59 protein-coding genes, 1 pseudogene and 1 riboswitch (1 of these 61 cut by a window edge) are annotated in these 56,077 nt (G+C 45.4%); of the genes and pseudogenes, 40 read left to right on the plus strand and 20 right to left on the minus strand.

Features of this window, described 5'->3' with window-relative positions; translation table 11 throughout:
* Window positions 1-60: 60 nt before the first annotated feature.
* Both AC5W14_RS10265 and AC5W14_RS10270 read left to right on the plus strand, forming a co-directional pair.
* On the plus strand, window positions 61-1,458 hold the full coding sequence (locus AC5W14_RS10265) for a sensor histidine kinase (RefSeq protein WP_496194326.1): 1,398 nt from the start codon (window positions 61-63) through the stop codon (window positions 1,456-1,458).
* Between the two features lie 111 nt (window positions 1,459-1,569).
* On the plus strand, window positions 1,570-2,559 hold the full coding sequence (locus AC5W14_RS10270) for a metal ABC transporter solute-binding protein, Zn/Mn family (protein ID WP_496194327.1): 990 nt from the start codon (window positions 1,570-1,572) through the stop codon (window positions 2,557-2,559).
* 127 nt (window positions 2,560-2,686) lie between these two features.
* Here the strand turns inward: AC5W14_RS10270 and AC5W14_RS10275 are convergent, their stop codons facing one another.
* Both AC5W14_RS10275 and AC5W14_RS10280 read right to left on the minus strand, forming a co-directional pair.
* On the minus strand, window positions 2,687-2,983 hold the full coding sequence (locus tag AC5W14_RS10275; RefSeq protein ID WP_496194328.1) for a hypothetical protein: 297 nt from the start codon (window positions 2,981-2,983) through the stop codon (window positions 2,687-2,689).
* A gap of 820 nt (window positions 2,984-3,803) precedes the next feature.
* Window positions 3,804-4,535 carry a class I SAM-dependent methyltransferase gene (locus AC5W14_RS10280; protein WP_496058009.1) on the minus strand — a complete coding sequence of 244 codons (732 nt, stop codon included), beginning with the start codon at window positions 4,533-4,535 and terminating at the stop codon, window positions 3,804-3,806.
* A gap of 478 nt (window positions 4,536-5,013) precedes the next feature.
* On the opposite strand from AC5W14_RS10280, the gene AC5W14_RS10285 reads away from it, so the two are divergent.
* Together AC5W14_RS10285 and AC5W14_RS10290 are read left to right on the plus strand one after the other, a co-directional pair.
* A complete protein-coding gene (locus AC5W14_RS10285) occupies window positions 5,014-5,157 on the plus strand; it encodes a hypothetical protein (protein ID WP_496058008.1) in 144 nt (47 codons plus the stop codon).
* Between the two features lie 87 nt (window positions 5,158-5,244).
* Window positions 5,245-5,400: a hypothetical protein gene (locus tag AC5W14_RS10290; RefSeq protein WP_496194329.1), complete on the plus strand. Its 156-nt coding sequence runs from the start codon at window positions 5,245-5,247 to the stop codon at window positions 5,398-5,400.
* A 128-nt stretch (window positions 5,401-5,528) separates the two neighbouring features.
* Here the strand turns inward: AC5W14_RS10290 and AC5W14_RS10295 are convergent, their stop codons facing one another.
* Window positions 5,529-7,463: a fructose-1,6-bisphosphatase gene (locus AC5W14_RS10295; RefSeq protein ID WP_496194330.1), complete on the minus strand. Its 1,935-nt coding sequence runs from the start codon at window positions 7,461-7,463 to the stop codon at window positions 5,529-5,531.
* A 307-nt stretch (window positions 7,464-7,770) separates the two neighbouring features.
* Here AC5W14_RS10295 and sigY point away from each other — a divergent pair, with 307 nt between their 5' ends.
* The 6 genes from sigY to AC5W14_RS10325 are packed head-to-tail and all read left to right on the plus strand — an operon-like array spanning window position 7,771 to window position 10,628.
* Window positions 7,771-8,295 carry an RNA polymerase sigma factor SigY gene (gene sigY / locus AC5W14_RS10300; protein WP_496058006.1) on the plus strand — a complete coding sequence of 175 codons (525 nt, stop codon included), beginning with the start codon at window positions 7,771-7,773 and terminating at the stop codon, window positions 8,293-8,295.
* Complete coding sequence (locus tag AC5W14_RS10305) at window positions 8,282-8,569, plus strand: YxlC family protein (protein ID WP_496194331.1); 288 nt, start codon at window positions 8,282-8,284, stop codon at window positions 8,567-8,569. Before sigY ends, AC5W14_RS10305 begins: the two co-directional genes overlap by 14 nt.
* On the plus strand, window positions 8,562-8,786 hold the full coding sequence (locus AC5W14_RS10310) for a hypothetical protein (protein WP_496058004.1): 225 nt from the start codon (window positions 8,562-8,564) through the stop codon (window positions 8,784-8,786). The genes AC5W14_RS10305 and AC5W14_RS10310 overlap by 8 nt, the downstream gene beginning before the upstream one ends.
* Window positions 8,779-8,982, plus strand: coding sequence for a PLD nuclease N-terminal domain-containing protein (locus AC5W14_RS10315; protein ID WP_496194332.1), 204 nt, complete (start codon window positions 8,779-8,781; stop codon window positions 8,980-8,982). The genes AC5W14_RS10310 and AC5W14_RS10315 overlap by 8 nt, the downstream gene beginning before the upstream one ends.
* Window positions 8,975-9,877, plus strand: coding sequence for an ABC transporter ATP-binding protein (locus tag AC5W14_RS10320; RefSeq protein ID WP_496194333.1), 903 nt, complete (start codon window positions 8,975-8,977; stop codon window positions 9,875-9,877). Before AC5W14_RS10315 ends, AC5W14_RS10320 begins: the two co-directional genes overlap by 8 nt.
* Window positions 9,870-10,628 (plus strand): ABC transporter permease, encoded by a 759-nt coding sequence (locus AC5W14_RS10325; protein ID WP_496058001.1) that lies wholly within the window; start codon window positions 9,870-9,872, stop codon window positions 10,626-10,628. Before AC5W14_RS10320 ends, AC5W14_RS10325 begins: the two co-directional genes overlap by 8 nt.
* 6 nt (window positions 10,629-10,634) lie before the next feature.
* Here the strand turns inward: AC5W14_RS10325 and AC5W14_RS10330 are convergent, their stop codons facing one another.
* On the minus strand, window positions 10,635-11,129 hold the full coding sequence (locus tag AC5W14_RS10330) for a hypothetical protein (protein ID WP_496194334.1): 495 nt from the start codon (window positions 11,127-11,129) through the stop codon (window positions 10,635-10,637).
* A 203-nt stretch (window positions 11,130-11,332) separates the two neighbouring features.
* On the opposite strand from AC5W14_RS10330, the gene AC5W14_RS10335 reads away from it, so the two are divergent.
* Together AC5W14_RS10335 and AC5W14_RS10340 are read left to right on the plus strand one after the other, a co-directional pair.
* Window positions 11,333-11,461 carry a hypothetical protein gene (locus AC5W14_RS10335; RefSeq protein WP_496194335.1) on the plus strand — a complete coding sequence of 43 codons (129 nt, stop codon included), beginning with the start codon at window positions 11,333-11,335 and terminating at the stop codon, window positions 11,459-11,461.
* A gap of 53 nt (window positions 11,462-11,514) precedes the next feature.
* Window positions 11,515-12,351, plus strand: coding sequence for a hypothetical protein (locus AC5W14_RS10340; protein WP_496194336.1), 837 nt, complete (start codon window positions 11,515-11,517; stop codon window positions 12,349-12,351).
* Between the two features lie 56 nt (window positions 12,352-12,407).
* On the opposite strand, the gene AC5W14_RS10345 is transcribed toward AC5W14_RS10340, so the two are convergent.
* From AC5W14_RS10345 to AC5W14_RS10365, 5 genes are all read right to left on the minus strand, one after another.
* Window positions 12,408-13,127: a MurR/RpiR family transcriptional regulator gene (locus AC5W14_RS10345; protein WP_496194337.1), complete on the minus strand. Its 720-nt coding sequence runs from the start codon at window positions 13,125-13,127 to the stop codon at window positions 12,408-12,410.
* A gap of 35 nt (window positions 13,128-13,162) precedes the next feature.
* Window positions 13,163-14,596, minus strand: a complete 1,434-nt coding sequence (locus tag AC5W14_RS10350) for an FGGY-family carbohydrate kinase (RefSeq protein WP_496194338.1) — start codon at window positions 14,594-14,596, stop codon at window positions 13,163-13,165.
* Between the two features lie 34 nt (window positions 14,597-14,630).
* A complete protein-coding gene (locus tag AC5W14_RS10355; protein WP_496194339.1) occupies window positions 14,631-16,106 on the minus strand; it encodes an FAD-binding oxidoreductase in 1,476 nt (491 codons plus the stop codon).
* 26 nt (window positions 16,107-16,132) lie between these two features.
* Window positions 16,133-16,927, minus strand: coding sequence for an SDR family oxidoreductase (locus AC5W14_RS10360; protein ID WP_496057994.1), 795 nt, complete (start codon window positions 16,925-16,927; stop codon window positions 16,133-16,135).
* Between the two features lie 225 nt (window positions 16,928-17,152).
* Window positions 17,153-18,850 (minus strand): DUF2207 domain-containing protein, encoded by a 1,698-nt coding sequence (locus AC5W14_RS10365; RefSeq protein ID WP_496194340.1) that lies wholly within the window; start codon window positions 18,848-18,850, stop codon window positions 17,153-17,155.
* A gap of 455 nt (window positions 18,851-19,305) precedes the next feature.
* On the opposite strand from AC5W14_RS10365, the gene AC5W14_RS10370 reads away from it, so the two are divergent.
* From AC5W14_RS10370 to AC5W14_RS10420, 11 genes are all read left to right on the plus strand, one after another.
* The gene (locus AC5W14_RS10370) at window positions 19,306-19,593 is read left to right on the plus strand and encodes a hypothetical protein (protein WP_496194341.1); all 288 of its coding nucleotides are present in this window, start codon (window positions 19,306-19,308) and stop codon (window positions 19,591-19,593) included.
* A gap of 856 nt (window positions 19,594-20,449) precedes the next feature.
* On the plus strand, window positions 20,450-21,049 hold the full coding sequence (locus AC5W14_RS10375) for a hypothetical protein (RefSeq protein ID WP_496194342.1): 600 nt from the start codon (window positions 20,450-20,452) through the stop codon (window positions 21,047-21,049).
* A 30-nt stretch (window positions 21,050-21,079) separates the two neighbouring features.
* Window positions 21,080-21,256 (plus strand): hypothetical protein, encoded by a 177-nt coding sequence (locus AC5W14_RS10380; protein WP_496194343.1) that lies wholly within the window; start codon window positions 21,080-21,082, stop codon window positions 21,254-21,256.
* 624 nt (window positions 21,257-21,880) lie between these two features.
* Window positions 21,881-23,710 (plus strand): sigma-54-dependent Fis family transcriptional regulator, encoded by a 1,830-nt coding sequence (locus AC5W14_RS10385; RefSeq protein ID WP_496194344.1) that lies wholly within the window; start codon window positions 21,881-21,883, stop codon window positions 23,708-23,710.
* Window positions 23,711-23,896: 186 nt separating this feature from the next.
* Entirely contained in the window at window positions 23,897-24,907 is a 1,011-nt protein-coding gene (locus AC5W14_RS10390) for a thiamine pyrophosphate-dependent dehydrogenase E1 component subunit alpha (protein WP_496057988.1), read from the plus strand.
* 3 nt (window positions 24,908-24,910) lie between these two features.
* Window positions 24,911-25,945 carry an alpha-ketoacid dehydrogenase subunit beta gene (locus tag AC5W14_RS10395; protein ID WP_496057987.1) on the plus strand — a complete coding sequence of 345 codons (1,035 nt, stop codon included), beginning with the start codon at window positions 24,911-24,913 and terminating at the stop codon, window positions 25,943-25,945.
* Between the two features lie 35 nt (window positions 25,946-25,980).
* Complete coding sequence (locus AC5W14_RS10400) at window positions 25,981-27,216, plus strand: dihydrolipoamide acetyltransferase family protein (RefSeq protein WP_496057986.1); 1,236 nt, start codon at window positions 25,981-25,983, stop codon at window positions 27,214-27,216.
* 11 nt (window positions 27,217-27,227) lie between these two features.
* Window positions 27,228-28,622 carry a dihydrolipoyl dehydrogenase gene (gene lpdA / locus AC5W14_RS10405; protein WP_496194345.1) on the plus strand — a complete coding sequence of 465 codons (1,395 nt, stop codon included), beginning with the start codon at window positions 27,228-27,230 and terminating at the stop codon, window positions 28,620-28,622.
* Window positions 28,623-28,794: 172 nt separating this feature from the next.
* Window positions 28,795-29,283 (plus strand): hypothetical protein, encoded by a 489-nt coding sequence (locus AC5W14_RS10410; protein ID WP_496057984.1) that lies wholly within the window; start codon window positions 28,795-28,797, stop codon window positions 29,281-29,283.
* A gap of 109 nt (window positions 29,284-29,392) precedes the next feature.
* Window positions 29,393-30,130 (plus strand): hypothetical protein, encoded by a 738-nt coding sequence (locus tag AC5W14_RS10415; RefSeq protein WP_496057983.1) that lies wholly within the window; start codon window positions 29,393-29,395, stop codon window positions 30,128-30,130.
* A 126-nt stretch (window positions 30,131-30,256) separates the two neighbouring features.
* Window positions 30,257-31,312 (plus strand): tartrate dehydrogenase, encoded by a 1,056-nt coding sequence (locus tag AC5W14_RS10420; RefSeq protein ID WP_496194346.1) that lies wholly within the window; start codon window positions 30,257-30,259, stop codon window positions 31,310-31,312.
* A gap of 51 nt (window positions 31,313-31,363) precedes the next feature.
* Here AC5W14_RS10420 and AC5W14_RS10425 read toward each other — a convergent pair whose 3' ends face one another.
* The gene (locus tag AC5W14_RS10425; RefSeq protein ID WP_496057981.1) at window positions 31,364-32,041 is read right to left on the minus strand and encodes a GntR family transcriptional regulator; all 678 of its coding nucleotides are present in this window, start codon (window positions 32,039-32,041) and stop codon (window positions 31,364-31,366) included.
* A gap of 196 nt (window positions 32,042-32,237) precedes the next feature.
* On the opposite strand from AC5W14_RS10425, the gene AC5W14_RS10430 reads away from it, so the two are divergent.
* The 3 genes from AC5W14_RS10430 (at window position 32,238) to AC5W14_RS10440 (ending at window position 36,910) form a co-directional block, all read left to right on the plus strand.
* Window positions 32,238-33,458 (plus strand): hemolysin family protein, encoded by a 1,221-nt coding sequence (locus AC5W14_RS10430; RefSeq protein ID WP_496194347.1) that lies wholly within the window; start codon window positions 32,238-32,240, stop codon window positions 33,456-33,458.
* 170 nt (window positions 33,459-33,628) lie between these two features.
* Window positions 33,629-35,677 carry a thioredoxin domain-containing protein gene (locus AC5W14_RS10435; RefSeq protein ID WP_496194348.1) on the plus strand — a complete coding sequence of 683 codons (2,049 nt, stop codon included), beginning with the start codon at window positions 33,629-33,631 and terminating at the stop codon, window positions 35,675-35,677.
* Window positions 35,678-35,701: 24 nt separating this feature from the next.
* A complete protein-coding gene (locus tag AC5W14_RS10440) occupies window positions 35,702-36,910 on the plus strand; it encodes an MFS transporter (protein ID WP_496057978.1) in 1,209 nt (402 codons plus the stop codon).
* Window positions 36,911-36,941: 31 nt separating this feature from the next.
* Here the strand turns inward: AC5W14_RS10440 and AC5W14_RS10445 are convergent, their stop codons facing one another.
* A complete protein-coding gene (locus tag AC5W14_RS10445; protein ID WP_496057977.1) occupies window positions 36,942-37,574 on the minus strand; it encodes a LysE family transporter in 633 nt (210 codons plus the stop codon).
* A gap of 147 nt (window positions 37,575-37,721) precedes the next feature.
* On the opposite strand from AC5W14_RS10445, the gene AC5W14_RS10450 reads away from it, so the two are divergent.
* Complete coding sequence (locus AC5W14_RS10450; RefSeq protein ID WP_496057976.1) at window positions 37,722-38,378, plus strand: GntR family transcriptional regulator; 657 nt, start codon at window positions 37,722-37,724, stop codon at window positions 38,376-38,378.
* Here AC5W14_RS10450 and AC5W14_RS10455 read toward each other — a convergent pair.
* Window positions 38,363-38,953 (minus strand): polysaccharide deacetylase family protein, encoded by a 591-nt coding sequence (locus AC5W14_RS10455; RefSeq protein WP_496057975.1) that lies wholly within the window; start codon window positions 38,951-38,953, stop codon window positions 38,363-38,365. The genes AC5W14_RS10450 and AC5W14_RS10455 overlap by 16 nt on opposite strands.
* A gap of 269 nt (window positions 38,954-39,222) precedes the next feature.
* Here AC5W14_RS10455 and AC5W14_RS10460 point away from each other — a divergent pair.
* The 3 genes and pseudogenes from AC5W14_RS10460 to AC5W14_RS10470 all read left to right on the plus strand — a co-directional run.
* A pseudogene (locus AC5W14_RS10460) lies at window positions 39,223-39,372 on the plus strand (sugar ABC transporter permease); the annotation flags it as partial.
* Between the two features lie 41 nt (window positions 39,373-39,413).
* The gene (locus AC5W14_RS10465; RefSeq protein WP_496194349.1) at window positions 39,414-40,166 is read left to right on the plus strand and encodes a ThuA domain-containing protein; all 753 of its coding nucleotides are present in this window, start codon (window positions 39,414-39,416) and stop codon (window positions 40,164-40,166) included.
* Between the two features lie 27 nt (window positions 40,167-40,193).
* Window positions 40,194-41,264 (plus strand): Gfo/Idh/MocA family protein, encoded by a 1,071-nt coding sequence (locus tag AC5W14_RS10470; protein WP_496194350.1) that lies wholly within the window; start codon window positions 40,194-40,196, stop codon window positions 41,262-41,264.
* A gap of 52 nt (window positions 41,265-41,316) precedes the next feature.
* Here AC5W14_RS10470 and AC5W14_RS10475 read toward each other — a convergent pair whose 3' ends face one another.
* Both AC5W14_RS10475 and AC5W14_RS10480 read right to left on the minus strand, forming a co-directional pair.
* The gene (locus AC5W14_RS10475; RefSeq protein WP_496194351.1) at window positions 41,317-41,982 is read right to left on the minus strand and encodes a potassium channel family protein; all 666 of its coding nucleotides are present in this window, start codon (window positions 41,980-41,982) and stop codon (window positions 41,317-41,319) included.
* Between the two features lie 32 nt (window positions 41,983-42,014).
* Complete coding sequence (locus AC5W14_RS10480) at window positions 42,015-42,380, minus strand: DUF1516 family protein (protein WP_496194352.1); 366 nt, start codon at window positions 42,378-42,380, stop codon at window positions 42,015-42,017.
* Between the two features lie 148 nt (window positions 42,381-42,528).
* Window positions 42,529-42,631: riboswitch (TPP riboswitch) on the plus strand.
* A 131-nt stretch (window positions 42,632-42,762) separates the two neighbouring features.
* Here AC5W14_RS10480 and AC5W14_RS10485 point away from each other — a divergent pair.
* Genes AC5W14_RS10485 through AC5W14_RS10495 form a run of 3 tightly spaced genes read left to right on the plus strand, consistent with a single transcriptional unit; the run spans window position 42,763 to window position 45,301 of the window.
* Window positions 42,763-43,536 (plus strand): ABC transporter ATP-binding protein, encoded by a 774-nt coding sequence (locus AC5W14_RS10485; protein WP_496194353.1) that lies wholly within the window; start codon window positions 42,763-42,765, stop codon window positions 43,534-43,536.
* Window positions 43,533-44,297: an ABC transporter permease gene (locus AC5W14_RS10490; RefSeq protein WP_496194354.1), complete on the plus strand. Its 765-nt coding sequence runs from the start codon at window positions 43,533-43,535 to the stop codon at window positions 44,295-44,297. Before AC5W14_RS10485 ends, AC5W14_RS10490 begins: the two co-directional genes overlap by 4 nt.
* Window positions 44,297-45,301: an ABC transporter substrate-binding protein gene (locus AC5W14_RS10495; protein WP_496194355.1), complete on the plus strand. Its 1,005-nt coding sequence runs from the start codon at window positions 44,297-44,299 to the stop codon at window positions 45,299-45,301. The genes AC5W14_RS10490 and AC5W14_RS10495 overlap by 1 nt, the downstream gene beginning before the upstream one ends.
* A gap of 68 nt (window positions 45,302-45,369) precedes the next feature.
* Here the strand turns inward: AC5W14_RS10495 and AC5W14_RS10500 are convergent, their stop codons facing one another.
* The 3 genes from AC5W14_RS10500 to AC5W14_RS10510 all read right to left on the minus strand — a co-directional run bounded on the left by AC5W14_RS10500 (window position 45,370) and on the right by AC5W14_RS10510 (window position 46,913).
* Complete coding sequence (locus tag AC5W14_RS10500; RefSeq protein WP_496194356.1) at window positions 45,370-45,870, minus strand: hypothetical protein; 501 nt, start codon at window positions 45,868-45,870, stop codon at window positions 45,370-45,372.
* 213 nt (window positions 45,871-46,083) lie between these two features.
* Window positions 46,084-46,329 carry a helix-turn-helix domain-containing protein gene (locus AC5W14_RS10505; protein ID WP_496057966.1) on the minus strand — a complete coding sequence of 82 codons (246 nt, stop codon included), beginning with the start codon at window positions 46,327-46,329 and terminating at the stop codon, window positions 46,084-46,086.
* Window positions 46,330-46,343: 14 nt separating this feature from the next.
* Window positions 46,344-46,913 (minus strand): sigma-70 RNA polymerase sigma factor region 4 domain-containing protein, encoded by a 570-nt coding sequence (locus tag AC5W14_RS10510; RefSeq protein WP_496194357.1) that lies wholly within the window; start codon window positions 46,911-46,913, stop codon window positions 46,344-46,346.
* A gap of 206 nt (window positions 46,914-47,119) precedes the next feature.
* Between AC5W14_RS10510 and AC5W14_RS10515 the strand changes: the two genes are divergently transcribed.
* Window positions 47,120-47,449, plus strand: a complete 330-nt coding sequence (locus AC5W14_RS10515) for a SunI/YnzG family protein (protein ID WP_496194358.1) — start codon at window positions 47,120-47,122, stop codon at window positions 47,447-47,449.
* A 21-nt stretch (window positions 47,450-47,470) separates the two neighbouring features.
* Here AC5W14_RS10515 and AC5W14_RS10520 read toward each other — a convergent pair whose 3' ends face one another.
* Entirely contained in the window at window positions 47,471-48,376 is a 906-nt protein-coding gene (locus AC5W14_RS10520; RefSeq protein ID WP_496194359.1) for an EamA family transporter, read from the minus strand.
* A gap of 30 nt (window positions 48,377-48,406) precedes the next feature.
* On the minus strand, window positions 48,407-49,120 hold the full coding sequence (locus tag AC5W14_RS10525; RefSeq protein WP_496057962.1) for a glycerophosphodiester phosphodiesterase family protein: 714 nt from the start codon (window positions 49,118-49,120) through the stop codon (window positions 48,407-48,409).
* Between the two features lie 190 nt (window positions 49,121-49,310).
* Here AC5W14_RS10525 and ftsW point away from each other — a divergent pair, with 190 nt between their 5' ends.
* The 5 genes from ftsW (at window position 49,311) to AC5W14_RS10550 (ending at window position 53,722) form a co-directional block, all read left to right on the plus strand.
* Window positions 49,311-50,435, plus strand: a complete 1,125-nt coding sequence (gene ftsW, locus AC5W14_RS10530; protein ID WP_496057961.1) for a putative lipid II flippase FtsW — start codon at window positions 49,311-49,313, stop codon at window positions 50,433-50,435.
* Between the two features lie 95 nt (window positions 50,436-50,530).
* Window positions 50,531-50,824 carry a metal-sensitive transcriptional regulator gene (locus tag AC5W14_RS10535; protein ID WP_496057960.1) on the plus strand — a complete coding sequence of 98 codons (294 nt, stop codon included), beginning with the start codon at window positions 50,531-50,533 and terminating at the stop codon, window positions 50,822-50,824.
* Window positions 50,825-50,891: 67 nt separating this feature from the next.
* Window positions 50,892-51,101 (plus strand): copper chaperone CopZ, encoded by a 210-nt coding sequence (gene copZ, locus AC5W14_RS10540; RefSeq protein WP_496194360.1) that lies wholly within the window; start codon window positions 50,892-50,894, stop codon window positions 51,099-51,101.
* 66 nt (window positions 51,102-51,167) lie between these two features.
* Window positions 51,168-53,597, plus strand: coding sequence for a heavy metal translocating P-type ATPase (locus AC5W14_RS10545; protein ID WP_496194361.1), 2,430 nt, complete (start codon window positions 51,168-51,170; stop codon window positions 53,595-53,597).
* On the plus strand, window positions 53,597-53,722 hold the full coding sequence (locus tag AC5W14_RS10550; RefSeq protein ID WP_496057957.1) for a hypothetical protein: 126 nt from the start codon (window positions 53,597-53,599) through the stop codon (window positions 53,720-53,722). Before AC5W14_RS10545 ends, AC5W14_RS10550 begins: the two co-directional genes overlap by 1 nt.
* A gap of 72 nt (window positions 53,723-53,794) precedes the next feature.
* Here the strand turns inward: AC5W14_RS10550 and AC5W14_RS10555 are convergent, their stop codons facing one another.
* Window positions 53,795-55,816 (minus strand): methyl-accepting chemotaxis protein, encoded by a 2,022-nt coding sequence (locus tag AC5W14_RS10555; RefSeq protein WP_496194362.1) that lies wholly within the window; start codon window positions 55,814-55,816, stop codon window positions 53,795-53,797.
* 208 nt (window positions 55,817-56,024) lie between these two features.
* Between AC5W14_RS10555 and AC5W14_RS10560 the strand changes: the two genes are divergently transcribed.
* Window positions 56,025-56,077 carry the beginning of a GNAT family N-acetyltransferase gene (locus AC5W14_RS10560; RefSeq protein ID WP_496194363.1) on the plus strand. Its footprint extends 493 nt past the window's final position, so 53 of the gene's 546 nt are visible here — the first part of the coding sequence; the start codon lies at window positions 56,025-56,027; its stop codon lies off the right edge, out of view.

Consider the following 56,077-nt stretch of genomic DNA (forward strand, 5'->3'; position numbering starts at 1 on the left):
AGCTGGTATTTCAGGAAAATCAGTTATTCAGACGGTTTGGGGAGTAGGTTATAAAATACTATGAAGGTTCCTAAAATAAGTCGTATTTCTGTGAAACTGGGTGCGTTTTTGTTTACTATTTTTTTTCTGCTGATTTTTATTATTAGTACCGCGGTTTATTTGTTTTTTATTAATTTTTATACACAAGACACGTTGGAAGGGCTCACGGAGCGGGGTGACGCCTATGCGGAAGTGTTTAATGATCATTTCAATGAAGCTATCCTATACCATGCCGGTTTGATTGAAGGGACTTCTTCTGAAATGATTATCATTGTAGATCATGAAGGGGACATTCTGTCTGCGTCGGAAGAGGTATACCAATTAGACCCGGATTATGTAGAATCTATTCTCACCCATGGCGGTAGAGAGCATGATGCCGTCCTTTCCTCAAACTGGAAAGAAGAAGACTACTTTGTGACGCAGTCTATGACCAATCCCGATACCGAAGAAGTAAATAAAATTATTATGCTCGGTTCTACGCGTCAAGTGCAGGAAGCTGTTACTTTTCTCCAAAGTATCCTTCTTGTTGTTGGGATTGTGATGGCTGGTATAGGAGCGTTTCTTATTTTCGCGACCTCTAAAAAAATTGTCCGGCCTTTGCTGCAGACGATACATATTACAAAACAAATTTCGAAAGGAGAATACGAAAATAAACTGGAAGTGAAAGGATCAGACGAAATTTCGGAATTATCTACTTCTGTTAATCATATGTCCGATGCGATTCAACAGTATCAGCAGCAAAACAAACAGTTTTTTGCGGATATCTCCCATGAACTACGGACACCAGTGACATATTTTAAGGGGTACGTAGATGTCCTTTTATCTGATATGGTGTCCAATGAAGAAGAAAAGAAAAGATATTTACATGTTCTGCAGAATCAAAGCATTCAACTCGAACGACTGGTGCAGGACCTGTTCGACCTGTCCAGTATAGAACAGAAAGGCTTTTCTTTAGAATTATCCCGCGTGTCTTTGGAAACGATTATTATCAATTCCCTGGATTTAGTTGGTCCTTCTATCGAAGACAGTCAGATGGAGTTGTCTTATCATCCATCACCTGTCCCTTTATACGTAGATGGAGATGCGTACCGGTTACAGCAAGTTCTCGTCAATCTGCTGGAGAATGCCCAAAAGTACAGCGACAAACACACAAAAATAAAGGTGAAACTATATAAAAAAGCTAATCAAGGGATCATCTGCGTATCGGATACAGGGCCAGGGATTCCTGAAAAAGCTTTGCCTCATATTTGGGAACGTTTGTACCGTGTAGAAAAGTCGAGATCCAGAAGCACCGGTGGTTCCGGGTTGGGACTGACCATTTGTAAAAGAATCATTGAACTTCATCAGGGAGAAATATCTGTAGAAAGCAAAGAAGGAGAAGGAACCCGTTTCTATATTACACTCCCTCTATTACAGTAAGCGTGTCATCACCCATTTAAAACATAACGGTTCTTATTTACAAGGAGGGAAAAATAGCATAGAATAGGACTAGGAAATAAAACGTAATGATTACGATATGGGGGTTGGAGTATGAAAAAGATAGGCATGTCGCTTTTCGTATTAACCACAGTAGCCGCATTAAGTGCCTGTGGAGGAGAAACGAACGAGACAGAGGAAACAGAAGAAAATACGGAAGCAAACTCCGGTGAAACGGAGCCATTGAGTATTTATACCACGCTATATACATGGGAATATATGGCGAAAGAAATTGGGGGGGAGCATGTCCAGGTTGAAAACATTGTCCCTCCAGGGGCGGACTTACATAACTATGAACCGACCTCTCAAACCATGATCGATATCGCTGAAAGCGACTTATTTATTTATAATGGGGCAGGTATTGAAGGCTTTGCCGGAGCGATAAACGACACGCTGGAAGCAGAAGAGGTAGAAAGGCTGGAAGTAACGAATGGTATGAACCTTCTTTCTCACGAGGAAGATTCTCATGAAGAAGAAGGAGAAGAAGATGAGCATGGACATGAAGAAGAAGGGGGAGGAGATGAAGATCCTCACGTTTGGTTAGATCCAGTGCGAACGATAGAAGGGGCTGCTGTGATTAAAGATCAACTGGTAGCGGCCATGCCAGAACAGGAAGAGGAATTTGAAAGCAATTTTTCAGACCTTGAACAGCAATTAAATGAGCTAGATGACTCGTTTCAAACCATGGCCGAGGAAGCAGATAAAAACGAATTTATTGTTTCTCATGCCGGCTACGGGTACTGGGAAGAACGTTATGATCTGCATCAAATAGGAATCAGCGGCCTTTCCCCTTCGGATGAACCATCGCAGCGCGATATTCAAAACATTGTTTCGTTGTCAGAGGAAGAAAACATTAACCATATTATGTTTGAACAAAATATTCCATCCGGCATTGCAGAAGTGGTGCAGGAAGAAACGGGAACAGAAGCATTAAACCTTCATAATCTGGAAGCCCTAACAGAAGAAGATATTGAGAATGAAGAGGACTACTTTACCATCATGAATCAAAATATAGAAAATTTAGAGATTGCGCTCAACGAATAAATACTGTTCTAAAACGACAAACACAGGATAAACTACCTTCAAGAATAAAGATACTTCATGCGATGGCATGGTAGTATCTTTATTTTATGAAATAGTCCATGTTCGTTAGTGAAAATAGGTACTTGGATTAGTATTTCTGTACGTGTAGTAAACTATTGGTAAAACCTTCTCGGGTAGGGGTTCTAATAGAAGGACGGATCGAGTTTTTCTGTGGAGAAAGAACGACTTGAACTTCGTTACTATCCTTTCCAATGTAATAAAAAATCTTCCCATGTTTAATCAAAAAAGAAAGCCGGTCCACCGTTAGTCTAATAGGGGATAAGCTATGGGGGTTTTCAATTTTCACCTCTTTAATAGCCTGTTCTGAGTCCTGTTCTCCCTCAGGTATATGAATGCCGATAATTTTTTGTTTTCGTTTATGCATATTCATTCTCCCTTCTAAGCATATACTATCTAGAGGTAGACTTATTTAGCCTTTATTTTATTCTATACGGAAAGACCCCTCTATTTTTTTGCGATTTTTGTATCTCTCCTTACAAATATAGACAAAAGATGCTTATTCGTTTATAATTGTAAGCAAGAGAAAAAGTACACTTCAACACCAAAACCCCCTAAGTGGTCGGACACTTAGGGGGTTTTATTTGGTTGCTGTTATTGTCGTCTAATTTTTGCTCTTACCTTGCTTATACAGCCAATAAGCAAATAAGTGTCCTACAATAATGACTATTATAGGAGCAATTAATTCAGAGAATAAAGTATACACTTCAACACCTCCCTTCAAACGTTATTCGTCTGAAGGATAGACGACATGAAAAAGTATATCATTTTCTAGTTTACTCCGATATTCAAACTTCATATGTTCTTTCATTTTAAAAATACAAATCATTTATATTCACATGCCTCTGTCTCTTGTAGATGGTTTTGTTTCATAAAGTTAAATATTTCTTCATGTCTTGCAAAAAACCATATAATTTTTTGTTCAAAATGGATTCGTTAGGGTAGGCTTAAAAAACTCAGTAGAAAAATGCTGAATATTAATGTTTCTACATGATCGGTTTACATGATGTTTTTATTATAGATAGATACTGTATTAAAATTTATAACTTTTTTACAAATTGGAAAAGGAGAGAAGATGCTTTGATCAGCATTTTCTCTCCTTTTTATTCCGTTAGATACTGATAAGTTGGATTATGTTAATAATCAAGAGAAGAGGAGCTCTTAAGGTGCTTTGCTTTTCATTTAAGTTATTTTTGAATGGTTTGTGTTCCCACCATCGCAAAATAGTCCCCTTCTAACCCTGTGTATACCACACGTTTGAAATGCGCCTGAAAACCGGCTAATGCGAGCATTTCCTCCCATTCAGGCATGGAAAATAAGCCTGATTCCACCTGGTCGTGCTCCCTGAAAATCTGTCCATTTTCATCGCGCATGATATAGGTGTATTCGGTCTCCGTCACATTATCGGCTGGGTCGCTGTCGTAGGTCCATTCCAAATACCGCATTCCGCTTTTGCCTTGATCGTTCCCGCCGTGCTCTGTTCCGGGGCGGAATGTTTCAGTGAATTGGTCCGTCATAATCATCAGAATTCCGTTTTCATTCAAATGCTTCTTCGCATTGCGCATCACTTCAAGCAAATCTGCCTTATCGGTGAAATGCATAATCGCATCGTGAATAAACACGAGGTCAAACTGCAAATCCAGATTCAAGCTCTTCATATCCCCTTGGATATGTTCGCAGTCAGCATTCAATTTCCGGCTGACTTCCAGCATTTCCGGCGATAGATCCGTCAACGTCATGGAAAAATGCGACTTCATATAATAGGCGTTGCTGCCGCCGCCGGAACCGAACTCCACTGCCCTTTTGACCTCCGGATGAAAGCACTGGATAATTTCCAGGTAAAGTCCGGCTTCTTCCTCGTATTCTGTATGTGGAGACATCAACGGCCACCATTCCGCCAATTCTTTGTATAATTTCATCGTTCACTCCTCCGCCTTTACATTTAAAGAATGGAAAGATAAAACGTTCACCGTTACTCATTCTTATTATATAATAATTTATCAGAAATTTTAGTTATTTTACAGTTAATTTCATAAATCGTCCTTTAAATATGAAGTAAAAATGATGTCAATGACGTTTTATTGGGAGTGCCTACATAGAAAGACCTTCGCCATTCACAAAAGTACAAATTTAGAAACGATTAGAATATGGTTAAAAAGAATCGTTATGAACGTCCGTAGTCCGTATATGTTGTAAATAAATTTACGGTTGTTTTTATTTTGCTTCCACATTTACGAACGAGGATAATATATTTTTTATTTTTATGTAGTTACTTTGATTTAGTAAGGTTTCACTGTTTTTCCTAATTTTTTGAAAAATTTCTGTAGGTCATTTGATCCAATTTGAACAAATGTTAAGGTTAATAGAGATTACTCTTGTTATACGGGAGGTGGTAGCGTGGACGGTATTACTTTGTTCTTCATTGCGCTGATCATTTTTGTGGCAGGCTTTACTGGATTGGCCATTTACTCGCAGATAAAAGAATATCAGTTAAAAAAGCTTAAAATATTGAATGAAAAGCAATCAAACGATGCAGAATAGTTGCTGCAGGGTTATTTTAGATGAATTTAAAAATCATATGTAACAAAAACAAAGGCCGTGGTATGTATGATTAAAAACAATTCCTCTATGACTGACAAACTAGATACTACACTCAATCAAATCAATGAAGTTTCTTTTATGAAATTAATAGTATTCATCATTCCGATCTCTATGTTTTCAACGTTCGTCTATTTATTTTCCGGTGATGTGTTCACCTTAATTATGTATACTTTTTTTGAGTAATAAAAAATGAATACGTAAAAAAAGTCATGCCTGAAAAACAAAGGCATGACTTTTTTAGAGTGTCGAGAAACTACTTCATTTAGCATGTCTATACATAGTGCTGTTTTTAAATAAGAAAGCTATCAACTTTATTTTATATATCGATGCTCTCGCAGATTGTTCAAACTGGTGATTTCCTGTAATAATTTTTCGCCGGTATTCGTTTCTTTCACTTTTTTCCGCTCTACTTCTTTATCCACGAGTCTTTTTACAGACAAGACGTCTGTTTCCTTGTTTAAAACGTCTTCTTTTGAATTAAACAGTTGATGGGCGACGAGCTGCATGCCGTAAGAATTGTATAAGAGTGTGTATCCGGCTATTCCTGTAGTGGATTGATACGCTTTTGAGAATCCGCCATCGATGACGATCATCTTCCCATTCGCTTTGATCGGATCTTCCCCGTCAATTTCCTTCACCGGTGTATGCCCATTGATAATCCGGCCCTGATCGGGATTGAGATCAAACTCAGCGAGCATTCTCCGGCACATCTCCTCATCTTCACGTAAATAATAATAAGGATTCTTTCTTTCTTTATGCGTTTCTTTTTCTTTAATAAAATACCGCTCAAAAGTGGTCATTTCTCTTTTTCCAAAGAGGGAGGAGTTTTCTCCGGTCCACAGGTACCAAATCATATCAGTTGCAAAGTCATCGGTGTCTTCTGGATGGGCAAAGGCATATCGCACATAACGCTCAAACACATCCAACAGCTCACGGCCTGCATAAGTGGTGTCTTCAATCTCCATTTTTTTCATATTTCCGTTTTCTTCTAAAGGAATGCAGCCATGTATCAGTAAATTTCCGTTATATTTTAAATAAAGGCTGCCTTTTTTCATAAGAAAGTTCATATGTCTGGTCAGCTTCTCTGAATGCTGAATAGAGAAGAGCAGTTTATCAATCACCTGCTGTTCTTCTTCTAGTAATTCAGCAGGCTGCTCCGGATCGATCGTTGCAAAACAGCTGTTTTGCAGCGAATACGTCTTCCCGTGAAGGGTCACTTCCTTTTTTTCATAATTTACTTTCTCAAGCAGCAGCCGATCTTCCATATTTAAACAGGGGCGCCTTTTAATGATCGGACTTTCCAATTTAAATTGGATGATGGAAATTGCTTGATGAATCTTAGTGATTTGCAGCTGTTCCTGCTCGGTTAATTTGTCATCGGAAGTACGTTTCGGATGAAAAACAGCATTATCGTCATAGTATTTCTCCGCCAGATTCAGAAGCGGCCGCAGATTGATGCCATATACATCTTCAATAATATCAAGGTTGTTGTAACGCGCGCAGATGCGGATGATATTCGCCAGACAGACTTTAGAACCTGCAAAAGCGCCTAACCATAGAACGTCATGGTTCCCCCACTGAATGTCTACAGAATGATAATGGATGAGCGTATCCATAATTTTATGCGGGTCCGGCCCCCGGTCATAAATGTCCCCGACCACATGAAGATGATCGACCACCAATCGCTGCGTAGTGTAGGCGAGGCCGACAATCAATTTATCGGCCTGTCCCAGGGAAATGATGCGTTCGAGCATTTTCTCATAATACTCTTTTTTATTTTGAAACTCATCCGTTTTATATAATAATTCTTCAATAATATAAACAAACTGTTTAGGAAGGGCTTTACGTAATTTCGACCGTGTGTATTTGGAAGAAGCGTAGGACACAAGCTTGAGCATATGCTCGATGCTGTCTATGTACCATTCCCGCAGCTCCTGTTTACTGCCCAAATTACTTTTTACTAACTGCAGCTTCTCTTCCGGATAATAGATCAGTGTCGCGAATTCATTGATCTCCCATTCCTGTAATTCCTCTTTGAACAGGTCCTTGATTTTCATTTTCACATTTCCAGATCCGTTCCGCAGCACATGTTGAAACGCCTGGTACTCGCCGTGCAGATCGCTCACAAAGTGTTCCGTTCCCTTGGGCAGATCAAGTATGGCTTCCAGATTAATGATTTCAGTGGCTACTTTTTCTTCACTTTCATATTTTTGTGCCAGCAGATCTAAATACTTTAAATTTAACATCATGAAATCCCCTTTCAACCGTTATACTTGAACTTCCAATAAAGGAAAATCCTGTTTTATTATATAAATTCATTATACCTTATTGTTCAAATAGAAGCTTAATTCATATCTAATCTGCTTACTAGATGTGGAGTGTTTATAAGAAAGGGAAGGCGAGGATGGTTATTAGTAAATCCCTTCTCTTTTTTTCATTTCTGCTAATCTTTTTAAAAACCTTTAAACGTCCGAAAAAATATAAAAATAAAAAATGAACGAAATGCTGTTGTTAATCGTACTAACTATGAAAAGCCGGGGAAGGGGTGACGTTATGGATGAAACGGAAGAACGAATAAAGCGCGCTAAAAAAGGCGATGACGAAGCGCTGGCAGCTGTTTTGCTTGAGCAGTATGATTTTGTCTATCACTACCTTCTGAAGCTGACCATGCATCCGGCGCTGGCTGAAGACATCACGCAGGAAACGATGATCAAAGCAATCGAACGCATTAATCAATACAATCCAAAGAAAGCAAAGTTATCAACCTGGCTGATACAGATCGGGACAAACCTATGGATCGATGAAAAAAGAAGACAGACAAGAGCAAAAAAATTCACGAACCAAAATCAGCTCGAATGGCAGCTCCGTCACGAATCATCCGATGATTGGCTGACTGTCACCACCGCACTGGACACATTAAAAGAAATACACCGAATTCCTGTTATTTTAAAGCATTACTATGGATACGGTTACGAAGACATCGCCAAAATCTGTAATGTCCCGACAGGAACCGTGAAATCACGACTCAATATTGCTCTTAAACGTCTTAGAGAGGAGCTTTCCCATGAAGGAAAATGAAGTAAAAGACCGGTTGAAACGATCTCTGTCGACGATTGAACAATCCAGTCCAAATGAAAAGCCGACATTAAACGAGATGATGACCCAGGTCAAGCGGACCCGCCAAAAACAAAAAAAAGAACTGTATATTTTTTTCATCATCGCTCTTGTTTTTATTACAAGTATTGTTTTACTTATGGCAAACGAGCCTCTGTTGTTCGCAGGATTTCAAGTGATTGCGACGGTAATAGCGATTGGATTTTTAATTGTGGGGAGGAGGCTGCAGCATGAGTGAACTTCAGGAAATTCCATTATGGCTGTATGTCCTGATATTCTTCTTTTTGTTTATACAAAGTACATTTCTGTTTATTCACAGCCGCAGGAATGGCCATTTACGCTGGTTCTGGGGAATCTGGGGCATGCTGAACGTGCCAACGCCGCTCATCGTATATCTCATTTATATTAAATGTATTGTTCCATACAGAGAAAGGAAGTTTGCAGATAATGAATGATCTATTTATTCTCCTTTTGCCCATTATAGTCATAGACCTTTTATTAAAGGTTACAGCACTTATTGATCTTTTCCGGGGCCCGCAGGCAGGCGGACAGAAGTGGATATGGGCCCTTGTCATCTTATTCGTGAGCACATTCGGACCGATTATTTATTTCCTTTTCGGCCGTTCGAAAGGAGCCTCATCCAATGATTAGTGTAGAAAACCTTTCGAAGAACATTTCAGGTAAAGAAATTATTAAGCATATTACTTTCAGTCTGCGGCCGAATAAGATTACGGCCCTTCTCGGTATGAATGGGGCAGGGAAAACCACAACCCTCCATATGCTTGCTGCTATTATGAAGCCGAGTAATGGGCAGATTATAATGCATGATGCAGTCCGAGACGTGCGCAGCGAAATCGGCTTCCTGCCCCAGTACCCAACATTTCATGACTGGATGAAGGCTGGAGAATACGTAACGATGGCAGGGGAACTTGGCGGGTTATCGCATTCAGAAGCTGTTGAGCGGACAGAGACAGTACTTCTGCAGACTGGTCTCAAGGAAAATACCAATCGGAGAATTTCAACATTTTCCGGAGGCATGAAACAAAGGCTCGGCATTGCGCAGGCGATCATTCACCAGCCCAGACTTTTACTATTGGATGAGCCGATGTCAGCGCTTGATCCGCAAGGAAGAAAAGATGTTATTCTGCTGCTTGCTGAATTAAAGAAGACCACCACTATTTTATACTCTACCCATATTTTACATGATGCAGAGCAAATTGCGGATGACGTTATTATGATGAACAAAGGGGAAATAGCAGCCTTTGAAAGGTTGGATAAGCTCATGAGCAGGCCGTCGAATCGAACGTTTACCGTTCAGGCGGAGGTGCCGCTGGATGATTGGGGCGGAAACCTGCGGAATCGTTATCCGGATTGGACCATTCGAATCAGAAAAACGCAGGCAGATATAGAAGGGCCTTTAGCAGAAAGCATCATGCAGGCAAAAGTAATGGAGAGCCTCATAGAAAATCGAATAACCGTCCGACGTTTGATTGCCGGAAACCAGTCATTGGATGAATTATTCCGCGAGGTGATGGAACGTGTTTAACGTTTTATTAAGAAAAGAACTGCTGGAAACGTTTCGCAGCTACCGCTGGTTATGGCTTCCTGTTTTTTTCATAGGACTGGCGATTATGCAGCCTGTTTCAAGCTTTTATATGGAGGATATTCTTGAACAGTTTGGCGGCCTGCCGGAAAATACCCTCATTACTATCCCGACCCCAACCGCTGAGCAGGTGTACAGCGAAACACTGGGCCAGTTTACGCAGATTGGCACATTTATCCTTGTCCTGGCGTTTATGGGAAGTGTAAGCAGCGAGCGTAAGAGTGGGGAAGCCTTACTTATCCTAAGTAAACCAACGAACTATTACGCCTATTGGTTCTCGAAGTGGTTGTCAGCATTAGGGATAACGACAGTAAGTTATTTAATAGGTATTGCTGCCGCGCTGTATTATATCACTACGTTGTTTGAACAGCTGCCAGCCGGAGAGATTCTCTATTCGGCATTTGTCTACTGGATATGGCTCGTATTTGTCGTGACGACAGCACTTGTTTGGAGTACAGTGAGCAGACATACGAGTGTGGCTGCCGCTGGGGCACTGATTACCCTGCTTCTACTCACTCTTACGGCTTCGATGTTTGGAGAATTAACGTCGTGGACGCCAGGAGTTCTGCCGGCAGCTGCAGCGGATATAAAAGCGGATATCGTTATCGCTCCGATTGTAGTGAGTGCCGCACTGACAGTTGTACTCATCGCAGCTTCTGTAAGCTATATGAAAAAAACGGACTGGCTAGCGTAAATGATCTCAAGATTCTAACGTTGATAGAAATAAATCTATTAAAAGCTCAATGAAATCCGAGGGAGTGAGCACCAGCCAAATACCTATGTGGAGCATTAATAATACAAGGAGGACCACTGCATATAGGAGCAGCATCAGAGAGGTTCCCGTTTTGCGGTCTGAAAGGTAGTATGTAACTAACATAAACGAACGATAGGTATAGAAAATGACAGCGAGAAAAAACAACAGGGCTCCGAGCTGTGTTGAAATAGGCCGTAATGCTTCCAGATAGGAATAAAAGGAAAACCCAAGATTATAAAAAAAGATGGATGGAATAAGAAGTGTTGTCACATCGCTTACTATTTTTGGGGTGCTTCTTTTAGTCCCTGAGTACTTATTGCTGATCCAGCGGATAATATAAATATTTAAAAGAACAGCTGGAATACTTACAATAAATAAATACTGTCCCAAAATGTACACAACTATTCCAAGACTTTCATAATCAGAAAAAAAGGCTGTCATAATGATCAGGTTTCCAACAAGCAGAACGGAGACAGTTATAAGGAGAAGCACGAACAGGAGAGAGAGATTGTCTTTAACTGTAAACTGCTGATCTTTTTTTATATTTTTCCCGGGTGCGCATAAAGCGTTTATAATAAAAGACCTCTTAGTTATTTTATTCTTACCGGATTCCGTCATCATAGCTCCTTTTTAACTGTAATGGGATGATCATAAATGATCTGAAATTAAAAATAGAAGAGCTGCCTGCCGGTTTCTTTATTAATCTACTATTGTTTCTATTCGATGACCGTCATATAATTCCTTTCGAAGATAAATTATTTTCCATTATTTAGTTGACTTGATCACTCATAGAGATCTATAGTGAGGTAAACGAATGGTGGTTTGGATGAAGCGAAAATCTGGTGCTTTTCCACAAAGAGAAGAAATACTGACAATGATTTCAGAACCTAAAACAGCAAAAAGGATCTTTAATAACCTTTTAGGCGGTCTTGCTATTTTTCTGTTTGGCGTTGGTTTTCTCATATTAAGCGGGCTTCTTGTGTACAACTGGTTGAGCGGATATATCCTTACTTTTAATTCTGCGACCCCATCCGGCCGGAATGGGACCTGGTTAGCAAACCTGGTGGGAAACGATCTTCTCTACATCATTCTATTTCTAGTTGCTGTACTTGGCGGCGGCTGTGCTGTTCTCGCAGGCGTGGCGATGCTTTCCTACCCATTTTCCAAGCTGCCGGCAGCGGCTGTGTACCCAGACCGTATTGTTTATAAGCTGAGTCGGAAACCCGGGGAAACCGTAGATTGGAAAGCAATAGAGACTATTATTATCGAAAATTATATACATGTAATTGGATCTAATAAAGCACAAAGCAGCATTCATCTTTATCTGGCTCGAACGAACGCAGGTCCAGTCTGTATCAAAATTCAGGACAACGAAGGAATCACCCGGCTGCTGCAGAAAGCCTGCAGCCTTAAGATACCGATCCGTTTTGTCACGCTGGATGCAAGGAGGAACCGTTCTGCTTTTCCACTGGACTACGATGATTACCGTTATATATTTGCAAAGCAGGCAAAACCCATTCCCTTCATGGAAACCTCCCATGTGGAGGATTATATGGACAGCAGTAGTCTTTTGTTTAACGACCTCCCTTATTTCCACATAGAACACTATGATCAGTATAGAACACAAGAAGAAGGAGTCCCTGTTTTGCTGGGTGCACGGTAATACGTGAAAAATAAAAACAATGCCCGTAACGTCACTTAAGACGCTGCGGGCATTGTTTATATGTGTGTCTTTTGTTTCAGTGTAGTAATGACTTCCTCCATGAAAATAAAAAAGATCGTTCTCGTTTTTTCAAACGCCAACAGCTCATTGTTTTGAGAAAAGGGGGAGAGGTGAAAAATATAATCCGCTTTAGAGTCGCGTGTATTTATATATTCTTCCAGTATAAGCATGGTCCGGGCATTTTTTTCCTTGACCGCATGAAAGAGGTTCTCAAAAGAAGCAAATTTTCCTGTAACCGAAAAAACAATTAACAGCGTACCGTTATCCGCTAAACGCTCGGCGTAGTCTTCATCGTGGGTAACAAAAATATTCTTATCGGTGACGGCTGCAAGCTTGTAGGCAAAATATTCAGCGCTGATATAGGAAGGTCCCAGTCCAAATAAAATGATTTTCTTGAAATTCGTAAATACAGATAGAAACTCATCGACTGCTGCCGGGTCATAGCTTTCCAGAAATTGAAGCAGCCGTCCTATTTCGCTGGATCCTGTTGGAATAAGTGCGGGAGCTTCTTCCCGGCCGCTGAAATACAGCTTGTACTGTTTAAAGCCGGCAAAGCCCAATTTTCTCACAAGCTTGGATACTTTGGAAGGGGACACACCGCCTAATTCGGCCGCATCTATGATCTTCAGCTTTTCATTCTGCCTGAGAGACTGCACCAATAAATGATGCAGTTCCTTTTCTAATGAGGTTAAATGATCGGTTCGTAAATTTAACATGTATCGATACCTGACCTTTTATAGTTTATGCGTTTCTATTTGAAGATAGAATAGGAACGTTTTAAAATTTCATCAGTATGAGTTCTTACGTGCTTCACCACGGAATCGTTGATCTCGCTGTAGAGAGAATGGGTATCCGGGTCAGGAGTAAAAGTTTTTTCGTTTTGAACGAGATGATCGGCCGCATCTGCAAAGCTGTCATAAATATTTAAGTGACGGCATACGCTGACAGCGGCTCCGAGACAGGCGCTGCTGCTGCCTTTTCGCTTATGCACCGGGAGCCCGAATACATCGGACAGAATCTGCAGCAGCACGTCGCTTTTGGCTCCGCCGCCGGTAACGACTACGTTGTCTATGTCCGCATCAATTTCGGTCAGCATCTCATCAATATTGTTTTTTATAGTAAAAGCGATCGCTTCTAATATGGAGCGGTACATATAATACTTTGTATGCCGCTGGTCAAATCCGATCATAATTCCCTTACGATAAGGCTGGTCCGGGCTCGACAGCCAGTCAAGTATTGTGATCAGGCCGTCGCTGCCGGGTGGTACGGCTTCTGCCTGCCGGTTTAAATAGTCTTCCTCGGACAGTCCTGATTGAGCCGCATCCTCTACTAATCCTTCTCCCAGAAGCTTCTTAAACCAGCTGACGGTCCACATGCCCCGCCTGATTCCATTTGATTCATATACATACTGAAAAGGAACCGCCGCAAGGGTAGGAAAGAAGCTGGCCGCCTCTTTAAAATCTTCGCTTCGGACGAGCATAGAGGAAATAAACGTACCGAGGGAAATCATGATCGTCGTTTCATCTTCAATACCGGCTCCGAGTACTTCCACTGCTTTGTCATTTGCCGTCGCGACGACCGGAATGCCCTGTTTCAAGCCAAACTTCTCTGCAAGGTCGTCTCTGATGGATCCTAATGCCTCTCCCGGTTTTACGAGATTAAACAGCATGTCCCGCTGCAGTCCGTTGGCAGCCATTACCGCGTCATCCTGGGACCAGTTTAACGTTTTCCGGTCCAATGGCCAGAACACTTCATAATTAGCGGCGGTGTCATTATATTCTCCGGTCAATTTGAGCCCTAAGTAGCCGGAGGTGGAGGTAACGTAGTGCACTTGATCGTCTTTGTGTTCATATGGTTTGGACAGCCGCATATCCATCCAGCTGATAACAGGCTGGGCCAGAGACCCGTCTTCTTTGAGCAGCACACGGCAGCTTCTAATGGTGCAAAGGCCGATGCCTGCGATGGCCTGTCGGCTGCCGGTGAAATTTTCCAGACAGCTTTGAATTGCACTGTCTACGCTGTGCCACAGATCATCATCCGGATGAACAACGACCCCGGGCTCCGGGGTGAGCGGTTCTTTTAACATGCAGGATCCAAACGCGGCTTCATTGCCGTCTGTATCAAATATAATCACTTTGGTACTCTGCGATCCGTTATCAATACCCATAATATACTGTTCGGCCATCGTATTCCCGCCTTTCGCTTTTCCTGTTTCCCGCTCACCCTCTAATATACTTTTTGATTTCCTTGTCCTGAGGGAAGATCGTTCCATGATTCATCGTGCCTTTAGGATCAAAGGCCTGTTTTAATTTATCAAGCATATAATAGGCAGTTCCGTGTTCCTGCTTCGTCCACTCGGAGCGGTATTTACCGATGCCGTGATGATGGCACATGGACCCTCCGTATTTCAGCGTTTCTTCAATAATAATCTCATGAATAGGGTGGTGGTACGTGAGCATTTCATCTTCAGGCGCACAGTTAATGGTGTAATTATACACAAAGTACATATTTGTTCCGTTGAGGTAGCTGTGCGAAGAGTGGCCGCCGAGCATCGTTAAGTCAGCTGTCCGCTCAAATTCCGTTTTTATGCGGTGCATGACGCTGTCGTAAATTTTAATCACATTCTCCCAGTCTGCCGACACTTCTGTTGTGAACCCATCATGTGTGTTGCGTTCTTTCATATCCTGCACTTCTTTTTCAATTCTGCTTTGATCCCAGTTTAAGTTATCAAACCATGTTTCGATAAAAGAGGAGTCCACTTTTTCGGTAATGCGGGATGAAAACGCAGCGGCCGCCTGGTCAATCGCTTCGTTTGTCGCTTTTACGATACCGAGCGGCCCTTCCACCATGAAAATCAGGACATATTTTTCTTTGTAAAAATGGCTGAAGTGCTGTCTGGCGTCTTCAGGGGAATACACGCGCGCGACAGAAGGCCGGAACCCATTTACCATCACTTCCCGGAGAATCTTAATACCGGCGTCCATATCTTCAACAAGGTAGCCGTGAAACGTATTGTTTTCCGGGTGGAATTTAAACAGCTTGATCGTGACTTCCGTAATGTAGCATAAGGCCCCTTCATTGCCGATCGCAATATGGCGGATGTCGGGCCCTCCGGATCTTCTAGGCACATTTTTAATCCGCGACACATGTCCGTCCGGAAATACGCATTCCAACCCGACGACCATATCTTCTATCGCGCCGTACAATGTAGAAAATTGGCCGATGCTTCGTGTGGAGACGAGTCCGCCCATCTGTGCAACGGGTTTGGATTGGGGGGAATGCCCCGTAGTGTAGCCTGATTTACGTACTTCGTCTTCTAAATCCTGGAGTTTCACACCGGATTGGACGGTCGCCTGCATGTTGTAGGTATCCACTTTGATAATATTGTTCATTTTTGAGCCATCGACAACAATAGTTTTTTCTTTCCAGTTCTCCAACCCGCCTTCGGTCGCCGTTTTCCCGCTCCGGGGAATGACGTTGATGTGATTTTCGTTGCAGTAGGCCAACAGAGTTTTTACTTCTTCCGCGGAATAGGGATAAACAATAGCAAGGGGGGCGGGGACATTCAGAACATGCTTCGCTTTAGCATATTTTTTGTACCGGTCGGCAGAAGCATCATACAGGTCTTCGGACATCGTAACGATCTGTTCTTTTGAAATAAGGTCTGATAGATCTTTAAGCGTTTGTGTACTCATAAACATAATTCTCCTTTGTATTTAATTTATCGAACAAGATAGCCGCCATCGACGGTAACTAGTGTGCCGTTCACATAATTGGACGCATCCGATGCCAAATAAACAACGGTTCCCATTAAATCAAGAATGTTTCCCCAGCGGTTGGCGGGAATGTGATCGAGAACGCGCTGGTTTTTTTCGATATCTGCTCTCGTTAATTTTGTGATGTCGGTTGCAAAATAGCCCGGCGCGATGCCGTTCACTTGAATATTGTACTGAGCGAGCTCATCGCAGTAAGCCTTCGTGAAACCTGCCAGGCCGTGTTTGGTTGCAGCATACGCCGGAGACCATTGGCCGCCCAGAAAAGAGAAGACGGAGCACGTGTTAATGATTTTTCCGCTCTTCTGCTTAATCATATGTTTAGCAGCTTCGTTCGCTAATTCAAAAGGAGCCGTTAAGTTAACGGACACCATTTTGTCCCACTGGAGCCTCGTGAATTCTGTTACATTTTTTTCGTATATGCCGATGCCTGCGTTATTCATCAGAATATCGACCGTGCCAAAGAGATTAATGCATTCCTTTACTATTTCCGTACATACATTATCCTGCGTAATATCAGCAATTTTCAGGTGATACTGAACGCCTTCCTGTTCCACTAATTTCCGGGTCAGGTCGTCATCATCTGTCATACTGACAGCGAATATATTTGCGCCTGCCTTGGCCAGAGCAAGCGTGCATCCCTGGCCGAGCCCTGAATTGCCGCCGGTGATAATGGCCGTTTTTCCCTGCAGGCTGAAAAAATTCATATTAAATGAGGTGATGTCTGGTTCCGTTGGACGCATTCTGTGTCAACTCCTTCCGAACTGTATCCTGAAGTCATCTTAATATGCCGGATGAATAATAACAAGGTTGGAAGTGAGAAATTTTCTTTTTATTTATATAATTATGCCTTCAAAGGAAAATTTTCCTTTGGGAACATAAAGAAACAACCGCCTTTTTTGAAGAAAACGGTTGTTTCTCTGTTTGATCAGCCGTAATGGAACCTCAATAACATAATGAATTATCTATTAAAAGCCACCGGAGCCTCCACCGCCGCCGCCAATACCGCCTCCTCCTCCGACACTTCCACTGCTGGAAGCGCTGAAAGAGCTTGCCGCTTCTGCAGAAGACGATTGGAACTGCGTACTGGCGAGGAGGCCGCCTGTCATAAATATGGGCACATTGCTGTTGTATCCGCCGGAAACCTCCGGCTTGGTTGAGAATTCTTTTGTCAGGTCTTCACTCATTTTCGTGACAGACTTCAAGTTCAACCCAAGTCCGTATACAAAAGCAAGCTTTTGTTCTTCCGGCGGAAGGGACTGCCAGTCGCTCGTTTCATAACGGGCCACTTCGTCTTTATAGTCTTTCCAGTCCCGCAGCAGTTTCCATCCTTTTTCGGTTCTGGGCTGGTACACCAGCGCATATCCGAAAACAAAAAGGAACAGCACCAGCAGGAAAACAAACGGCACGAGCATACCATCTATAATATACAAAATTCCTAAAGCAAGGGGGAGGAAAGCTGCAGTTCCCAGCCTTATTTTGAAACCGCGCTTATTGATTTTTAAAGCCGCTTCCTGTTTTTCTGCTGTAACGGCTTTATCCCATTCGACTTTTTTTGCCTCAAAGGTTTCATAATTCTTTTCGTTCTTCAAATAGTCGGCCATGTCGGAGAGACGAAATACATGTTCCTTTCCCATTTCATCAAACAGCATCGAAACGAGAATCCTTTCATGCGTTCTCAGATTCTCCCGGCTCTCCAGACGAAAGCTGTCTTCTCCTGCCTGCGTCACCTTACCCTGCCTGACAAGATCAAGCAATGAAGCAGTAAGCATTTCAGAGGTGACAGCTGGACTTACATAATACATCGTAGCAGGCATACTCAGCTCAAGCGGCGGCGGCCCGGGAGTGAGGTCATTGGAATAGGCACTTTGTTTCAAGTGGCTGTATTTTCTCCGATCCATATAAATCACGCTTAAAAACAGCAGGGCAAGAAGAGGAATGGCTATCGGTGCAGCATTTGATAGAAAATCCTGGCGGGCAGCGGCGGCAGCCACAGCTTCTTCCTGTTCTTCTTTTTCTTCCTGGATTTCTTCGGCTGCAGAGCCGTCAGCAGTTCGGGCGACACCTTCAAACAGTGTGTTATCAAAAGCGGCGCGGACATCTCCATTTTCTCCGCTTTCCACCTGCCCCATATCAAATAGGACGTATTCGTCAGTGATCTGCTCTGAATTTTCCGCTTCATCGTAGCCGATCGCTTCCGTTTCTTCGGAAGATCCCGGCGGGTGCACCCGAATCTGCACCGACTCGTAATCTGTTTCGTTCGAGCTGTCGAAAAACGCCCAGTAAAATTCGCCGAGATCATCGTAGCGTTCTACCCCGTCTTCAATCGTATACTGAAGATCGACGGTAAAGCTTTCATCTTCTCCCGGCCGGTGAATACGGTGAACGATTTCTTCTTCCGTCTCGATTTCCAGCGGTTCTCCATTTTCAAATGCTTCTATATTTTCAATAGGAGCATATTCCGGGTGATTCAGCGTTCTGACAACGCCATTGAATTCCCCTTCAAAGTCATAAGTAAAAGATTCTTCCACCTGCACTGTCCCATCTTCCTGCAGAAAAGCATCAATTTCTGCTTCAGGAATCGTGAGTTCAAACGCGCCGGCAGTCGTTGGAGCTGCTAATAAAAATACAGAAGCAAGTATCGCGGCACTGATTTTTATTCTCATGCGAATCCCTCCTCTTTAGGTAAGTATACTAAAATATGGAGGTTTATATTATAATTCTGCGTACTTAAAGATACTATCCGCATTTTTATATAATGCTTTTACCAATTCTGTCTGTGAATTCGATCAAAAAAGTTAAAATCATTTGAAAGTTTACGTTTTGAATTTATATTTTTACATTTTTTAGGTTATAATAATTTTGATTGCTGGTAAAGAAAATGAGTTTGAAAGAAAGACGGGAGCGGATACTGCAGACTTGCTAATTTGACTCCAAAGAAACAAGTTTATTTTGTAGCATTTTGGGAAAAAAGTAAATAAGGTTTAATTATGGAAAAATTAATATTATATAAACCTCTCGCATGATTTCGGAATCGCGAAATTAGAGAATCTGTATGCCTGAAGAAAAACGCTTTGAATAACTGTTTGTACAATAGTAATAGAAGGAAGAGGTGAGCTGCTTGAGTTTAGGTATACTCCTTGTATTACTTACGATTATATTTGTTATTTATTTCAGGTCAAACACCTTAAAAGTTATTTACGTTAGTTTAGGGTTACTTGCTTGCGGCGTAGTTTGTTTTATTGTGTTTGTCATTGCCATTGGTACGATGAATCCAGCTTATGGCTCTGTTATGCGATTGGACATAGCTCATTATAGCCTGCAGGCCTCACTGGTCTTAATTCCAAGCGGTGTTCTTATGAGTATTAGCGCCATTGTTTTCCATCGTACGCGTAAAAAAACTTCATAAGAATTTCGATCTTGAAGCTTCTCTGCCCATTGAAAAAGGATCTATTGAGTAAGGTCAGAAGGCCCAAATCTCTATCAGGTATGAGTGCTTAATCTATACAAAAAAGTACTTACATTTAATATGGAAATCACGATGTTTATAAAATCGAATCGTTCAAAAAAGCTTTTCTTCTTTATGTAAAGAAACACCCCAAACTCGCATGTTTGACTGCGATGATATGGAGGTGTTTTTTTAATGAATACCAACGGTTTATAGAAAGCAGCTGCAATGTTTTCTAGTGGCTGTGGTTTTTCATATGATCATAAACTATATGTTTAAAGTCATCTACGGTGTCTTTATTGCTATGCATAGGGGTTAATTGAATAGGGTGGATTTTCAATAAAAAGAAAAAAGGACGACTGCCGTAATCATAGATAGAAGTGAAGTTTTTCTTGTTTAAGAATAAATTAAGTCTTGAAATGTTTGAAATCGATAAATTTATTTTTAAAAAAAGGTATTTAATAACAATATAATAAGTAGTGAATAGAAGAAAAAGGATACCTAATATAATGCCTATCCGCATCGCATATTCAAAGACCGATTGAAGGACAAAACAGCCCAATAAAGAAGTAATCATTATTGCTAAAAACTCTGTATGGGATAATTTTATGTAACTCTGCGTTTTGAAAATAAAGTGTAAAACATAAGAATTGCGTCAAATATCACAACATTTAAAAATATGGAATTTTAATTGATTTTATTCCATTTTATGTATAAACTCAGGGTGAATTAAATTTCAAAAGAAAGAGTTCCATGTATTTATCTTTGGATGTAAAACTTTTAGAAAGTCTTATGATCATAAAAAAGGAGAGATATTATGGTGAAAATCAAAAGCAAACGTACGGTAATTAGTCTCTTAACAGCTGTATTACTTATGTTTAGCTTTGCCTTATCCCCTATGACACACCAAGCCCATGCTGTTGAAACAGTGAATCCTGAAACATTTACACAGGAGGATATCCCTAATTTGGATATTAGCGACAAGGAAAAGGGTATTTTAAATGGCGTGTATTACGACCCTCAGACAGATGAGCTATTGTTTGATAAATCCCAAGGAGAAGAATATTATTCTTTTTCAGAGGATGAAATAGCTCAAGTGGAATCACAATTGAGTGATGTTCCTGAAGATAACATTGATCAAATCCAAGCAGGTTCTGATGATGGTGGAATAACGACCCAGGTAGCTCCAGCTGTTATTTGGGGCGGTGTAGCTGTTGTTGGTATATTTACGGGGGGCGCGCTGATTTTCTCTTCGATGTATTTTAATCATCAGGAAAAGCAAAACTTAGTTAATAGATGTTATGATGAAGGAGGAACACCATCTATTGACAATCAGGATGCAGCTGGTGTCAGTGGTACAACAGATTCCGGTGCTGCTGAACGGAGTGGTGGCTATGAATTTGAATGTGTTGAGTGACCCATGTCATGTTCTTGAGGAGGGATATTTGTGAGTGTTTTTAGCTTATTTATTATCGCGTTAATTGGCATTGTGATTTTTTCATTAGGCATGTGCACGTGGGCGACGATTCAACATTATCGCTCGACGAAAAACGAACAAAATATCCGGCTGGCAGAATTGGAAGAGAAAAGAAAAGAACGGGAGCAGTATTCGACCGACTCCTAATTGTTGAATAGAATCGATCATGCTAAAAGAGGCAAAGACCTTCCGCTGAGGAGGCTTTGCTTCTTTTTTTATAGTTAAATATTTCATGAGTAAAAGTAGAATTTTATTAGTCTGAGAAAAAATAAAATGCGACATTTTCAAAAATGTACAATACTCATTTTCAGTCCGTAAAATTCACTGGTTTTTGAAAGGTTAAGGACGAGCACTTTGTCCCGAAGCACTGAATCAATACTTCTGCTAATACCCTGGACCCCTTGTCCGGAATTTCTCACGCCAAGAAATGGTAAGTAATTCGGCTCGCGTGATGTTTTACTATTCACACTCCGCTAGTTTGATTGGTGTTATTTTGCTTGTGAATTTGAGTTCGTATGTATTTGGTTTTGATATTAGTTGGTTCACAGATTTTTTAGATAACTATAGCAATTATAATGAAAGGTTTTAGAAATGATCGTTCTTAACCTGATGAATCGATTAATGCAGCGTAATCCTCCCTACCATATGTAAGCGTTATCATATATACTTAAAAGAAGAGACAATACGACACGGCAATTCCACTCATACACTTCTATCATGCAGATAAAAAAGCAGACCTGTCTTTTATAAAATATAATTGAGGTGAGCTTCATGATGGCTGGTCAGGTAACAAAAGAGCAGTGGAAGCGGTTCGTGCAGGAAGGGTCGCTGGACACGTCCAGGATCAGCAGACGGATTGCCGCTTCCTGGTACCAGTGCCGGAAAAACGGAGTGGATCCATACAATGGAAAAGGGATTCTGCGCCTTGAGAGCGGGGCCCTTCAGAAAAAACGCGAGGAAAACAAACGGCTGATCGAAATTGCGGTGCCATTTATGCAGAAGCTGGCACAGATGTATGCCCAAACGAACATGATCATTCTGCTGATTGACAGAGATGGCTATGTATTAAAGCTGATGGGCCAGGACAAAGCAAAAGCGCTTGCAACGCATATTAATTTTACAGAAGGCGTAAAGTGGACGGAAAAGGAAGTCGGCACGAATGCGATTGGGACGGCGCTCTCTACAGGAGAAGCTATTACGGTGAACGGACCGGAGCATTTCTCGCTGGCCTCCCAGAGCTGGGGGTGTTCGGCTTCCCCGATCCGGGATGAAAGAGGAGATGTGATCGGCATTCTCGATATTTCCAGCCCATCCGCGGCGGGTTATCATGAGCATCTGCTCGGCACGGTCGTTTCCGCCGCCTACGCGATTGAGCATAAGTGGCAGCAGGTTATTAAAGAAGAAGAAATTGCCCTCATGCATTATGCGCTCGAGCGTCTTGGGAAACAGGAGACGTCCTTTCTTGTAGCGGACCGCAGGGGCCGTATTGTGTATCTTTCCCCGGAGGCAAAAAAGAGCCTGAGCGTATCCCCGGGTGACTCTATGGAAAATCTGCCTTTTGCCGGGACCAGGCAGCCGGTATATTCGTTAAACGATGGACAGGTGATCGGAAGTTACGTGGCAGTTCCGGTGAAAGAACCGGAACGATATGGCACCGGCTGGACCGAAACCTTTGCCTTTAAAGGAGTCACCGGTGCAAGCAGCGCATTCAGGCACGTGCTTGAAAAAGCGGAAAAAGCCTCCCGTACGAATGTCACCGTTCATATAACGGGGGAGACGGGTACCGGAAAAGAAGTGATGGCCCGATCTATCCACGAAAACCATGCCGGTTCCAATGCCCCGTTTATTGCGATTAACTGCGGAGCCGTTCCGGCCAATCTGCTCGAAAGCGAGCTGTTCGGCTATGCGCCGGGAGCGTTTACGGGCGCAAAGAAAGAGGGCGCTCCCGGAAAAATCGTGCAGGCGGATGGAGGCACACTGTTTTTGGATGAAATTGGTGAAATTCCGGCTGCGATGCAGGTGGCACTGCTGCGGGTTCTTCAGGAAAAAGAAGTCACGCCGGTCGGAGGAGACAAAACAAGACGCGTCCACTTCCGGCTGATTACCGCATCCAACCGGCCGCTCGGCGAACAGGTACAGAGCGGCACCTTCCGGGAGGATTTGTATTACCGGATTTACGTATATGCGATTCATCTGCCGCCGCTGCGCCGGCGCCGGGAGGACATTCCTGCGCTCGTGCACTACTATTTTCATCAAAACGGACGGCTGTTTACGTGGACGGAAGAATCCATTCAAGTGCTGCAGCGGCAGAAATGGGAAGGCAACATCCGCGAACTGTTTAATGTGCTCGAAGGCCTGTATGTAGAATTTCAGGAGGAAACGCCTACTGCCCGTCAGATCGAAGCCTACATGCAGCAGATTTCCCCCGAGCATGAGGAAGCACCGCCGGCTCCGTCGCTTTCTGTCCGGGAGCAGATGGAAAAGGATTATCTGGAAAAGGCGCTGCGTCAGCACGGGGGGAAAGCCTCCCTGGCAGCAGAACAGCTCGGCATTCCCCGAAGCTCCTTTTACCGGAAATTAGCTAAGTACAAGCTTTCCTGAAAAAAGACAGAGTGGGACGATTTGAGACAAAATGGGACATGTCCCGCAGATTCCCAATTTCATACAGAATAAAAAGAAGAGAATGCTTATTTTGTAAGCGTTCTCTTTTTTGGCATGGATTTTGCAATTAATCATAGTAGAACGGCCGGCTTCCGGCATCATTTACTCATAAGGAGGTTAACGAGAATGGGAGTATCGGAAACGCAGCAGAAGTCACTTACGTCGGAAAAAGCAAAATGGATGTATCAGAAGATGGCAGAAATACGCAGGTTTGAAGACCAGGTTCATGAAACGTTCAGCACAGGCGTCCTGCCGGGATTTGTTCACTTGTATGCAGGAGAAGAAGCGGTGGCAGTCGGAGTATGTGCGCATCTCGATGACAAGGACAGCATCACAAGCACCCACCGCGGCCATGGTCACTGCATTGCCAAAGGGTGTGACCTGAAAGGCATGATGGCCGAAATTTACGGTAAATCGACCGGGCTGTGTAAAGGAAAAGGCGGTTCGATGCACATTGCAGATGTCAGCAAAGGCATGCTTGGTGCAAACGGGATTGTAGGAGGTGGTTTCCCTCTCGCAACCGGAGCAGGGCTGTCAGCCAAACTCCGCAAAACAGGCGGGGTGGCGGTTTGTTTCTTTGGTGACGGTGCCAATAACCACGGCACATTCCACGAAGGCATCAACATGGCGGCGATTTGGAAGCTTCCGGTTATCTTTGTCGCGGAAAACAACGGGTACGCAGAAGCCACTCCATTTGAATATGCGTCCAGCTGCGAATCGATTGCCGACCGGGCGGCCTCTTACAATATTCCGGGTGAAACGGTGGACGGCAAAGATACGATGGCAGTATATGAAGCAGCGGAACGCGCTGTAGAGCGGGCAAGAAACGGAGAAGGCCCGACGTTAATTGAATGCACAACGTACCGCAACTACGGCCACTTCGAAGGAGACGCCCAGAAGTACAAAACGAATGAAGAGCGCGAGGAGCACCTAAAGGAACTGGATGCGATTATCCGCTTCCGCCAGCACGTATTGACTACGGATCTGGCGTCAGAAGATGAGCTTCATTCCATTGACGAAAACGTAAGGAAAGAAATAGAAGATGCGGTGGAATTTGCAGAGAAAAGTCCAATGCCGGAAGCAGACCAGCTCACCACAGATGTGTACGTCGAATACCAGCCGGGCGGGGAGGAATAAAAGATGACAAGAAAAATATCTTTTTCGGATGCAGTCAATGAAGCTATGGCAATTACGATGCGAAATGATGAACATGTGATTCTACTTGGAGAGGATGTAGCGGGCGGAGCGAACGTAGACCACCTGCAGGATGAAGAAGCGTGGGGAGGCGTAATGGGCGTCACCCAGGGACTCGTTCAGGAATTTGGACGCGACCGGGTTCTCGATACGCCGATTGCAGAAGCGGGCTACGTCGGCGCGGCCGTCAGCGCAGCGGCAACCGGTATGAGACCGATTGCCGAGCTGATGTTTAACGACTTTATCGGCAGCTGCCTTGATGAAGTGATGAACCAGGGCGCGAAGCTGCGCTACATGTTTGGCGGGCACGCGAAAATTCCGCTTGTTATCCGCACGATGCACGGCGCCGGGTTCCGGGCGGCGGCCCAGCATTCGCAGAGCTTGTATGGCATGTTTACCGCTATTCCAGGGCTTAAGGTCGTTGTGCCTTCAACGCCGGCTGATGCCAAAGGGCTTTTAATTTCCGCGATTGAAGACGATGACATTGTGATCTTCTTTGAAGACAAGACACTCTACAATGTTAAAGGAGAAGTACCGGAAGGTCATTACAAAATCCCAATCGGCAAAGCGGATATTAAGCGGGAAGGCGATGACGTAACGATTGTTGCAATCGGCAAACAGGTACAGACGGCACTCGATGCAGCCGCCAAGCTGGCAGAAAAAGGCATTCAGGCCGAAATAGTAGATCCGCGCAGCCTGTCGCCGCTTGATGAAGACACTATTTTAAAATCGGTCCAGAAAACAAGCCGGCTCGTCATTGTTGACGAAGCCAATCCACGCTGCAACGCAGCTACCGATATTTCAGCCATGGTAGCGGATAAAGGCTTTGATTTCCTTGATGCCCCAATAAAGATGGTAACCGCACCACACAGCCCGGTTCCGTTTTCCCCATCATTGGAAGATCTGTATCTGCCATCTCCGGAGAAAGTGATTAAAGCGGTCGCTGAACTGATTGACGACGAATCCATTGTCGCAAGCTGATAAACCTAAGAACAGGCTGAAGGAGAGTGAGGCGCATGGCACAGGAAGTGGTGATGCCTAAATTTGGAATGAGCATGGAGGAAGGCACGATCGTGGAATGGCTCGTTAAACCGAACGATGAAGTGAAAAAAGGGGACCCCCTTGTCACGATCAGCTCCGATAAAATTACGAATGAGCTGGAAGCCCCGGCCGACGGGGTCATTATCGAAGTGATTGCAGAGGTGGATGATACGCTGGCGGTAGGGAAGCCGCTCGCCTATATTGGGGAAAAAGGGGAAAAGCCGAAACCTGGTGCCAAGACCGATGATAAAGCGCCGGAAGCCGGGCAGCAGTCATCGTCGGCCGAGGTGGAAGAAGCGCCGAGAACAAACGGCCGATCGGCGTCAGATTCCAGGCATATTAAAATTTCTCCGGCGGCTAAAAAGCTGGCAAAATCAAAAAACATTCCGCTCGAAGAGCTTTCAGGCACGGGACCGCAGGGACGAATTACCAAGCAGGACGTAGAAAATCATGCTGTGTCTGTCCCGGAGGAACCAGCGCCTCAAACGGAAATCGTTCCTTACGCCGGGATAGAAGAAGCCGTAACAAAAACACCGGTAAGGGGCATACGAAAAGCCATCGCAGAGAATTTGCATCAAAGCCTGCTGCAGAGCGCACAGCTGACGTTAATGAAAAAAGCAGATGTAACGGATCTGCTCAGCGTGCAGAAGCAGGCCAAGCAAAGCCTGGAGCAAAACGGGGAGCCCGTGACGCTGACGCTGACCGCTTTTATTGCCAAGGCGGTCGTGAAAAGCCTGCAGGCTCATCCCGGCATGAACAGTGCCTATATTGAAGACGCGATTCATACGTATCCATACGTTCATTTAGGTATTGCCGCGTCGCTTGATGACGGTCTGATCGTGCCGGTAGTGTTCCATGCCGAACTGCAATCGGTTTTGGGACTGGCGGAGAGCATTCAAACCCTGGCAGAAAAAGCACGTGAAAACCGGCTCGATACAAACGAAATGTCCGGCTCGACGTTTACCATTACGAACCTGGGAGCAACAGGAATCGAGTACTTCACCCCGATTCTGAACCCGCCGGAAGCCGGTATCCTCGGCATCGGCTCGCTGCAGGAAGAAGTGGTTATGATCGAAGGGCAGCCGCAGGCACGGAAATTTCTGCCGCTCAGCTTAACCTTTGACCACCGCATCATTGACGGCGATCCGGCAAGCCGGTTTCTAAAAGATGTCGCAGCTTCACTGGAGCATCCGTATCAGATGATGCTGTAGGAGGTGGGCGGATGAAGGAGCAGAACACAGAGCTTCTTATTATCGGTGCGGGTCCCGGAGGATATGTGGCCGCAATCCGTGCGGCCCAAAATGGCACAAAGGTGACGATAGTGGATAAAGGTGAGCTCGGCGGCACATGTTTAAACGTGGGCTGTATTCCCTCCAAAGCGTTAATTGAAGCCGGTCACTATGCAGCGATGCCCGCCCGGGCGGCATTAGCCGGCATCCAATATCCGGAGCCGGAAATTGATTTTCAGAAGCTGCAGCAGTGGAAAACAGGCATTGTAAAACAGCTTACAGGCGGAGTGAAAGGGCTGCTGCAGGCAGCGGGGGTGACTATTTTAAAGGGAAAAGCGGCTTTCGTTGATCCTAAACGGGTAAAGGTAACGGGAGAAGAGGAGCAGGAAATCACATTTTCTCACTGCATCGTGGCCACCGGCTCCTCTCCTATTGAAATTCCGGCGTTTCCTTTTAATGCCCGCACGCTTTCGTCGACTGAAGCGCTTGCTTTAACCAAAAAGCCGGAGTCGATAACGGTAATTGGCGGCGGCTATATCGGCATCGAACTTGGGACGATGTTTGCCAATTTCGGAACGGAAGTAACGATCATTGAAGGATTGTCTTCCATTCTGCCTGGGTTTCCAGCGTCTATGTCCAAGCTGGTCGCTAAAGAGCTGGAAGCCCGGTCAAACGTGGCTGTTCATACAGATACGAAAGTAACGAAGGTGGAGACGACTGAAAAATCCGCTTCCGTCACGTATGAAAAAGGCGGGCAGACAGAAACACTGGAAAGTGAGTATGTGCTTGTGACCGTAGGGAGAAAGCCTAATACAGAGAAGCTGGAGCTGGAGAAGGCAGGCATAATGGTCGATGGAAAAGGCTTTATTGAGGTGAGTCCGGCCTGTCGTACAAGCGTGTCTCATATTTTTGCGATCGGGGATATTACGCCGGGACCGGCTCTTGCCCACCGCGCTTCCAAACAGGGGAAATTAGTATGCGAGGCACTGGAAGGAGAGGATGGCGACAGCACCGATTACGTTATTCCAGCTGTCGTTTTCTCAGATCCGCCGCTCGCTTCGGTCGGTTTGTCGAAAGACGCCGCGGAAAAAGAAGGATACGAAGTGAACGCAGATAATTTTCCGATAAACCACAATGGCCGGGCTCTGACATTAAATGCTGGAGCCGGAATGGTTAAGCTGATCACCGATCGGGCAGACGGAACGATATTAGGTGCAGAAGCGTCGGGGGAAGGCGCTCCGGAGCTCATCAACGAACTGGCCGTCTGCATTCAATCCGGTTTAACTGCTGAAGACGTTTCTCTTGTTGTCCATGCGCATCCGACGCTTGGAGAAAGCATCATGGAAGCTGCAGACAAAGCAATCGGCACGCCGATTCATCAATTGTAGAAGCAGGAGAGTGCGCTCTCCTGCTTTTTAATGTGGAAAATCATCGAAAAAGCACCAATCCGGCAATAAGGGTTTTTATTTTTGTTATACTAATGAAGAGCTTTCTCTGTCCGCCGGACTTGGCGGCACGCTGTTTATTTCTTATACTATTTATCATAGAAGGGAGTTATGAATGACAATGACCTCAATAAATATACTTGTGATCGTAATCAGCCTGGGAGCTGCCTTGTTTGCATGGCTGCAGGCAAATACAGCTAAAAAGCAGGCACAGGCCGCAGCAGAACAGGTTACCATTGCCCAGGATCACATAGAATATGTGAAAAAGAACTACGAGCAGGAAGAAAGCCGGCTCCGAAACGAAATCGACAATCAGCATAAAGCCTTTTTCACGATCGATAAGGTGATAAAAGGAGCGCGCCAGGAAATCGTTATTACCAATATTGGTAACGGCGAAGCAAGAATTACAGAAATTTTATTTGACGGCGCCGATTATACTGAACACCGCTCCTACGAAGGCAGCAACTGGAGAAAAGGAGTCATTAAAGGAAACGGAGCCAACATTATCATTACTTTGATCCCGAGCAAGTTTCACCGGTTAAATGAAATTGAAGTATTCTGGACCGACGAAGTCGGCGAAGACAGCACTCATAAGCTTATTTAATACATAAGGCGTGCCTGAAAAGGGACGTCTTTTTATCAGCTTGGAAAGCCCGCCGCGCGTGGTATAATAGGTAGATGATTTGATACATATAACAGGGGGAACGACACATATGATATTTGCAGCTATTGAAGGCAGCCGCGGAATTATTTCCGGCGGAACCGGCAGCATTACCTCTCTTCCCGTGCCTACAGGAAGTGCTAACTTTTTTGACTTACTCGTCATTATTATGACGCCTATTCTGCTTTTTACTTTTGCTATTGCTCTCCGTCGCATGCTAAAAGACAAGCTGAACCGAAACTACGCCGTATTTCTCGGCATGATTGCCATGGAGTGGCTGCTTGCTTCTATCGTACTCAATATTATTTATGGCAGCCTGCTGTACCGGAATGCCGGCTTGTATTTGTTTGAACTGTTTGGAGGCGGCTTTTTAACAAGTCTTTTAAATATTATTGCGTACGGTGCTCTTTATCAAATTATGCTCAGCTCCATCATTACGGCCAAGCGGAAAATCGAAGAGCACTCCGGTTCAAAAACCCTGCATTTAATGGACATGCTGATTCTGTCGTCCCGGGACCGCACCGATTTATCACGGGCAGTGCGGGATGATATTGCCCATCAGCTGTCCGCCAACAGCAAGCTCAAGAAAGAGCATCAATATTATTTAAAGCGGGCGATGGCGATATACAATGAAGACCTGTCGACGTCTATGAGTACACGGTCCGGACGAATTGAGATGGAGCGTTACACGATGCAGAACGAAGAAATTTCCCATCCAATGAGCTATGTCTCCGCCATTTATAATATTATGCGCCAGCAGTTCCGGCCGAGCCGGCCGGTCCGCCGCTGACAGCGAAGAGTCTTCTTTTTAAAAAGGGAAGACTCTTTTTTATACATATATGGAGGCGTTTACAAATAAACAAAGGTAGGATATGATGATAAAAAGTCGACGGTCGACGGAAATGAGGACGAGTAGATGAGAACATTAAAAATAGCGAGTATCCCCGGTGATGGAATTGGAAAAGAAGTCGTACCGGCAGCAGAGGAAGTTGTACAGGCTGCAGTGCAGGCGTTCGGAGGAGTGGAGATTGAATTTACGCAGTTTCCATGGAGCTGCGAATATTACTTAGAGCACGGAAAGATGATGCCCGACGACGGGCTGGAGACATTAAAAGAATTTGATGCCGTATTTCTAGGAGCGGTTGGAAACCCGGAGCTGGTAGCCGATCACATTTCCCTGTGGGGGCTGCTGATCAACATCCGCCGCAATTTTGAGCAGGTGCTCAACATGAGGCCGGCTAAAACATTCAAAGGCCTGCAGTCGAAGCTGGCCAATCCCAACGATTTCGATATTGTGGTCGTCCGCGAAAACAGTGAAGGCGAATACAGCGAAATCGGAGGCCGTATATATCAAGGGGAAGACCAGATAGCCATCCAAAGCGCCGTGTTTTCGAGAAAAGCAACCGAACGGGCTGTTCGCCATGCGTTTAAACTGGCGGCAGAGCGCGGCAAAAAAGTAACGAGCGCAACAAAATCCAACGGCATCATTCATTCCATGCCTTTCTGGGACGAAATCTTTGAAGAAGTAGCGTTGGAATATCCCGACTTTCAGACAGACTCCCAGCATATTGATGCGCTGGCCGCGTTTTTTGTGACAGCGCCCGAGCGGTTCGATGTAATTGTCGCAAGCAATCTATTCGGCGACATTTTAACCGATATTGGTGCAGCCATTATGGGAAGCGTCGGTATTGCACCTGCAGCGAACATTAATATGAACGGCAAATATCCTTCCATGTTTGAACCGGTACACGGCTCCGCCCCTGACATTGTCGGCAGGGAGCTTGCAAACCCGATCGGCCAGATCTGGACAGCCAAGATGATGCTTGATCATCTCGGAGAAGAAAAAATAGCTGATCGTTTACTTGAAGTAATTGAAGGCGTTATTGCAGACGGTATTATGACCCGTGATATTGGAGGAACCTCCACTACTACAGAGGTGAAAGATGAAATCATCCGCCGCCTGCAGGCGTAGTCAAATAAAAGCCCGGCTGGGGAGCCGGGCTTTTATTCTGTCTCATATAGGTTATACGATAAGTGCTTTCGTCTGCAGCTGGTCTTTTAAATAGTTGAGATCGTGCTCAAGATGATCGATCATGGCTTTCGCTGCGGCTTCTTTGTTTCCGGCTTTGATTTCCCGGTACACCGCTGTATGCTCGGCTTCTATTGTTAAAGCTCTATCGGTACCGGTGAAATTGTAGGTCCGGAACAAATACATTAAAGAGCGAAGTTCATCAATATGTTTTTTGAGGCGGTTGTTTCTGCTGAAGAGAATGATATGATTATGAAAGGATTCATTCAGTTTAATGATTTCCCGGGCCGGCGCTTCCCGATGAATGGCCTGTTTCGTTTCTTCAAGCACCCGGCCGATCTGTGCGGTTTCGTCTGCGTCTGCTGCGTCTATCATTAAGCGCACGGCAAAGGATTCCAGTGCCTGCCTGCATTGATAAATTTCTTCTACATCCTGAAACGTAGGCTGATACACCATTACTTTGGCTTTTTCATCGGAAACGATAAGTCCTTCCCGTTCAAGCACCCGGATGGCTTCGCGTATCGGGCTGCGGCTTACCCCGAAATCCTTTGCCAGCTGCGTTTCGTTAATACGCTCGCCGGGGGTAAGCGTGCCTTCTACGATCATGGCCTTCAGGGAATGGTAAAACTGCTCGTAATACGGAATAGGCTTTTGAATGCCCGGTTGTTTCACGTGAAACCAGCTCCTTTCATTGCGGTATCTCTCCGGCTGTTCTTTCCCCAAGTATAGCATGTTTACAACCGGTGCCGGAGGAAAAGCAATAGGAAAGAGCGGACACGAAGAAGCAGAAATCAAGACGAAAACCTGCTTTACTACATCAGACTACACTAACGATTATGTCATTGTACATAGCCAAGGAGGAACCCCAGTGATCATTGCGATCATCATTTTATTATTTGTATCATTTTTCTTTTCCGGAAGTGAAACAGCGCTGACGGCAACGAACAAAATGAAGCTGCAGACGAAAGCGGAAAACGGAGATAAAAAAGCAGGAAAACTGCTTGATCTGGTGTCACGTCCGAGTGAATTTATTACAACAATCCTAATAGGAAACAACATAGCCAATATTCTGCTGCCGACGCTCGTCACGGCCCTTGCGATTCAATACGGGGTAAGTATTGGAATTGCGTCAGCCATTCTGACTGTTATTATTATTATTTTTTCTGAAGTCATACCGAAGTCGATTGCAGCAACATTTGCAGACCGTATTTCACCGGTCATTTATCCAGTAATCCGCTTTTTTGTTATTATATTTAAACCGATTACGATTGTGCTTAATAAACTGACAGGGGCTATAACGCAGATCCTGTCGAAAGGCCAGGTACAAGAAGCATCGGTCTCAAAAGAAGAGTTCCGGACGATGGTCGATATTGCCGGATCCGAAGGGACGTTTAACGAAGCCGAGTCCCACCGTATTAAAGGAATGCTCGATTTTCATAACCTGAATGTAAAAGACGTGCTGAAAACGCCCCGGGTTGAGATGGAAGCCCTGCCTCTTAGAGCTTCTTTCGAAGAAGTACGGGACATAGTGATTGCAAAACCATACACAAGATACCCGGTATTCGATGACGATATTGATGATATTGTTTCCGTGTTTCATTCCAAATATTTAATTTCCTGGGCGATGGAAGCAGAAAGGCCGCTGGAAGCCTTCAGTTCGCCCGATCCGCTGATTGTATACGAATTTCATAAAATCGATTGGGTGTTCCGCCGTATGACGAAAGAAAAGAAACATATGGCGATTGTACTGGATGAATACGGCGGCACCGAAGGCATTTTGACACATGAGGATATTATTGAAGCGATGATCGGTCTGGAAATAGAAGATGAAATGGATCTGGAAGAGGAAGCAAGTATTAAAAAGGTGTCGGATTCCGAGGTGATCTGCGATGGAAAGGTGACACTGCGCCGTCTGAATTCAGTGTTTGATACAAAGATACCGGAAGAAGAGGATGTGCTCGCAGGTTACCTGTTGAAAGAGCATAACGGTTTCCCGGAAGAAGGCGCAACGCTCGAACGCGATCAGCTGACGTTTGAAATACTCGAAACCAGAGGAAGAACGATCAGCAAAGTGCGTATCGAAAAATAGCATCTGTACCTAATGCCGTCCGAGGGGGCGGCGTTTTTTATGAAGCTACCATATAGAAGCCTAATAAACAGACTCGAAAAGAAAAAAACGACAAACTATGAGAAAATACAGAAGGCGCCGTTTGGGCGGCTTCTTTTTCGTCTATACTATGAAAGAAAGGACGTGTTTGAATGAATAGACTGCAATATGAAAAATCACCTTACTTACTTCAACATAAAGATAACCCCGTCGACTGGTTTCCGTGGGGAGAGGAAGCGTTTGAAAAAGCCAGAAAGGAAAACAAGCCGGTGCTCGTTTCGATCGGGTATTCCACCTGCCACTGGTGTCATGTGATGGAGGAGGAGAGCTTCGCGGATGAAGATACAGCGGCACTTTTAAATGAACGAATGATCGCCATCAAAGTGGACCGCGAAGAGCGTCCTGATATTGATGCGCTGTATATGAAAGCCTGCCAGGCGATGACAGGTCACGGCGGGTGGCCGCTTAACGTGTTTCTGACACCGGATCAGAAGCCATTTTACGCAGGAACGTATTTTCCAAAAAAGAGTATGCAGGGCATGCCAGGTATCATAGATGTCGTAACACAGCTCTCGGATAAGTATAACGAAGACCCGGCTAAAATCGCACAGGTGAGCGATCAGATGGAAATAGTGCTGCAGCCGGGTTATGCCTCCAGCCAGATAGATATTGGACGAGAGACGTTGGCTCAGGGCTATCAGCAGCTGTTTCACAGCTTTGACAAACTGCACGGCGGGTTCGGCTCTGCGCCGAAATTCCCAACGCCTCACACTATTTTGTTTCTGCTCCGCTATTATCAGGATACGAACGAAGCAGAAGCGCTTAATATGGCCGTGCAGACGCTCGATCACATGGCGTCCGGAGGCATCTATGATCACATCGGATTCGGATTTTCCCGTTATTCCGTAGATGAGAAGTGGCTCGTGCCCCATTTTGAGAAAATGCTGTACGATAACGCGCTTCTGCTGATGGCATATACTGAAGCCTATCAGGTAACAAAAGAGCGCCGTTTCCGGGAAACCGCCCGGGATATTCAAGCCTACCTGCTCCGCGACATGCAGGACGGCGCAGGCGGCTTCTATTCCGGAGAAGATGCGGATTCGGAAGGCGTGGAAGGGAAATTCTACGTCTGGACGCCTGAAGAATTAAAGCAGATTCTTGGCAAAGAGCTGGCCGAACAGTACGGCGCGGTGTATCATATTACCGAACAGGGCAATTTCGAAGGCAGCAGCATTCCGCATACGATCGGCTCTTCTATATCAGAAGCAGCGCTTTCCTTCCGCATTGACGAAGAAACATTCCGCGGGAAGCTGGAAGACGCCCGGAAGAAATTGTTTGACGCCAGAAAAAAACGGACGGCTCCTTTAAAAGACGATAAAGTTCTTACTTCCTGGAATGGCCTTACGATTGCCGCCCTGGCTAAAGCAGGCCGGGTATTTAAAAAGGCAGACAGCTTAATTGCTGCCAAGCAGGCTTATTCTTTTATTGAGAAAGAACTATATGATGGAGAGCGCCTGATGGTACGCTTTCGTGACGGCGAAGTGAAGCATAAAGGCTTTCTGGAGGATTATGCCAATATGCTGTGGGCCTCCATTGAAATGTACGAGAGCACGTTTGAGCTGCACTACCTGGAACAGGCCAAAGTCCTCGGACACGAAATGATCCGCTTGTTCTGGGATGAGGCGGAAGGCGGCTTTTTCTTTTACGGAAGCGATGCCGAGTCCCTTCTCGTGCGTCCAAAAGAAACAAGCGACGGTGCCATGCCGTCCGGAAACAGTGTGGCTGCCTATCAGCTTCTTCGATTAGGAAGGCTGACAGGAGATCCTGTATTTGAAAACACCGCGAAAGGCTGCGTGCAGGCGTTTTCCGGAAACCTGGCCCAGTATCCGCAGAGCCACATGTACTTTCTGCAGGCGCTCGGTGCGCTTGTAGCGTCTTCCAAAGAGGTCGTTGTTCTTTCCAGCATGGAGGATGAAGAAACGAAATATATCGTAGACTCCCTGCAGGAGGATTTTCATCCGAACGTTACATTTCTCGTCGCGGAAGAGGCCGAGCAGTTGAAGCCGGCAGTCCGTTTTGTGCAGGGCTACAAAAAGCTGGAAAACAGTACGACTATTTATGTATGTGAAAACTATTCCTGCCATACCCCGGTGACTTCTGCCGCGGAGGCAGTAGATTTGATAAAAGGCATCAGCGACTAAGTTCCGGCTGAAAGAAGGTACGGCATGAAAACGACGATTACGCTCCGCCACCATATATTATTTCTAGCTAGTATTTTTTGTTTTTGGTTTGCTACGTATATTTATATTCCGACATTCAGCCTGTACCTGGAATACCAGGCGTTTCCTTTGGATATGATCGGCATTATTCTCGGAAGCTACGGCGTGACCCAGGTGCTGCTGCGGTTTCCGCTCGGCATTCTCTCCGACCGGCTTCAGCATATGCGCAAAGTCTTGTATGTAGCAGGGTTTGCTTTTGCGATTGTAAGCGGGCTTATGTTGATTTACTTCGATTCCTTTTTCCCTATTTTACTGGCCCGGCTGTTTGCCGGCGTAACGGCTGCGATGTGGGTGATGGCAACGATTATGTACGCCCAGTATTTCCGTCCCGATCAATCCTCACGGGCGATGGGAACCGTGCAGTTTTTAACGGTAACGCCCCAGTTTATCAGCATGGCAAGTGCGGGTTTTCTTGTGTACCAGTTTGGCTGGGCGCTGCCGTTCTGGATTGCAGTCGTTTTTTCTGTTCTCGGTCTGGTGCTTGCCTTAGGAGTGAAAGTCGTACCGGTGGAAACGGGAAATGCTCCAAAAATGAAGCTGTCAGAATACGTAACCGGAACACTGAAAGTGAAATACCTGTTTCCGGTAACGACGGTATCCATGCTGTGCCATGGAGTTATGTTTATTACTATTTTTGGATTTACCCCGTTGTATGCCAGTTCTCTCGGCGTGACAGAAAGCGAACTGATCTGGCTCATGACCGGTTTTTTTGTACCGCATGCGGCCGCCTCGCTCGGCGTCGCCTTTGCTTCTATTCCAGCAGAGCGCGAGCGGTTTTATTTTATTAGTGGGCTGGTTTTAACCGTGGTGATGCTAGCCTTGGTTCCGCTGACGAATTCGCTGCTGACTTTAAGTCTCGTACACGGCGTGATTGGGCTGGCACTTGGTGTCGTCCTGCCGCTTCTGCTTGCCAATATTGCCCGGCTGCCGGCCAATCAGCTGAAAAATTCCGTGATGGGATTTTATCAGTCGTTTTATGCGCTCGGTATTTTTCTCGGGCCCCTTATTGGAGGAGCCGTAGCTGAAAATATCGGCCTGAACGCTGTGTTTGTGATGGGAAGCCTGTTTGCTGCGGCAGCCCTCGGCGTCGTCTGGATCTATTTTAAAGACAGAAAACCAACAGTAAATAACATGAAAAAACCGGCCTCCTTTTAAAGGAAGCCGGTTTTTTGAAAGGTGTCGAACGCTAGAAAATCAGCTTGGCACCGAAAGCCATTAAAGCAAGGCCGGTCGATTTCTGAAATATCTGCTGGAAGCGCGGACTTTTCAGCCAGCGCTGGACGTGATCAAGAACAAACACGAGCACAAGAAACCAGGTGACGGCGATAACGGTTAAAATACCGCCCAGAATCATCAACTGCTGGGGCACGTTGCCGCTCATATTTACAAACGGCGGCATAAAGGTAATATACACAACGACCGTTTTAGGGTTAAGGATGTTGCTCAGTACGCCCTGCAGGTAAGACTCCCTGGAGTGGCCTCTTCTGCCGGCAGCGGCTGTTTCATCGGCGCTTTTCTGAACCTCTGTGAAAGAAAAAGAGCTTTTCGTCGTAAAAGAGCGGAGGCCTAAATAAAACAAGTACGCAGCACCCATATATTTAATCGTTTCGAACAGGACAGGGGATTGGGAGATAACTACTGATAATCCCAATACCGCAATAATTGTCCAGAAGGTTAGGCCGGTAGCCATCCCCAGTATAGTAAAACGTCCGGCTTTAGCACCGTGCGAGAGTGTATTTTTCATAATAAGTACCGTGTCTGCTCCGGGAAGCATAGACATCATGGCAGCCATAAAAACGTATGCCGCTAAATTTTCCATTGTGCGTCTCTCCTAACAATATACGTATGCAATATATTACATATTAGAATATACCATATTTAGGAAGAAAAAGCACGTTGTGGCGCGGTTATTTTTTTTGCTTTATACTTTAATTAAACGAAAAAGACGTGAAAGGTGATATAGACTGTGCCGATTCCATCCGATTTACCTAAACCGGAACGAAAATCCGCAAAAGACCGGGCGTATTTGCAAATTCAACAATGGATTATTGACGGAACGCTTCAGCCTGAAGAAAAAATTAACGACTCCGAGCTTGCAGAGGCGCTTGGGGTGAGCAGAACGCCTATTAGAGAGGCACTGCAGCTGTTAAACGAAGACGGATTCGTAGAAATGAAGCCTGGCGTTGTGACGCAGATTACACAGGTGAAGCCGGAAGATGCTGTCTTAATTTTTCCGCCGCTCGCCGCGCTGCAGGCGCTGGCTGCGGAAATAGCAGCAAAAGCTATGAGCGGGGAAACGATAGAAGAACTGCGGGACATTAACGAGCAGTTTACAACAGCCATTCAGGCCGGCGACCACCGGGCTGCGCTGAAATGGGATGAAAAATTTCATGACATTATTGTCGACAGCATTCATAACCCGTATATTTCCAAAACGACACTGTCCCTGCAATCGCATGTCCGACGGCTGTTTTATCACGATTCCATTAACCTGACGGAAGAGTCGATTGAAGAGCATGAGCAGATTATTCATGCGATGGAAGAGCGTGACGCTAAAACAGCGGCTGAAGTGACCCGAACTAATTTTTTCCGTCCGATTGACCATGATTATCCGCTTCGTTGAGAAGGAAGCGCCAGACATGTATAGCCTTCGGTATGAAGCATATTAATTAGTTCAGGCAGAACGGAGACCGTCTGCTGTAGTTCATGCAGCAGAACAATCGATCCCGGCTGTACAGAGTCCATGACGTTCGAGAGAATAGCGTCCGGGCTCTTTTTTTCTTTCCAGTCAAATGATACCGTGTCCCACATCACAAGTTCGAGCCCCAGCTCCCGTACGACACGGACTGTTTCTTTATTATAGCGGCCGTAGGGCGGCCGGAAATAGTCGATTTGAGCCGGGCTGATGCTTTTGATCGCCTGAAGGCTGCTCTGGATTTCATGTTTCTGTTTTTCATAAGAAAGCGACGTAAGGTTGGGATGGCGATGGGTATGCGAACCGAGCGTATGGCCTTCCTCTGTCACTCTCAGCGCAGGCCGCCGGGGATGAATAAGCCGTCCCTGCCAGAAAAAAGTTCCCTTTGCCTGTTTGTTTTTTAATATATCGAGAATCTGGTGGGTGCAGCGGCTTGGTCCATCATCAAAGGTTAAAAAAACCGCCTTTTCTGCAGAGGGAACAAGAGACGCCGCATTCGTCAATGCATGATCGGTATGGAAGCTGGACCCAGCTCCTTTTTTTGCAATTCAAGGGGACTGCCGCATCCTGATTCCTCCTCTTTTTTCATCTTTTATTAGTATAGTGGAAAGGATGGGATGCGCCTACTGTTCTGCTTACTGGAAATACTGCTTGCTTTTTTTGAAAACGCTTACTATAATTTAATGGTAATCCGAAACGTTTCGGTATCCTGTTAAGGGAGTTTTACATAGTAGAAAGATATAAATTAAAAATATGCATTTTCACTCAAAAATTATTTAATGTTGTAAATGATCGGTTTTCTAATAATTTCACCCGATTTGCTGCTGGATCCGTATTTATTGCGCTTTCAATTGCAAAAAAATGTCTATTTTTGCAGAAATGGCTCATGACCGGTCTCACAGCCGAAGCAACAAAAGGTTAATTTATTACGAAAATATATTATAATGACTGTAGGGGGCCTTTATGAAAATTGTAGTATGGAACGAAAACAGACACGAGAAAGAGAACGAAGTGGTTTCTTCGATTTATCCGGAAGGAATCCACGGGGCCATTCAAGGTTTCCTGAAAGAAGAGGGGCTTGATGTAAGTACGGCTACATTGGACGAACCAGAGCACGGATTAACAGAAGAGGTTCTAAACAATACGGACGTTCTTATCTGGTGGGGCCATCAGGCTCATGATGAAGTGACCGAAGAGGTCGCAGAACGGGTGAAAGAGCGGGTACTGGAAGGAATGGGGCTGGTAGTGCTGCATTCCGCCCATTTCTCGAAAATATTCAAGAAGCTGATGGGTACTTCCTTTGACTTGAAGTGGAGGGAAGCGGATGAAAAGGAACGACTCTGGGTCGTCAATCCGACGCATCCTATCACAGAAGGTCTAGGAGAATTCATTGAGCTGGAGAAAGAAGAAATGTATGGGGAACACTTTGACATTCCTGTACCAGAGGAATTGATATTTGTCAGCTGGTTCGAAGGTGGAGAAGTATTTAGAAGTGGTGCCACTTTTCAGCGCGGGCGGGGAAAAATATTTTATTTCCGTCCGGGACATGAGACGTATCCGACGTATTACCATACAGACATTCAGCGCGTGATACGCAATGGCGTATACTGGGCAGCCGGACTGGCTACACCAAAGCCGGTTTACGGCAACGCTCAGCCGCTTGAGCCTATCGCCGGTAAAGAGCAGGGGACAACTAAAGCCACTGCCGGGCGCTGATGGCCACACTAGAGGGGGTAAGTACTAATGGACAAGCTAAAGATTGGCATCATTGGAGCAGGGGGAATCGCTCAGTCAAGGCATATTCCCACTTTTCAACAGCTGGAACACAAGGTATCAATAGAAGGCGTATACGATATTAATCAGGATCGGGCTCAGGAAGTAGCGGCGTCTTTTTCTATCGCCCGGGTATACCACAACATTGAACGAATGCTTGGAGACGTGGATGCGGTCGTTATCTGTACGCCGAATAAGTTTCATGCAGATATCGCTGTGCAGGCTCTAAACCGGGGCATTCACGTGCTCTGCGAAAAGCCGATGGCGATTACAACGGAAGAATGCGAGCGTATGATAGAAGCTGCAGAAAAAAAAGGCTCGGTTCTTGCAATTGCCTTCCACTATCGTTTTGGACCGGAAGCCCAGATTGCCAAGCAGATGATGGAAAACCACGAAATCGGGGACCCGCTCGTCTGTCGTTTTCAGGCACTGCGCCGCCGGAAAGTTCCGGGCTGGGGTGTATTTACAAACAAAGAGCTGCAAGGCGGAGGAAGCCTGATTGACTATGGCTGCCACCTGCTGGATCTGTCCCTGTGGCTGCTTGGAGACCCAAAGCCGCTGGAAGTAATGGCCAAAACGTACGACCGGTTAAGCAAAGCACCGAATCTCACGAACGAGTGGGGCCAGTTTGACCAGAATACGTTTAACGTGGAAGACCATGTAACCGGGTATATCACATTCGAAAATGACATTACGCTGCAGCTGGAATGTTCCTGGGCGGCTAATATAAAAGAAGATACGGAACAACTCAGTATTTCCGGAGTTGAGGGCGGTTTACAGCTCTTTCCGTTTGAGCTGTATCAATCCAAATATGGAACGCTGTTAAACAGCACGGCCCAGATTAATAAAATCGATAATATAGAGCCATACTATCAGGCGAATAATTTCGTGGATTCCTGTACAGGTGAAGCGGAACTTATCGTGAAACCGGAGCAGGCCATGAAAGTTACAAAAATCGTCGAGGCGCTATATGAAAGCAGTGAAACAGGAAAAAGCGTACGGTTCGAAGAAAATCCAACCAGCTTTGAAGAGTCTTATTAAAAAAACCAGGCCCTCCGGGGGTCTGGTTTTTTACAGTAGGAGCCTCTTAAAACTACAAGCCTTCATTTTCGAAACGGCGGATCTCATCTTTATGACCTAAAACAATCAGCATATCTCCCTGCTCAATTCTATCGTTGGGCCGCGGGGACACATTAACGTCCTCATTTCGTTTGATCGCAAGAATCGTCACACCATAGGAGGCCCGGACATTGGATTCAATCAGCGTTTTGCGGTGCAGTTTTTTCGTAGCATACACTTCGACAATCGTGTAATCGTTGCTTAAGTCGATAAAATCAATAACCTTTTCCGAAGTCATATTATGGGCTACACGGATTCCCATATCAAATTCCGGGTGGACCACACGGTCAGCGCCGATCTTATCGAGCACTTTCTGGTGGTATTTATTCTGGGCTTTTGCCCAGACGATTGGAACGTTCATGTCTTTTAACACAAGCGTTGTAAGCACACTTGCCTGAATATGGTCGCCGATCGCGACAACAACGTGATCGAAGTTGCCAAGGCCGAGAGATTTTAATGCTTTTTCGTCAGTGGAGTCAATGCAGGCTGTCTGGGTAGCATATGCGACATATTCATCTACTTTTTCTTCATCCTGATCGATAGCAAGAACTTCATAGCCTAAATGATACAGTTCCCGGCAGATACTCCCTCCAAATCGGCCGAGGCCTATAACAGCAAATTGTTTTTTGTTTTTTGGCATGGATAAACGCTCCTTTATGTGTCAAATTCGCCTTACAGTAAATAAATGCCCTGGGGGAGCAGTAATCCTAAAATAATAGTAAATAATACAAATCCTATCATAAACCGGACGAATAGAGGGTGTCCGGTGTTCTTAAATAACTGGACAAAGTAAATTTCAATCAATCCGATACTTAACAATCCACAGGCCAGCTTCAGCAGGCCGCCTAAATATACAGGACGAAGGCCAAGCACAAGCCCGCCGGTTAAAAGCAGCGGCAGGTATGAAAATCGAAGCACGTAGTGAAGCAGAATAGCGGTCCGGTTCATGTTGGTGCGGTGAAATATATAAACAGCGCCTGCAAGCAGAATAACTGCCGCCACGGCTATAAGATGTATCGTGAGTATAGTGTCTGCCATAAGAGCCTCTCCTAATGTAATGTAGACGTTTTCTCCATCATATCACGCGTGCAGGTTTTACAGGAGCAGAGATTTTGCTGAAATAAAACCCGCGGTATGAACCATTTCGAATATGTGCTATCTTTAAGAAGCAAAGACAATTTTATACAACAAGCACTAGGGGTGCTGCAAAGCTGAGAGGGATGACATTCATCCTAACCCTGGAACCTGATCTGGATAACACCAGCGGAGGAAAGTGCGGAATGTTCACCTGAAAAAGCAGCCGCTCGTGCTGTTTTTAATGATAGAACGACTTTTCCGCCGCTCCCTCTGCTGGAGCGGCTTTTTTGTATGCATGGAGCAGGTTCCGGGGGAGCACGGTACACAAAAAAGGGGGCGGGAAATGAATAAAGAGCAGGAACCGGCACTGGAATTTCGAGACGTTACCTATGCCTATACTACTACCGAAGCGCCGATCTTCAAGCAGGTTCAAGGGACAGTGAAAAAAGGCGAATTTGTCAGCCTGCTTGGACCGAGCGGATCGGGAAAGTCGACGTTCTTCCGGCTTGCCGCCGGGCTGAGCGACCCGGACAAGGGGTCGGTGCTTCTGCACGGCTCGGCCACAAGGCTTGGCAGGGTCGGCTACATGCCTCAGCAGGATCTGCTGCTGCCCTGGCGGACCATTTTGGAAAATGGCATGCTGCCATTGGAAATAAACGGCCTTTCCAAAAGGGAGGCCGAACAGCGCGTATCATCCCATCTGGAAGCATTCGGCCTCAGGGGCCTGGAACGCAAGTATCCTCACGAACTGTCCGGTGGGATGAGGCAGAGGGTGTCTTTTCTCCGCGCCGTAGTGGGAGGAAACGACATCTTAATGCTGGATGAACCATTTAGCGCACTTGATTCGATTACCCGCTTTATGATGCAGGAATGGCTGTTGGAAAAGTGGCAGGCTTCGAGGCAGACACTTATTTTTATTACCCACGACATAGAAGAAGCATTATTTTTATCCGACCGCATTTTATTATTTACCGAGCCGCCGATAGAAGGACGCCTTACCGAAATTGCGGTACCGCTGCCAAGACCCAGAGACGAGCGTGCCCGGGATCACCCGGAACTCTTGAAGCTGAAGCGGGAATTGATTGAACGAATGCGCAGGGAGGAGAAGTTACGATGAATGGCTGGAAAGGAGCAGGCATTTCCTATGCTGGAGCCGCTCTTCTCGCATCTGCTTTTTTTATCATCTGGGAGGCAGGAGCCCGCTGGTATGACACGCCTTATATACTGCCGGCACCGTCTGCGGTGCTGCAGAGGCTGTGGGAACTTGCGGATATATTGTTTCTTGTACACCTGCCGGCCACGCTTCTCGTTATAGTTACCGGACTTGGCATTTCCATCGTTTGTGGAGTCGGTATTGCGGTGTTGATGAGCCGGAGCCGGATGGTGGAAAAGAGTGTTTTTCCTCTGTTAATCACCTCGCAGACCATTCCAATTATTGCACTAGCCCCAATATTTGTACTGTGGTTTGGCTATTCCATGTGGAGTAAAGTCGCCGTAACGGTGTTGATCACCTTTTTCCCAATTACGGTCGGGGCGTTTGACGGTCTTCGGACAGCGAGCCGGGATATGCAGGACCTGCTTCGGACCATGGGGTCCGGGAGCTGGCAGATTTTCAGAAAGGTCCAGGTGCCGATGGCTCTGCCCTCGTTCTATTCCGGCTTAAAAGTGGCAGTCACGCTGAGCGTCATCGGTGCGGCAATTGGAGAGTGGCTGGGCGCAGATGCAGGGCTTGGATATTTCAGCCGCAGGATGATGACACAGATGGACGCAGCCGGCGTATTTGCACCAATCGTTTTGTTGTCGTTAGCAGGGATTGGCCTGTTTTTGGCAGTAAAAGCAGTAGAATATGCGACTACAAAAAAGGGAGGAAGAAGATAATGAAAAGGTGGATTAAACAGGTGGGGCTGCTTGCTGCAGGAGCATTTGTGCTGGCAGGATGCGGGAGTGAAAATGAACAGCAGGCAGAGAATGAAGAGCTGCAGGAAGTCGACATTATGCTGGATTGGTATCCTAATGCCGTACACAGCTACTTGTACACCGCGCAGGAAAACGGATACTTCGAGGAAGCAGGCCTGGACGTAAATATTATGTTCCCCACCAATCCAACGGATCCTTTGAACCTGGCGGCTGCAGGAGAAGTGGACTTTGGCATTACCTATCAGCCGGATGTTATTACAGCGCGGACTGAAGGAATCCCTGTAGTAAGCGTGGCGGCGATTGTGAGGTCTCCTCTTAATCACGTTGTGTACAAAGCAGACTCCGACATAGAACGACCAAGAGATTTAGAAGGCCGGACAGTTGGATACCCCGGGATACCGGTCAATGAACCAATTGTAGAAACGATGGTGGAAAATGATGGCGGTCAGTTTGAAGAAGTTGATCTGGTGGATATTGGTTTTGAGCTGCAGTCCTCTTTAGTAAGCGACCGGGCCGATGCGGTAAGCGGCGCATACATTAACCATGAAGTACCGGTGCTGGAACACGCCGGCACTTCCGTAGAATACTTTGATCCGGTGGATTACGGTGTGCCGCCTTTTTACGAGCTCGTTCTCGTTACAAACGAAGAAAAACTGGCGGAAGAGGAAGAAAAAATTAACGCGTTCTGGACCGCGGCGGAAAAAGGATACACATATATGAAAGACCATCCGGAAGAAAGCCTGGACAGTCTGTTTGAGAATGAAGATCAGGAAAATTTTCCGCTTGAACGGGAAGTGGAAGAAGAAAGTCTGGATGTTTTAATGGAGAAAATGGAAACGGAAGAAGAAGCCTTTGGCAGCCAGGACCGGGAATCCTGGGAGGAAACGATCAGCTGGCTTGTAGAAATGGATTACATTTCCGAGACACCGGACACAGAGGACATATTTGTAAATATAGCAGAATAAACAAACCGCTTCGGGCTCTCTTGGAGTCCGAAGCGGTTTTGGTTTATCTTCTGAAGCTGGTACCCGTTCTACATGATAAGGTAGTCCAGGTTCACATCTATCGTTTCCTCTAGTTGGTCGATACCATGCTTGTCCTTAACGGAACCGTTGTAAATAAGCTGAATGGAATCAGCGTTATCAGGAAGTTCCACTTTATAATAGGTGGAGTTCATTGTTTTCTGGCCGGGTTTTAATACTTCTTCATCTGTAGAAGATTCTCCACGTTTTTCTTCCATAGAAACCGCCTCATCGAGGTGATTGCCATCTTCATCAAGAACACGTATCTCTACGAACTGGTCATCATGATAACAGGTGATTTCCTCGCTGTTCGGGTTTTCGATGTAGGGGTGAATATAAACAATAGATTCTTCGGGATTTGTGTATTTAACGCCAACTTCTACACGTTCGGTCAACTGCTGGTACTGATGGCTGAAGGTAGGAGTAACAAAATAATATGTTGCCCATCCCAATGTAAGAACAATAACAAATGGAATGCCCCACTTCATCCATGTAAAACGATTTTTCACCATAATCCCCCTTTAATCGATACCCGTCTGCTGCTGTTTAAAATGTCAGGTTTGTTGTCATTTATTAGTATAAGCCGAACGGACACCGAATGAGAAGGGGATTTGCAAAGCGTTATATAGTCTTAAAGACCCTGTCATCATATTGAAATGTAAGACATATAATAGGTCCTATTCCGTATAAAAAAGGAAATAGTGATAAAAGAAACGCTTTTGCTGTTATTTTTGATTATGCTCAAGTGTGCTGACAAATTCGAAAAACCCGGGCGTCCGGCCCGGTTCAAAGCGGTGGACACATTCCATGCACTTTAATCGGAGGTCCTGGCGCAGGTCTTCCCGGTTCTGCGGTTTGGTCTGCGACAATGATTTCTGAATAAAAGGCTCAAATTTCTGCAGGAAGTCATACATGGCCTCCCGGTCCTGCTGTTTGGCTTTTTCTGCTAATACATACAGAGATGCTGTCATAGTATCTCGCTCCTTTAATGGGTGGTCGCTGTAATATAAGCGTAAAGTTTGGCAAGTCCCTGATGCCTGGAGCGGTAAATAGCCTGAGGCGTCACATTAGTAAGATAGGAAAGATCAATATCCCTCATCTGCTCTGCGTAGCTCTTTTGTAATATCCACTGTTGATGCGGGGTTAATGCCTGGTAGGCGGCATACAGCTTTCGGTTTTCGAGCTCTTCGGCAAGAACATGCGGAGACAGAGGAGGCTCCCATACCGGCTCTTCCCACGTATCACTGTCTACAATCAGCGGCTGCAGGGTTTCTATTTTCCGCTGTTTCTTATCGAATTGCACCGCATGCCAGTGAAGAGACTTTAAAATATACGCTGTTAATTTCTTTTCCTCCCGATACTGCCTGAACGCCTCATCCAGTGCTTTCTGATACGTTTCATCTGTATAACAGACCGCCTCTGCAAACAGGTTGGAGTGAAGAGAGTCGGCCAGAAACTGGCGGAGGGCAGGAGAAGAGAGCGCTTGTTTATGCGTGTGAATATAGTAATCAAGCCGAGGGCATTTTCCCAGAAGATGTGATAAATAATAAGCCACGATGTTCCCTCCTTTCTGTTCTTCCATATCAAAATTAGGGTGAGGCATATGCTTCTATATGAACAAAAGGTAAATACAGCAAAAAAAACAAACCATTTTACGAACATTTGTTCTTATTTTATAGGCAGGATAAAAGAATTGCAAAGTGTATTCGATATTTTGTTAGAATAGACCCTGACGGAAAAAATAGAAAAGAGGGACTGTAAATGAAAATGGCTGCTGGAATTCTTCTGCTGCTCATTATTGCAGTAGTGTATGTATATTTTGTCCGGACGCGTGCCAAAATCAGGGAGAACACCTTATATATTAAGCATTCTCTGCAGACACTGACGCTTCCGATTGACCAGATGAAACAGATTGAAGTATCACAGGGGCCGTCTGCTCTGGAGCACGACGAAGCGAATCGTGTCGGCTCGCCCTATGCGGAAAAAAAGAGGTTGATTGTCATTATGCAAGATAACACGATGCACGTGATTGCCTTAAAAAAAGCCGTACAGACCGCAGAAATACTGCGGAGAAAAAGCCAGCTCTCCTAATCAAAGGAAAGCTGGCTTTTCTTATGGACTGTCCGGCAGAAGCGCGGTTTTTGATTTTTTGGTTTCGGCGACGAGCAGAACAGAAGATAGCACGAGCAGCACGCCGAGCGTCTGCCACCCATCGAGCCGGTCGCCAAACACAGCGACCCCAATAATAATAGCGACTACGGGTTCGACCGTAGATAGGATCGAAGCCCGGCTTGATTCAATATGGGTGAGGCCGAGCGTGTAAAGAATATAAGCGAGCACCGTCGGCACAATGGCAAGACCAAAGGCAAACAGCAGTACCTGCGGCTGGAACAGCAGGCTGCTTTTGGCAAACAGGCCCCCGGCTGGAATCATCAGCAGGCTGGCACAGATAAACGAATAAGCCGTAATCGTGATGGAATGATACGTCCGGCTTACATATTTTCCGAAAATGCTATAAAGAGCATAGAAAAAGCCGGAAGCAATGCCGGCTGCAATGGCAAGGGTGGTTACAGACGTCTGAAAACCCGGGAGCAGCCCGACAGCAAAGGCGCATCCGGTAATCGTAAAGCCCAGCGCCAGCAGTTTTCTCGGGGTAAGCCACTCTTTAAACAACAGTCTCGATAAAATCGTCACAAAGAGAGGGCCGGTATAGAGAAGCACGACGGCAAGAGATAAAGAAGCCTCCTGGATGACTAAAAAGTAGCAGTAATTAAAAAACACAATACTTACTATTCCGGTCCCCATGAAAAAGGGAAAGTCTTTCCCTTTTATTTTCAAGTACCCCGGAAATTTAATGGCCAGTATAAATACAATAAATACGGCGGAAAAAACAGCCCGGATGGCTACGGTTTCCCAGGGAGTAAAGCCCGCCTGATACAAATATTCAACGAATAGGCCAATAGTCCCCCAAAGAGAAGCGCCTAAAAGAGTAAGAAGATAAGCTTTGCTGCGAGTCATAGAGGCACCACCTGTATTATCGGTATTATTTTAGTGGGAAAGCGTAATCGGCAGAATACCGTGATCGGTCATAATGCCATCTACCTGCAGATTTACAAGCCGCTGCAGAGCTTTTTCATCATTTACGGTAAACACGCGCACCGTAATACCCTGTTCCATCAGTTCGACTATTTCTTTATCGGAAATGGTCTGGCGTTTTACATGAAGCGAAAAGACGTCGGCCTGCTGCAGATAGCGGAGAGGTTTATAGAGACCGGAAGAAACGAGCAGTGCCTTCTCCGGCTCTTCCCATTCTTCATGCAGCGAAACAACCGAAGGATGATGAAAGCTTGAAATGATGACCCGGGAAGCGGGCAGCGCGGGTTCAACAATCGTCTTTACTGCCCGTATAAGATCCGGCATCGTTTTTAAAGGGCCCTTTAGTTCAATATTAACAATCAAGTTGTTCCCGGCAAGCCAGTCTATAACTTCTTCTAAAAGAGGGATGGCCTCATACGTGCTGCTGAACCAGGAGCCGGCATCTAGATTTTTTAAATCCTCCCACGTTTTGCTGCGGATGGAACCGCGGCCGTTGGTTGTACGATTCACGCTTAAATCATGCATAACGATAACCCGGTTGTCCCGGGTAAGCTGGACATCGAGCTCAATACCGTCCGCGCCTCTTTCTTCTGCCAGGCGGAAAGCGGCCATTGTATTTTCAGGTTTTATGATTGAAACACCGCGGTGGGCAAACCATTTTGTCATAGTATCCTCCAATTGCAATTGTCTGGTTTAATTTTCATTAAATAGTGCTATTTCTCTTTATTTCTTTATAGGAATAACAGAAACTGCTTGAAACAGCTTCTGCTTTCTAGTAGCTTTACACCTAAAGGGCATGGGAAAAGCGGCCTGCGGACACGTGAATGATCGTTTGAAAAGGGGTAATAGTGTTTATATGAAAACAAAATGGAGTTTCTACGATTGGCCTCTTATAGGTGTCTCTTTTATATTAGCAGTATTTGGATTAATAATGGTGTACAGTGCCAGTTTTCCACTTGGTATTGATCTATTTGATAATCCTCTTCATTTCTTTGGCAGACAGTTAATCTGGTTTGTTCTGGGTACCATGGTATTTATTTTTGTTATGCATTTTCCTTATACATACTACCAAAAATTAACGCCCTTTATTATAGGAATCTGCATACTGATGCTGCTGGCGGTAATCGCTGTAGGCATAGAAGTCAACGGGTCACAACGCTGGCTGGCACTTGGGCCTGTTCAGATTCAACCGTCTGAATTTGTGAAACTGGCGGTTATTATTTATTTAGCGCATGTATATTCCAGAAAACAGCATTATATCACAAGCTTTATCCGCGGCGTACTTCCGCCTCTTGTAGTGGTCGTTTTTATTTTTGCATTGATTATGCTGCAGCCGGACCTTGGAACCGCGATGATGATTCTATTAATTGGCGGAACAATCGTATTCTTATCAGGGGCACGCTGGCAGCACCTCGGTGTGCTGGGCGGCCTTGCAGCCGGAGTTGTTACACTTCTTGCCGTACAGGAGCCTTACCGGATGCAGAGACTGGTCGCTTTTCGTGATCCATTTGAATGGGAAGCAGAAGGAAGCGGGCATCAGCTGATTCAATCCTATATTGCGATGGCTAATGGAGGTGTCACCGGAACGGGTTTGGGACAGGGTGTGCAGAAAATGCATTATCTACCAGAGCCTCATACAGACTTTATTTTTGCCGTCATTGCAGAAGAACTTGGGTTTCTTGGTTTACTGTTTGTGGTTCTCTGCTTTGCCGTTATTGCCTGGAGAGGGTTTTTAATCGGAAGAAAGAGCACAACAACTTTTGGAAAGCTGCTTTCGTTTGGCATTGTGTTTTTCCTGTTGATGCAGGCATTATTTAATCTCGCAGCAGCCACCGGTCTGATGCCGATTACAGGAATCACACTTCCGATGGTGAGTTACGGTGGATCATCCCTGCTTGTTTCCATGCTGTGCCTTGGAATATTGGCGAACGTAGCCAGAATGAACAAAAAAGCAGCTTATCAAACAGAAGCTTCGGCTTAAATAAACAGAAACGGAATTATTTCTCTAGGAAATAATTCCGTTTTTTGTTACACTAAAATAAATACAGGGTATATGTATAAAAAGGGGGCTTTGGTATGGAAAAAGAAATGAGCGTTAAAGGAACCGTCCAGCCAAATAAACAACAGCTTCTCAACCGACTGAAGCGTATTGAAGGCCAGGTGAGGGGCGTACATCAGATGGTGGAAAACGACCGCTACTGCGTAGATATTCTCAACCAGATTGCAGCTATTCAATCCGCAGCCAATAAAGTGTCGCTTGCTTTGCTCGAAGATCATACGAACCACTGCGTGTCGAGCGCGGTTAAGCAGGGCGATGGCGAAGAATCCATTCAGGAACTGATGAGTGTAATGGGGAAAATGCTGAAATAAAGCTTTCAATATACCTATATAGGGTATATAATGAAAACATCAGTATAACAACAAGGGAGGAATTTATATGGCTTTGGAAACATTAAACGTAAAAGGAATGTCCTGTGAACACTGTGTGAAAGCGGTGAAATCAGGAGTAGGAGAGCTTTCCGGTGTGTCATCTGTGGACGTGGATCTAAAAAAAGGAACGGTTTCTGTTGACTACGATGAAACGAAAACGGAGCACAAGGACATCGTAGAAGCTATTGATGATCAAGGATATGACGTCGTTTCATAAGCAGGGGATTCCTGCTTATATTTTTCAATTTTATATACCCATACAGGGTATAAAGGGGGCTTTGAAATGGCCAGCGAAAAAAAAGTTACATTTGATATATCCGGTATGACCTGCGCGGCCTGTGCCTCGCGAATTGAAAAAGGAGTAGGGAAACTTTCCGGGGTGCAGGAAGCCCAGGTGAACCTTGCGATGGAGCGCTCCACGATTACCTATGATGCTGACAGCGTGTCTGAAAAAGAAATGGCAGATAAAATAGAGTCACTCGGTTATCACGTGGAGCAGGAGAAAACAGAATTTGATGTACTGGGCATGACCTGTGCCGCCTGCTCGGCCAGAGTGGAAAAGAAGCTGAACAAGCTGCCCGGCGTGTCGCGTGCTGCAGTGAACCTTGCGATGGAGACAGCCTCGGTGGAGTACTACCCGGAAGCTATCCAGCCCGAAGAGATGGAAGCAGCTGTCGATAAAATAGGATACGAATTAAAGCAGAAAACCGATAGTGACAGTGAAACGGCCTCCAAGCGGGAGCACGACATTTCCGTACAGACAGGCAGATTTTATTTTTCATTAATTCTGGCACTGCCGCTGTTTTGGACGATGGTCACCCATTTTGAATTTACTTCCTTTATCTGGGTGCCCGCTATGTTTATGGATCCATGGGTACAATTGGCTTTGGCTACTCCTATTCAGTTTATTGTCGGTGCTCCTTTTTACAAAGGGGCCTACAAGGCGCTGCGAAACAAAAGCGCCAACATGGATGTATTGGTAGCCATGGGAACCTCCGCGGCTTACTTTTATAGTATTTATTTAGGGCTGGAATGGACAGCCGGCGGATCGATGGGTATGCCGGAGCTTTATTTTGAAGCAGCGGCCGTGATTATCACGTTGATTGTCCTCGGAAAGCTTTTCGAAGCACGAGCTAAAGGCCGGACCTCTCAAGCGATTCAATCCCTGCTCAGCCTTCAGGCGAAGACGGCGCTCGTGGAACGGGATGGCGAAGAAATAACCATTCCTGTCGAAGATGTCGTGCAGGGCGATATTGTGCTGGTCCGTCCCGGGGATAAAATTCCAGTCGATGGAGAAATCCTTTCAGGCAGTTCTTCCATCGATGAATCGATGCTCACCGGTGAAAGCATGCCTATCGATAAAAAAGCCGGTGACGCGGTCACCGGGGCTACAATGAACAGCAATGGCTCGCTGCGCGTGAAAGCGTCCCGGGTTGGGAAAGATACGGCACTTGCCCGGATTATTAAAGTCGTCGAGGAAGCACAGAATTCAAAAGCAGATATCCAACGGCTGGCTGACCGGATTTCAGGCATTTTCGTCCCAACGGTGATTGGAATAGCGTTTCTTACCTTTGCTGTCTGGATGATCTGGATAGCACCCGGGGAGTTCGGTACCGCACTGATTCCCGTTATTTCTATCCTGGTTATCGCCTGTCCCTGTGCACTTGGTCTTGCTACACCTACTTCCATCATGGCAGGCTCCGGCCGTGCTGCAGAAATGGGAGTGCTGTTTAAAGGCGGGGAATACCTGGAGAGTACGCAAAGCATCGATACAGTAATTCTGGATAAAACCGGTACCATTACAGAAGGCCGCCCGGCGGTGACCGATATCCTGGCAGTTAATCCGGAAAAAGAAATGGAACTGCTCTCTATAGCTGCCTCTGCCGAAAAAGATTCGGAGCATCCTCTCGCTAAAGCAATTATGGAAAAAGCGGAAAAAGAAGGAGCCCGCTTATTTTCGGCTGCTGCTTTTGAGAGTATACCCGGCAAAGGTATACGGGCAGAAGTGGAAGGCGGGGAGATTCTTGCAGGAACCAAAAAACTGATGGAAGAAAACAGCGTAGACTTCGAACCGGTCCGTGAAGTGGTTGAAGCTTTGGAAGCCGAAGGGAAAACGGTCATGCTTATCGCATCTTCCGGATTCTATATAGGTGCGCTTGCTGTAGCAGATACGGTAAGAGAAACGTCCGCTGAAGCTGTCCACCTGTTGAAAGAAGCGGGTCTCGAAGTGGTAATGATGACAGGAGACAACGAAAAAACGGCCCGGGCTATCGCGTCTGCGGTAGGTATTGAAAGAGTCCTGGCTGAAGTACTTCCGGAAGAAAAAGCATTTCATGTCCGGGAACTGCAAAAAGAAGGAAAAAAGACAGCGATGGTAGGCGACGGCATCAATGATGCTCCGGCTCTGGCTGCAGCCGATATTGGCATGGCTATTGGGACAGGAACGGATATTGCTATTGAAGCCGCTGATGTTACGCTGATGCGCGGGGATCTTCTCAGCGTTGTCGATGCGGTAACAATGAGCCGGAAAACGATGCGCAACATTAAGCAGAATTTATTCTTCGCATTTCTCTACAATTCGCTTGGTATTCCAATCGCAGCCGCAGGCCTTCTGGCACCGTGGATTGCCGGTGCGGCAATGGCCTTCAGCTCGGTGTCTGTTGTAACCAACTCGCTCCGGCTTCAGAAAATTAAGCATAGGAGGGCAGGCTGATGGATAAAACGATCACGACCTGGGTTATTTCCGGTGTCCTTTATCTCGCCGCCGTTATTGTGTTGTATGTCATCCTGGGAGATACTTCTTCTATGGAGCATGCATCGGCAGGCATTTTAATGTAACTCCTGAAATATAAAACTGTATACACAAAGACAGGGAAAGATCGTAGTGATCTTTCCCTGTCTTTATTATTTTCAGCTTAATTCGAATTTACCAACCAGCCCATTTAATTCTTCTGCAAGAAGATGCAGCGTTTGGGCAATGGCATTAATTTCTTCACTGGAGGCAAGCTGCTGTTCGGAAGCTGCAGCGATCTGCTGCGTGCTGCTTGTCGTGTTCTGGGAAATCGACGCAATGCTTGTAAACGAGGCAGCGACCTGCTCGGAGCCGGCGGCCATTTCCTCAGACACCGCTGCCATGTTTTCAATCTGCCCTGCCACCATACTGGTGCGCTGTACAATTTCCTGGAAGGTCATTTTGGATTCTTCAGCAATGGAGAGCCCTTCTTCTACTTCTGTTGTGACCGTACTCATCGATTGAGAGGATTCGGTAATATCGAGCTGAATTTCTTTAATGATTTTAGCGATCTGCTTGGAGGAATCTTGTGAGCCTTCGGCCAGTTTACGGACTTCATCGGCTACTACGGCAAAACCTCGTCCCTGCTCCCCGGCACGTGCCGCTTCAATAGCCGCATTCAGTGCGAGAAGGTTTGTCTGCTCAGCGATTCCGGTAATCACCTGTAGAATTTCTTCGATTTCCATGGAGCGTTTATTCAGGGATTCGGTAATTGCTGTAGATTGAAAAACGGACTGCTGGATGGATTTCATTTTTGCCAGGGTTTCCTGCACACGCTGATCGCCTTTTTCTGCGATTTCAAGCGTCTGACCGGCGTTATCTGAAATAGAAGAGGAACTGTCTGCCATCTGCTGCACACCCTCTGTCATTTCCTCCATCGATTGGAGACTTTCCATAACGCCTTCCGACTGCTTTTCTGACCCGGCAGCCACTTCCTGAATAGAGGCTGTAATTTCTTTTGTAGTGTCAGTAGATTGACCCGAACTCGTTAACAGTTCCTGGGAAGACGTTTTGACAAGCTCGGATCCGACAGAGAGCTGGGAAATTAATTCTTTAAGGCTGGCAGTCATTGCATTGCTGTTAACAGCGAGACGTCCGATTTCATCTTTACGGTTGACGGTCAGGTCGTCTCCGGTTAAATCGCCATCGGCTACAAGCTGCACCTGCTCGGCTACTCGATTTAACGGAGCGCTGATGCTTTTGGCTATAAAAATGGCAGCCGCGACAATAAGGACAGCGGAAATAAGGATGGCTGAGATGCTGATCCATTGAACAGCATCATTTGCTGCGAGCACTTCATTCATGGAAGTTACCGTGAACAGGGAAAGGCCGGCAGCTGCAATTGGTGCATAGGCAACCAGGTCTTCATTGCTGCCGCTTCCTATCGTAGTATGACCGCTTTCCGTCTTTCCGGTTTCAAGCAGGCTGTTCCACTCCCCGCTCCAACCAGCCTCTTCTACAGTCGTACCTATCAGTTCTTCCTGTGGATGAACTTGAATGACATTCTGCTCGTCTATGAGAATCGGTTCAGCGGAAGCCGAAGCAAAACCGCTGTTTTCATCGGTTAAAAATTGGGTAACAACGGTTTCAAAATTAACGGATGCAGACAAAACACCTACGTTGTCTCCAGCATCATTGACAACAGGAGCGGCTACGACAACAATCCGGTTGCCTGTAGAGTTGGAAGTGAGCACCTCGGAAGTGGTTTCTTCCCCGTTCATTCCGTTCTGATAATAATCACGATCGGAAAGGTCCAGAGTGTCGATATTTTCAGGCAGCGTGTGGGCACGAACGATGCCCTCATCATCCGTAAATACAACGGTTTCATAATTACCATTCTGGGACTGAATTTCATTTACCAGCTGGAGCTGCGTATCAGGATCATTTCCCCGTATGTCTTCCGTACCGGCAGCAAGGCGGATTTCATCGAGGTGTTTATCGATCCAGCTGTCCATCGCCTCTGCCGTATATTCCGTAGAATCCTGTACAGATTCCTCTTCTTTGGCGATAATTTCATCACTGCTCTTGTAAAACAGCAGAAACGATACAATAGTAACCGGCAGAAGGCCGATGAGAAGAAAATAAGTAATCAGCTTTCCCCGTATAGTGGATAAGGTGAACCATTGTTTAGCACGCTTCATTTTTCAGCTTCCCTTCTCAGAAATATATGAAATGTAGTTCTATTATCCTTATTTTGGATGAGAAATAAATCTTTTTAAGGACTTTATACTTATATTATCGACAGGGGAAGCAAATATTTTATAAAAAAAAGGAAAAGAATTAAGGCTTTCTTCTTTGAAGAATTTATAAGAAAATAAACAAGAACAAAAAAAGAGAGGGGAACCAGCTGTGCTGTACATAAAAGAACTTCAAGAAGAAGATACAAAAGAAGCCGGCCGTTT

This window comes from Sinobaca sp. TMA16-18, from assembly GCF_059510535.1.

What these genes read in the sequence shown, in the direction of transcription:
- AC5W14_RS10480 (WP_496194352.1), bottom strand. Translation starts at nt 42,380, where the DNA reads ATGGCAGACACTATACTCACGATACATCTTATAGCCGTGGCGGCAGTT.
- AC5W14_RS10330 (WP_496194334.1), bottom strand. Translation starts at nt 11,129, where the DNA reads ATGACAGCCTTTTTTTCTGATTATGAAAGTCTTGGAATAGTTGTGTAC.
- AC5W14_RS10360 (WP_496057994.1), bottom strand. Translation starts at nt 16,927, where the DNA reads ATGCGTCCAACGGAACCAGACATCACCTCATTTAATATGAATTTTTTC.
- AC5W14_RS10505 (WP_496057966.1), bottom strand. Translation starts at nt 46,329, where the DNA reads ATGACAGCATCTCTGTATGTATTAGCAGAAAAAGCCAAACAGCAGGAC.
- AC5W14_RS10395 (WP_496057987.1), top strand. Translation starts at nt 24,911, where the DNA reads ATGACAAGAAAAATATCTTTTTCGGATGCAGTCAATGAAGCTATGGCA.
- AC5W14_RS10335 (WP_496194335.1), top strand. Translation starts at nt 11,333, where the DNA reads ATGATCATAAATGATCTGAAATTAAAAATAGAAGAGCTGCCTGCCGGT.
- AC5W14_RS10420 (WP_496194346.1), top strand. Translation starts at nt 30,257, where the DNA reads ATGAGAACATTAAAAATAGCGAGTATCCCCGGTGATGGAATTGGAAAA.
- AC5W14_RS10500 (WP_496194356.1), bottom strand. Translation starts at nt 45,870, where the DNA reads ATGGTGAAAAATCGTTTTACATGGATGAAGTGGGGCATTCCATTTGTT.
- AC5W14_RS10490 (WP_496194354.1), top strand. Translation starts at nt 43,533, where the DNA reads ATGAATGGCTGGAAAGGAGCAGGCATTTCCTATGCTGGAGCCGCTCTT.
- AC5W14_RS10515 (WP_496194358.1), top strand. Translation starts at nt 47,120, where the DNA reads ATGAAAATGGCTGCTGGAATTCTTCTGCTGCTCATTATTGCAGTAGTG.
- AC5W14_RS10535 (WP_496057960.1), top strand. Translation starts at nt 50,531, where the DNA reads ATGGAAAAAGAAATGAGCGTTAAAGGAACCGTCCAGCCAAATAAACAA.
- AC5W14_RS10275 (WP_496194328.1), bottom strand. Translation starts at nt 2,983, where the DNA reads ATGCATAAACGAAAACAAAAAATTATCGGCATTCATATACCTGAGGGA.
- AC5W14_RS10305 (WP_496194331.1), top strand. Translation starts at nt 8,282, where the DNA reads ATGAAGGAAAATGAAGTAAAAGACCGGTTGAAACGATCTCTGTCGACG.
- AC5W14_RS10390 (WP_496057988.1), top strand. Translation starts at nt 23,897, where the DNA reads ATGGGAGTATCGGAAACGCAGCAGAAGTCACTTACGTCGGAAAAAGCA.
- AC5W14_RS10435 (WP_496194348.1), top strand. Translation starts at nt 33,629, where the DNA reads ATGAATAGACTGCAATATGAAAAATCACCTTACTTACTTCAACATAAA.
- AC5W14_RS10495 (WP_496194355.1), top strand. Translation starts at nt 44,297, where the DNA reads ATGAAAAGGTGGATTAAACAGGTGGGGCTGCTTGCTGCAGGAGCATTT.
- AC5W14_RS10400 (WP_496057986.1), top strand. Translation starts at nt 25,981, where the DNA reads ATGGCACAGGAAGTGGTGATGCCTAAATTTGGAATGAGCATGGAGGAA.
- AC5W14_RS10365 (WP_496194340.1), bottom strand. Translation starts at nt 18,850, where the DNA reads ATGAGAATAAAAATCAGTGCCGCGATACTTGCTTCTGTATTTTTATTA.
- AC5W14_RS10295 (WP_496194330.1), bottom strand. Translation starts at nt 7,463, where the DNA reads ATGTTAAATTTAAAGTATTTAGATCTGCTGGCACAAAAATATGAAAGT.
- AC5W14_RS10290 (WP_496194329.1), top strand. Translation starts at nt 5,245, where the DNA reads ATGACTGACAAACTAGATACTACACTCAATCAAATCAATGAAGTTTCT.
- AC5W14_RS10340 (WP_496194336.1), top strand. Translation starts at nt 11,515, where the DNA reads ATGAAGCGAAAATCTGGTGCTTTTCCACAAAGAGAAGAAATACTGACA.
- AC5W14_RS10270 (WP_496194327.1), top strand. Translation starts at nt 1,570, where the DNA reads ATGAAAAAGATAGGCATGTCGCTTTTCGTATTAACCACAGTAGCCGCA.
- AC5W14_RS10555 (WP_496194362.1), bottom strand. Translation starts at nt 55,816, where the DNA reads ATGAAGCGTGCTAAACAATGGTTCACCTTATCCACTATACGGGGAAAG.
- copZ (WP_496194360.1), top strand. Translation starts at nt 50,892, where the DNA reads ATGGCTTTGGAAACATTAAACGTAAAAGGAATGTCCTGTGAACACTGT.
- sigY (WP_496058006.1), top strand. Translation starts at nt 7,771, where the DNA reads ATGGATGAAACGGAAGAACGAATAAAGCGCGCTAAAAAAGGCGATGAC.
- ftsW (WP_496057961.1), top strand. Translation starts at nt 49,311, where the DNA reads ATGAAAACAAAATGGAGTTTCTACGATTGGCCTCTTATAGGTGTCTCT.
- AC5W14_RS10550 (WP_496057957.1), top strand. Translation starts at nt 53,597, where the DNA reads ATGGATAAAACGATCACGACCTGGGTTATTTCCGGTGTCCTTTATCTC.
- AC5W14_RS10415 (WP_496057983.1), top strand. Translation starts at nt 29,393, where the DNA reads ATGATATTTGCAGCTATTGAAGGCAGCCGCGGAATTATTTCCGGCGGA.
- AC5W14_RS10280 (WP_496058009.1), bottom strand. Translation starts at nt 4,535, where the DNA reads ATGAAATTATACAAAGAATTGGCGGAATGGTGGCCGTTGATGTCTCCA.
- AC5W14_RS10265 (WP_496194326.1), top strand. Translation starts at nt 61, where the DNA reads ATGAAGGTTCCTAAAATAAGTCGTATTTCTGTGAAACTGGGTGCGTTT.
- AC5W14_RS10545 (WP_496194361.1), top strand. Translation starts at nt 51,168, where the DNA reads ATGGCCAGCGAAAAAAAAGTTACATTTGATATATCCGGTATGACCTGC.
- AC5W14_RS10525 (WP_496057962.1), bottom strand. Translation starts at nt 49,120, where the DNA reads ATGACAAAATGGTTTGCCCACCGCGGTGTTTCAATCATAAAACCTGAA.
- AC5W14_RS10520 (WP_496194359.1), bottom strand. Translation starts at nt 48,376, where the DNA reads ATGACTCGCAGCAAAGCTTATCTTCTTACTCTTTTAGGCGCTTCTCTT.
- AC5W14_RS10310 (WP_496058004.1), top strand. Translation starts at nt 8,562, where the DNA reads ATGAGTGAACTTCAGGAAATTCCATTATGGCTGTATGTCCTGATATTC.
- AC5W14_RS10465 (WP_496194349.1), top strand. Translation starts at nt 39,414, where the DNA reads ATGAAAATTGTAGTATGGAACGAAAACAGACACGAGAAAGAGAACGAA.
- AC5W14_RS10475 (WP_496194351.1), bottom strand. Translation starts at nt 41,982, where the DNA reads ATGCCAAAAAACAAAAAACAATTTGCTGTTATAGGCCTCGGCCGATTT.
- AC5W14_RS10345 (WP_496194337.1), bottom strand. Translation starts at nt 13,127, where the DNA reads ATGTTAAATTTACGAACCGATCATTTAACCTCATTAGAAAAGGAACTG.
- AC5W14_RS10445 (WP_496057977.1), bottom strand. Translation starts at nt 37,574, where the DNA reads ATGGAAAATTTAGCGGCATACGTTTTTATGGCTGCCATGATGTCTATG.
- AC5W14_RS10385 (WP_496194344.1), top strand. Translation starts at nt 21,881, where the DNA reads ATGATGGCTGGTCAGGTAACAAAAGAGCAGTGGAAGCGGTTCGTGCAG.
- AC5W14_RS10350 (WP_496194338.1), bottom strand. Translation starts at nt 14,596, where the DNA reads ATGGCCGAACAGTATATTATGGGTATTGATAACGGATCGCAGAGTACC.
- AC5W14_RS10320 (WP_496194333.1), top strand. Translation starts at nt 8,975, where the DNA reads ATGATTAGTGTAGAAAACCTTTCGAAGAACATTTCAGGTAAAGAAATT.
- AC5W14_RS10375 (WP_496194342.1), top strand. Translation starts at nt 20,450, where the DNA reads ATGGTGAAAATCAAAAGCAAACGTACGGTAATTAGTCTCTTAACAGCT.
- AC5W14_RS10355 (WP_496194339.1), bottom strand. Translation starts at nt 16,106, where the DNA reads ATGAGTACACAAACGCTTAAAGATCTATCAGACCTTATTTCAAAAGAA.
- AC5W14_RS10470 (WP_496194350.1), top strand. Translation starts at nt 40,194, where the DNA reads ATGGACAAGCTAAAGATTGGCATCATTGGAGCAGGGGGAATCGCTCAG.
- AC5W14_RS10485 (WP_496194353.1), top strand. Translation starts at nt 42,763, where the DNA reads ATGAATAAAGAGCAGGAACCGGCACTGGAATTTCGAGACGTTACCTAT.
- AC5W14_RS10440 (WP_496057978.1), top strand. Translation starts at nt 35,702, where the DNA reads ATGAAAACGACGATTACGCTCCGCCACCATATATTATTTCTAGCTAGT.
- lpdA (WP_496194345.1), top strand. Translation starts at nt 27,228, where the DNA reads ATGAAGGAGCAGAACACAGAGCTTCTTATTATCGGTGCGGGTCCCGGA.
- AC5W14_RS10410 (WP_496057984.1), top strand. Translation starts at nt 28,795, where the DNA reads ATGACAATGACCTCAATAAATATACTTGTGATCGTAATCAGCCTGGGA.
- AC5W14_RS10315 (WP_496194332.1), top strand. Translation starts at nt 8,779, where the DNA reads ATGAATGATCTATTTATTCTCCTTTTGCCCATTATAGTCATAGACCTT.